General features: G+C 60.1%; 35 protein-coding genes and 2 pseudogenes. 22 read left to right on the top strand and 15 right to left on the bottom strand.

Annotated elements, in window-relative coordinates; genetic code table 11:
• On the top strand, positions 1-641 hold a 641-nt coding region (locus AB4Y81_RS18760), incomplete at its 5' end, for a sugar phosphate isomerase/epimerase family protein (protein WP_441996486.1).
• A 1,441-nt stretch (positions 642-2,082) separates the two neighbouring features.
• Here AB4Y81_RS18760 and AB4Y81_RS18765 read toward each other — a convergent pair.
• The 3 genes and pseudogenes from AB4Y81_RS18765 to AB4Y81_RS18775 form a co-directional block, all read right to left on the bottom strand.
• The gene (locus tag AB4Y81_RS18765; RefSeq protein WP_434326574.1) at positions 2,083-4,965 is read right to left on the bottom strand and encodes an aminotransferase; all 2,883 of its coding nucleotides are present in this window, start codon (positions 4,963-4,965) and stop codon (positions 2,083-2,085) included.
• 405 nt (positions 4,966-5,370) lie between these two features.
• Positions 5,371-7,044: pseudogene (locus AB4Y81_RS18770) on the bottom strand (amidase); the annotation flags it as partial.
• 1,249 nt (positions 7,045-8,293) lie between these two features.
• Entirely contained in the window at positions 8,294-8,995 is a 702-nt protein-coding gene (locus AB4Y81_RS18775) for a TetR/AcrR family transcriptional regulator (protein WP_441996515.1), read from the bottom strand.
• 409 nt (positions 8,996-9,404) lie between these two features.
• On the opposite strand from AB4Y81_RS18775, the gene AB4Y81_RS18780 reads away from it, so the two are divergent.
• The 10 genes from AB4Y81_RS18780 (at position 9,405) to AB4Y81_RS18825 (ending at position 20,438) form a co-directional block, all read left to right on the top strand.
• On the top strand, positions 9,405-10,061 hold the full coding sequence (locus AB4Y81_RS18780; protein WP_285241543.1) for a nuclear transport factor 2 family protein: 657 nt from the start codon (positions 9,405-9,407) through the stop codon (positions 10,059-10,061).
• A 1,331-nt stretch (positions 10,062-11,392) separates the two neighbouring features.
• Complete coding sequence (locus tag AB4Y81_RS18785; protein ID WP_285241542.1) at positions 11,393-12,937, top strand: ABC transporter substrate-binding protein; 1,545 nt, start codon at positions 11,393-11,395, stop codon at positions 12,935-12,937.
• A gap of 123 nt (positions 12,938-13,060) precedes the next feature.
• Positions 13,061-14,065 (top strand): ABC transporter permease, encoded by a 1,005-nt coding sequence (locus AB4Y81_RS18790; RefSeq protein ID WP_434326572.1) that lies wholly within the window; start codon positions 13,061-13,063, stop codon positions 14,063-14,065.
• A complete protein-coding gene (locus tag AB4Y81_RS18795) occupies positions 14,062-14,964 on the top strand; it encodes an ABC transporter permease (protein WP_441996490.1) in 903 nt (300 codons plus the stop codon). Before AB4Y81_RS18790 ends, AB4Y81_RS18795 begins: the two co-directional genes overlap by 4 nt.
• Positions 14,961-15,944: an ABC transporter ATP-binding protein gene (locus AB4Y81_RS18800; protein ID WP_434326571.1), complete on the top strand. Its 984-nt coding sequence runs from the start codon at positions 14,961-14,963 to the stop codon at positions 15,942-15,944. The genes AB4Y81_RS18795 and AB4Y81_RS18800 overlap by 4 nt, the downstream gene beginning before the upstream one ends.
• Positions 15,941-16,744, top strand: a complete 804-nt coding sequence (locus AB4Y81_RS18805; RefSeq protein ID WP_441864192.1) for an ABC transporter ATP-binding protein — start codon at positions 15,941-15,943, stop codon at positions 16,742-16,744. Before AB4Y81_RS18800 ends, AB4Y81_RS18805 begins: the two co-directional genes overlap by 4 nt.
• Before the next feature lie 108 nt (positions 16,745-16,852).
• Positions 16,853-17,590 carry an alpha/beta hydrolase domain-containing protein gene (locus tag AB4Y81_RS18810; RefSeq protein ID WP_434326569.1) on the top strand — a complete coding sequence of 246 codons (738 nt, stop codon included), beginning with the start codon at positions 16,853-16,855 and terminating at the stop codon, positions 17,588-17,590.
• Positions 17,591-17,622: 32 nt separating this feature from the next.
• Positions 17,623-19,254: an amidohydrolase gene (locus tag AB4Y81_RS18815; RefSeq protein ID WP_434326568.1), complete on the top strand. Its 1,632-nt coding sequence runs from the start codon at positions 17,623-17,625 to the stop codon at positions 19,252-19,254.
• Positions 19,255-19,376: 122 nt separating this feature from the next.
• A complete protein-coding gene (locus AB4Y81_RS18820; RefSeq protein ID WP_434326567.1) occupies positions 19,377-19,835 on the top strand; it encodes a DUF3237 domain-containing protein in 459 nt (152 codons plus the stop codon).
• A gap of 45 nt (positions 19,836-19,880) precedes the next feature.
• A complete protein-coding gene (locus AB4Y81_RS18825; protein ID WP_434326566.1) occupies positions 19,881-20,438 on the top strand; it encodes a MarR family winged helix-turn-helix transcriptional regulator in 558 nt (185 codons plus the stop codon).
• Between the two features lie 72 nt (positions 20,439-20,510).
• Here AB4Y81_RS18825 and AB4Y81_RS18830 read toward each other — a convergent pair.
• The 10 genes and pseudogenes from AB4Y81_RS18830 to AB4Y81_RS18875 all read right to left on the bottom strand — a co-directional run.
• A pseudogene (locus AB4Y81_RS18830) lies at positions 20,511-21,115 on the bottom strand (IS982 family transposase); the annotation flags it as partial.
• An 80-nt stretch (positions 21,116-21,195) separates the two neighbouring features.
• Positions 21,196-22,671, bottom strand: a complete 1,476-nt coding sequence (locus AB4Y81_RS18835; RefSeq protein ID WP_434326565.1) for an alpha/beta hydrolase domain-containing protein — start codon at positions 22,669-22,671, stop codon at positions 21,196-21,198.
• A gap of 26 nt (positions 22,672-22,697) precedes the next feature.
• On the bottom strand, positions 22,698-23,072 hold the full coding sequence (locus AB4Y81_RS18840) for a nuclear transport factor 2 family protein (RefSeq protein WP_434326564.1): 375 nt from the start codon (positions 23,070-23,072) through the stop codon (positions 22,698-22,700).
• 81 nt (positions 23,073-23,153) lie between these two features.
• Positions 23,154-24,770: an amidohydrolase gene (locus AB4Y81_RS18845; protein WP_441996493.1), complete on the bottom strand. Its 1,617-nt coding sequence runs from the start codon at positions 24,768-24,770 to the stop codon at positions 23,154-23,156.
• Positions 24,767-26,476: a dipeptide ABC transporter ATP-binding protein gene (locus tag AB4Y81_RS18850; protein WP_434326562.1), complete on the bottom strand. Its 1,710-nt coding sequence runs from the start codon at positions 26,474-26,476 to the stop codon at positions 24,767-24,769. The genes AB4Y81_RS18845 and AB4Y81_RS18850 overlap by 4 nt, the downstream gene beginning before the upstream one ends.
• Before the next feature lie 74 nt (positions 26,477-26,550).
• On the bottom strand, positions 26,551-28,116 hold the full coding sequence (locus AB4Y81_RS18855; RefSeq protein WP_441996495.1) for an ABC transporter substrate-binding protein: 1,566 nt from the start codon (positions 28,114-28,116) through the stop codon (positions 26,551-26,553).
• 14 nt (positions 28,117-28,130) lie between these two features.
• The gene (locus tag AB4Y81_RS18860) at positions 28,131-28,892 is read right to left on the bottom strand and encodes an ABC transporter permease (protein ID WP_441996497.1); all 762 of its coding nucleotides are present in this window, start codon (positions 28,890-28,892) and stop codon (positions 28,131-28,133) included.
• A 206-nt stretch (positions 28,893-29,098) separates the two neighbouring features.
• Positions 29,099-30,061, bottom strand: coding sequence for an ABC transporter permease (locus tag AB4Y81_RS18865; protein ID WP_441996499.1), 963 nt, complete (start codon positions 30,059-30,061; stop codon positions 29,099-29,101).
• A complete protein-coding gene (locus AB4Y81_RS18870) occupies positions 30,055-31,761 on the bottom strand; it encodes a CocE/NonD family hydrolase (protein ID WP_434326558.1) in 1,707 nt (568 codons plus the stop codon). The genes AB4Y81_RS18865 and AB4Y81_RS18870 overlap by 7 nt, the downstream gene beginning before the upstream one ends.
• A gap of 24 nt (positions 31,762-31,785) precedes the next feature.
• Positions 31,786-33,093 (bottom strand): NtaA/DmoA family FMN-dependent monooxygenase, encoded by a 1,308-nt coding sequence (locus tag AB4Y81_RS18875; protein WP_285241525.1) that lies wholly within the window; start codon positions 33,091-33,093, stop codon positions 31,786-31,788.
• A gap of 461 nt (positions 33,094-33,554) precedes the next feature.
• Here AB4Y81_RS18875 and AB4Y81_RS18880 point away from each other — a divergent pair, with 461 nt between their 5' ends.
• From AB4Y81_RS18880 to AB4Y81_RS18895, 4 genes are all read left to right on the top strand, one after another.
• Positions 33,555-34,130, top strand: a complete 576-nt coding sequence (locus tag AB4Y81_RS18880) for a MarR family winged helix-turn-helix transcriptional regulator (protein ID WP_434326557.1) — start codon at positions 33,555-33,557, stop codon at positions 34,128-34,130.
• Between the two features lie 43 nt (positions 34,131-34,173).
• Positions 34,174-35,313 (top strand): flavin reductase, encoded by a 1,140-nt coding sequence (locus tag AB4Y81_RS18885; protein ID WP_441996502.1) that lies wholly within the window; start codon positions 34,174-34,176, stop codon positions 35,311-35,313.
• Between the two features lie 117 nt (positions 35,314-35,430).
• A complete protein-coding gene (locus AB4Y81_RS18890) occupies positions 35,431-35,583 on the top strand; it encodes a hypothetical protein (RefSeq protein ID WP_441996504.1) in 153 nt (50 codons plus the stop codon).
• A gap of 464 nt (positions 35,584-36,047) precedes the next feature.
• Positions 36,048-37,169 carry an agmatine deiminase family protein gene (locus AB4Y81_RS18895; RefSeq protein ID WP_441996506.1) on the top strand — a complete coding sequence of 374 codons (1,122 nt, stop codon included), beginning with the start codon at positions 36,048-36,050 and terminating at the stop codon, positions 37,167-37,169.
• A gap of 658 nt (positions 37,170-37,827) precedes the next feature.
• Here AB4Y81_RS18895 and AB4Y81_RS18900 read toward each other — a convergent pair.
• Positions 37,828-38,415 (bottom strand): PadR family transcriptional regulator, encoded by a 588-nt coding sequence (locus AB4Y81_RS18900; protein WP_434326554.1) that lies wholly within the window; start codon positions 38,413-38,415, stop codon positions 37,828-37,830.
• 164 nt (positions 38,416-38,579) lie between these two features.
• Here AB4Y81_RS18900 and AB4Y81_RS18905 point away from each other — a divergent pair, with 164 nt between their 5' ends.
• Both AB4Y81_RS18905 and AB4Y81_RS18910 read left to right on the top strand, forming a co-directional pair.
• The gene (locus AB4Y81_RS18905) at positions 38,580-39,674 is read left to right on the top strand and encodes an aromatic ring-hydroxylating dioxygenase subunit alpha (protein WP_285241522.1); all 1,095 of its coding nucleotides are present in this window, start codon (positions 38,580-38,582) and stop codon (positions 39,672-39,674) included.
• 35 nt (positions 39,675-39,709) lie between these two features.
• Entirely contained in the window at positions 39,710-40,720 is a 1,011-nt protein-coding gene (locus tag AB4Y81_RS18910; protein WP_434326553.1) for a PDR/VanB family oxidoreductase, read from the top strand.
• A gap of 205 nt (positions 40,721-40,925) precedes the next feature.
• Here AB4Y81_RS18910 and AB4Y81_RS18915 read toward each other — a convergent pair whose 3' ends face one another.
• Positions 40,926-41,315 carry a MarR family winged helix-turn-helix transcriptional regulator gene (locus AB4Y81_RS18915; RefSeq protein WP_434326552.1) on the bottom strand — a complete coding sequence of 130 codons (390 nt, stop codon included), beginning with the start codon at positions 41,313-41,315 and terminating at the stop codon, positions 40,926-40,928.
• Between the two features lie 203 nt (positions 41,316-41,518).
• On the opposite strand from AB4Y81_RS18915, the gene AB4Y81_RS18920 reads away from it, so the two are divergent.
• The 5 genes from AB4Y81_RS18920 to AB4Y81_RS18940 all read left to right on the top strand — a co-directional run.
• Positions 41,519-42,451, top strand: coding sequence for an SDR family NAD(P)-dependent oxidoreductase (locus tag AB4Y81_RS18920; RefSeq protein WP_441996510.1), 933 nt, complete (start codon positions 41,519-41,521; stop codon positions 42,449-42,451).
• 16 nt (positions 42,452-42,467) lie between these two features.
• Entirely contained in the window at positions 42,468-43,361 is an 894-nt protein-coding gene (locus tag AB4Y81_RS18925; protein ID WP_434326551.1) for an amidohydrolase family protein, read from the top strand.
• Between the two features lie 150 nt (positions 43,362-43,511).
• Positions 43,512-43,655, top strand: coding sequence for a hypothetical protein (locus tag AB4Y81_RS18930; protein WP_285241517.1), 144 nt, complete (start codon positions 43,512-43,514; stop codon positions 43,653-43,655).
• Positions 43,656-43,718: 63 nt separating this feature from the next.
• The gene (locus tag AB4Y81_RS18935) at positions 43,719-44,174 is read left to right on the top strand and encodes a MaoC family dehydratase (RefSeq protein ID WP_285241516.1); all 456 of its coding nucleotides are present in this window, start codon (positions 43,719-43,721) and stop codon (positions 44,172-44,174) included.
• An 8-nt stretch (positions 44,175-44,182) separates the two neighbouring features.
• The coding region (locus AB4Y81_RS18940; protein ID WP_441996513.1) for an AMP-binding protein at positions 44,183-44,942 on the top strand (760 nt) is incomplete at its 3' end.

Consider the following 44,942-nt stretch of genomic DNA (forward strand, 5'->3'; position numbering starts at 1 on the left):
CGCTCGGCGTGGACACCGTCGTCGGGTTCACCGGCTCCTCCATCTGGCAATACGTCGCCATGTTCCCGCCTGTCCCCGAGAAAGTCATCGAGGCCGGCTACCAGGACTTCGCCGACCGCTGGAACCCCATCCTGGACGTCTTCGACGAAAACGGGGTCCGCTTCGCCCACGAAGTCCACCCGAGTGAGATCGCCTACGACTACTGGACCACCGTCCGGACCCTCGAAGCGATCGGACACCGGCCAGCCTTCGGCCTGAACTGGGACCCGTCGCACTTCATGTGGCAAGGCATCGATCCCGTGTCCTTCATCTGGGACTTCAAAGACCGGATCTACCACGTGGACTGCAAGGACACCAAGCTCCGCCCCACCGGCCGGAACACCGTCATGGGCTCCCACCTGCCCTGGGGCGACCCCCGCCGCGGCTGGGACTTCGTCTCCGCCGGACGCGGCGACGTTCCCTGGGAATCATCCTTCCGCGCCCTGACCGCCATCGGCTACAACGGACCCATCAGCATCGAATGGGAAGACGCCGGCATGGACCGCCTCCACGGCGCCCCCGAAGCCCTCGCCGCCTTGAAGAAGTTCGACTTCCCCGCCTCCCAAACCAGCTTCGACGCCGCCTTCAGCAGCAAAGACTGAGGCGTGAACCAGAACCGACTCCATTTAAGAGCAGCATTCGATAAGTAATTCTTGTCTCGGGACTGGTCACCGACAAAGTGATCAACTACACGATCGAGAACGAGCCCTATGCAGTTCGTACTGGGCCGTCTAGGAGCCTCGACTTCTGAAGGCGCGGTAACCAAGCCACCCACGCCAAGCGGCAGCGCGACGTATGGGCCATTATCGGCAGACTGGTCCGCTAAGCCGTGCTCAGCCGACGATCGCGTGGGCTGCAATGTTCCGCAGGCTCCGCTGGGGAGCGGTCAGCTGGGTCGGGCCCGCCTCCAATGGATTTCAAGGTGCGCGTCGATGACACGGCCAAGGCCAACTTGAAAGCACTCAACCGACCGCCCCTGAATCCCCACCTCGGGAATGACCTACATACGTAGAGTGCTTCCTGATCGGCCTACTGTCGCTATAGACACTCACATACATGAGTAGATATAGGCCCAAGGAGGGACGAGCACGTGGCTCCGATCAGTCGCAAATAAAGAAGAGTTAGGTGCGGACACTGTCCACACCTCCTTTGGCCGGACAAGGCATCGGCAATGGAGGCTTCACGACGTCAACCGCGAGCCAAAACCAAGAACTTTGACGAAGGATCTCGAAGTCATGTTGCGATCAGTCCCCCTACACATGAAGAGGTGTAGCCCAAACACGACCTACCCGACGAGCCAAGAGAGGGAGGAACGCATAGCCCCAGTTCATAACGAGTGGAGGGCGCACCAGCCGACGCCTTGGACCTGCTCCCCCACAACTGAACACGCCAACCGGCGGCCAGGCACAAGCCGGACCTCACACCAGAGACTCGTGTCAACAATTGTCAACACTTTAAAGCAAAAACCTCCTCTGACGAGGGGGTATGCCGTGCCCGACGTGGGGCTCGAACGGTATTTCTAGCCTTGAAAAGGCTGGGACGTGGCGGAAACATTCGGAATCCGGGGCAGTCCGGCGGCGCTATGAGGCAGTTTGAAATGGAAGGTGCGGCATTGTCCACATGCCTTTTTGCCCATCAGCCAGTCTGTGCCGCGATGTGCGCTCCATGCTGCGTCGTCCCCCAGCTGGAGATTCATTTGGCAGCCCCACCTTTTGCGTCTAAGGGCTCCACAGGAAGTACCCCCCTTTCTACCCCTGTCATCGTGCAAACCGGGAGAAGCAACATGACCAGTCACCGAAGCCTGAATCCAGTCAGCCATCCAGGTATAGGAGTGCTGACTCTTACCGGCACTTGCTAGTTCCCCGTCGTGCGTCAGAAAGAGATGCCTTAGCCGATCGGCTGAATGGCCTCAGTGGCAGCTGACAGTACCCACACTAACCAAAGCCTATCCTTGGGCCGACAGCCTCTGCGCTAACCTCGAGGGAAGGCCATCCAAGTTCGCGTGTATTCGGCGGCCTCTGAAAGCATTTGCCACACCATTCCTCACCACCCCGTTTCGAGAACGTGGGCCAGGCTGTCAACAAAGTAGTCGGCAGATTCTTGGGAGATGCATAGCGGTGGCTTGATCTTCAGGACGTTCAGATGATCGCCAGTGGGCTGCATGAAGACTCCTAGTTCGAGCAAGCGATTACAGATCGCCGCTGTTTCGTCCGTTGCAGGTTCGAGAGTTGAGCGGTCTTTGACGAACTCGAGACCGAGGTAGAGCCCCGAGCCGTGGACGGCCCCGATGAGGTCATTCTCTTTGCTCAATGCCTCTAGGCGATTCTTGAGGTGTCGGCCAACGACGCGTGCGTTTTCCTGTAGGCCTTCGTCTTGGATGATGTCAAGTACAGTCATGCCAATCACTGACGAAACGGGGGATCCGCCGGTCGATGAGAAAAAGTATCCCTGTGTGCGATATCGATCAGCGATCTCACGACGGGTAACAACTGCTCCGATGGGTTGCCCCGCTCCGATGGACTTGGCGACAGCAACGACGTCGGGAACAGCTCCCTGCTGCTGAAAACCCCAGAACCATTCGCCGAGGCGGCCGAAGCCAACCTGCACCTCATCGGCGATGGCGATGCCGCCATGTTTGCGGATTGCCGCGTAGACGTCCGTTAGGTAGCCATCCGGCAGTGCGATGCCGCCTGCGTTACCGAAGTAGGACTCGCAGATAAAGCCAGCAGGCAGCGTGCCCCCAGCGGCAAGTTCGTCGATGATCTTCACTGCATTCGATGCATATCCGGCAGCTTCGTTGCCCCGTAGCTCTCCTCTATAGGAGTTGGCTGCTTCCACGGTATGGACCCATTCAGGGCGTGACTCAAGGGCATTTGGATTGTCGGCGATCGATGTGGACACTGCGTCGCTTGCAAAAGTCCACCCATGGTAGGACTCCCGCATCGCGACGATGTCACGCCGCCCCGTGCTGGCCATTGCCAGTCGGATGGCTAGGTCAGTGGCTTCGGAACCGGAGTTGACAAAGAACACGGTGTCGAGCTCGTCGGGCAACGTAGCGGCAATCCGCTCGGCATAATCTGCGATTGCGCGGTAGTGAAACCGGGAGTTCGTGTTGAGGAGTCTCATTTGCCGGCTCGCCGCCTCGGCTACCCGAGGGTGGGCGTGGCCCACAGAAGCGACATTGTTGACCATATCGAGATATATACGGCCATCAACTCCTATGAGGTATTCCCGCCACCCACGTTCGATCTGGGGTGGCACCGCATAGTAATGTTCCTGGACGTTCGCGAGGACACCTTTGCGACGCTCCAGGACGTCATCGTTGGTAGATCTGCTACTGGAGACGAGTCCGAGTGCCGGCGCAGGGTCGCTCAAAATCGCAGCCCATCCTGCCATGAGATCGGCTGTCACCATCGCAGGGGCATCGGATACTCCGCGCCGGTCGAACTGAACAAAGAGCTTCGTGCGTGCCGGTAAAAGATGAGTGCTTTTACGACCCAGGCCCACGGCCGATATCGTGAGCACCGCGCCGGCGATTGCGACGGCGATGGAGTCGTCATTGATTCTGGAAACCAGGGCTTCCGCTGACAAAGATGTTGGCCTTGAAAGCCAGAGCGTCAAACCTGTCGGAAACGTTTCTGGCACCGTCGGCGTCCGGATCGGCGAAGCGGTAAGCACCGCGGACCAGGCGGGCAGCACAACAGCGTCAACTCCGGTGCTCAGAGCCGCGGCGGCGGCCTTATCAAGCGTTGACTCTCTCATCCAGGCACCATTGTCATTAAGGCTTGAGGTGGTTCCTGCGTCAAGAGTTGTAACGACGCCCAGGGGCGGCAGCACGGATTTACAGGTCCAAGATGGGTTGTCCTTGATGGGCATCCCCAGAGCTTGGCGGACTGCCCCCGTCATCACCTCCGGTGGTACGGATGCCGCAACGGTGAGAATTCGCAGCTCGCGCTCGAGGGCGGCGTCCGCATAGGAATTGTCGGCATCCAGCCTGACCTGACACCGCCCACTTAGAACGAGGACGGCTCCTCGCAAAACCACCAGTGCCCAAAGTGCAGATACTTCGCTCTCATCGAGGGGACGCAACTTGTGGAAAGCACGGATCGCGGGCAAGGTCGTCGCCGGGGTCGCTCCATCATGGTGTAGGAGTGAAGAGATGGTGACCGCGAGTTCCCCCACCCGCCACGACGTGCACACATCGCCGAAGTCTATAACCGCATCAGGCAACCGTCCTCCATCCGGACGAAGAACGTTGTCATCGGTAATGTCGAAATGCCCCGCTTGCACCGGCAGCCTGTCTTCGACTTCTTCAAGAACCAGTCCCGCGCGAAGAGCCGATTCCTCAACGAAACGCCGGATGGATGAGTCCGGTTCCAGTGGAAGAAGCCGGTCGATCACCCGGCGGGCGTGCCGGAGATCCCACTGCAGGACCCGATGTGTTCCGGCATGTTCAAAATCCGCTAGTGCCAGACTCGTTCTAGCTGCGATTTCTCCCATACGACTGACAACATCGGGCGCCAAGTAGTCGGACCCCGTCAGCGTGCGTCCCGCGATATTCTCAATCACGCGCGCGTGGAGGAGACCTTGTGAAGTTTCCCACCATGCTGACAGTGGCCCCCGTGGACCCGTCACGATACGAGGTACGCGAAGCGTGTTCTGGTTTTGCGCTAGAAGCAGCGCGGCCTGATCCTGCATTTGGATCTCGGCGAAACTGAAAGCCGGGTTGCTGATTTTGAGCACCCCTTTGGGGTGGGGCGACCCGTGTTCGAACAATCGAAAGTTCTGATCCTGCTGGCTGCCAAGGGCTTCGACCGAGATCTCTAAACCGAAGGTGCTGGCGACAAGGTCCAAGACTTCAGTGGGTTCGAGTGTGGGAGTCGGCAGTTCGACCTGATCGAAATAGTTGAAAATATTTTGAGGCATGGTGCTCCTTTGCGGGGGAAGTGTGTGCGCCCAGTCGTCAGATGGGCAGTCAGCTTAGAGGGGCGCGTGCTTGGATGTTCCCAAGGCGCCAGCCACGGCGCCGCTGGAGCTGCGGACAGCGAGCGTTACCAAGGGACCGTATGCTGGCCGCCACTCGCTGTGTCGATGGTTGTAGGCATTGGCATGGGTCGACCAGCTCCCCACGATCCGAGTTCCTTCCAGCACTGTCGGTGCAGGTTGCCCGTCCACGAAGGCTGCACACTCTGATGCTCTACCTGCTGTTACCGTTGCGACGAAACGGACAGTGGTGTTGGTGGTGGTTCTTTCTACCTCGACGTCTTCGATTCGCACCTCGAGAGAGTCGGATCCGGGAGGGAGGCTGACCGGAAACAGCGCCTCCCCCGGTAGCGGTGGCGTTCGCGGAGGTACGGCGCGTCGTGGTCGGAGTTTTTCCATCGTTGAGGCCAGTTGCAGTAGGCGCATGTCGTCGTATGCAGGGCCAGCGACGGTGACGCCAACCGGCATCCGGGTATCTGACATTGTCCCCAATGGAAGGGTCCAAGTGGGAATGCCAAGGTGTCGTGGTACAAGGTTGCCGTTCGAAACCCAGACGCCGTTGCGCCAGGCGACATCGGCAGACGACGGGTTAACATCTGAGTCGGAGGGTCCAACGTCAGCGGCGGAAGGGAATATCACCGCATCAAAGCCGTTTCCTGACAACCAATCCTCGAAGTCCTCTTTGCGTGTGCGTTCGAGACCACGCAACCCGTCTTCGAGAGTCACAACTTGCTTCCACTCGGTGACCCCATCCTCGGCCATTGCAACAAAATCTGAAAGGTCGTAGGCGATGTCAAACTCAAAGATGCCGTATCTGTCAGGCAGGGCTCCTTTGGGCTGCGGAAAGATGAGTTCAGCCTTCGCTTTGGCCAAGCCATCGATTGCCGGGTCGCCGTTCTGACGCAGGAAGTTGTCCAGCGCCCAGGCCGATAACATTCCGACTTCATCGCTGAGGAAGTCTTTACTCACCCATCCTCGATCGACAAAATCCCGATCGCCATCGTGGAGCCGCTCGTAGTTGTCCACTACAGGGAATGGAGTCTCGATGACCTCGGCACCGGCCTTCCGTAGATCATCACACAGCCCCTCCCACAGGGCCATAATCGATTTCCGGGTCTCAATAGGGTATCTGCTCGTCGGGTCAGCATTCACGTAGTTCCGGGGTACCGCCAAGCGAAGCCCGGCCAATGGAAGGTCGGGAATGGCGGTATATGAATCCGGCCGCATCGTGGACGGCTTTGGTAACGGGATCCACGGCTGCAAACGCCACAAATCGCCCTCCGACGATGGGTCGTCAGCGACGATGACGTCGAGTATGTGCTTCATGTCGGAAATCGAACGGGTGTGCGGCACAACAACGTCCATCGTCGGCACAAGGGGCCAGTTGCCTCGGACGGAGATGAGGCCGCGAGAAGGCGTGTATGCGACCAGCGAGTTGTTCGAGGCCGGCGCTCGCCCTGAGGACCAGGTCTCTTCGCCGAGACCGAAGGCCGCGAAACTGGCCGCGGTCGCGGTCCCGGAACCGTTGGAGGAACCGGAGCCGAACGCCGATGTCAGAAATTCGCCACTATAGGGAGATTCTGCTCGCCCGTAAACACCGCGCTGCATGCCTCCCGCGGCCATAGGAGGCATGTTCGTAAGACCAAGGAACACGGCCCCAGCATCCCGAAGACGTGAAATCGCGAACGCATCTTCACTGGCCGTCAAGTTGGCGAAAGCCGGTGATCCGGCAGCAACCGGCAGGTCCCGGACGCAGTAGCTGTCCTTTGCGGTGAAAGGTATACCGTCCAACGGCCCAAGCATTGCCCCCCGTGAACGCCGGAGGTCTGAGTTCCGGGCCTCCGTCAACACACTCGGATTGATTGTTGATACAGAATTCAGCCTAAGTCCGGAGCGATCATAAAAGGCGACGCGGTTGAGATACCGGATCACTAACTCGACGCTGCTCACGAGCCCTGCCTCAAGTGCGCCGGATAGGTCGTCGATGTCGGCTTCGACGACTGTGAAGCTCCGCAAATCCATGGTACTCACTCTCAAGTGGAAGGCTCAGGCTACTACCTGAAGGACATATGATTTAAAACATACACCGTTTGTTTAGATAGCACTAGGCCCTTTAAAGCAGGCAAGCCTATCAATTGACAAGACATTTCACGCACCATTCCTTCAGAGCGTGATCGATTCCAGGACAAGGTTTTTCACAGCCTGTCCCTGCTGTCTTGGCCCTTCGTCTGCTCCGGTTCCCCCAAAAAGCCTGTTTGCCATGTCATTTTCGACCTCAAAGGCGCCACCCCGCAGATGCCCGCCCTGGACGCGGTAATCGGTCTGGGCAGGAAAGGGTGGCCAGAGGATAGGTTGGTGTTCTTGCACTGGTAGAAGGGATCTCGACCTGCGCGTCGGCAATCACTTTGGCAGCGGCAACCGGACCAGAGGCATGGGTCGTTAGCGATCAGATGCCGGCCATCTTTCTCGTGGGATTCATCCCGATGCTTCTTGTCGCTCTCGGATACGGGCCCCGAACACCGCCATGCCCGACTCCGGAAACCTCATTTACCCGGGGATCCCGCGCGTTCGGACCGTGGCTTGGGTGGCTTACCGGGTGAGCTCGTAGCTTTCACCGCTTGTTCTTTTCAATCTTGCCGGAATTGCCGTCGATTTTTTGTCAAACACTAGCCATCGTCCCTAAAGATAAGTCGTGCGTCGGTCTAACCGACAACCACTTAATCAACCTCGTGACGTGCTTGTCATTCATGGCATTGTCGACGGCATCTCCTACCTCGGGATGACCTCGGCCATGATCTTCCAGTACTGCACGGTCGCGTTCCAGATGGCGGATCTGGGGTGATTCCTCATCGAGCTAGGCAAGGAAGCTGCGTCTTCTGACAATCCTGCTGGACCCACGCCCGATATTTCATGGTTTGACCCCACCCGGATGAATAGTTTCAGTGCCTTCTCAGCGGGACTTGCGGTCTCGATCTTCGTTTACTGGGGCTGGGCCACTGTCGCCACAACGGGAGAAGGAACCTAAGTCTCGCGGGGTCCTACTTCCACTGAGAGCACGGCGGCATCGATTCTGGTGGTTGTTTTCGTTAGGCATAGCAGCGGCGATGCTCTCCATTAATGGGCCAGGAGACACCGCAAGCAGCTTGGAAATCCGGGCTTAGCCGAGAGCGTGTTCGTGGTTCTCGTCCACCGAGTGATGGGTTCAGCCGCGATCTTTCTTACCTTCGCCATCCTCCTCGGCGCAATGGGATCGATAAACTCCACAGCGATCTCACCCGCATGCCAGCTGCTGGCCTTCAGAAATTGGGCTGCGTCCTGGCCTGGCGGACGCTACCAACATACTCAAACCCATCTCGAACGCGCGTGACGCGACTGGATCACTTGGGTCCTCAGTTGACAAGGACGCGAACGCCAATGAAAACCTCGGAAGTCGCTCTTCTTGGCCAGTTGGATCGAACACGATGCTGGGCCCCGACATGTCGAGAACACTTCCTAAAATAAAGGACTCGAAGGCAGTCAATAGGGGCAGGACGTCCCTACTTGTCCATCCAACGGCTTCTGCAGCGACCACAAAATCCTCGTACTCCGATAGCAGGACGGGTGACGAGGCGCGCGTTGTCATCAATAAAGGAACCACTCGCGGGTGACCGGCGAATGCCAGTCTGTACGAATGCGCCCATAGCCGGAGTCCTTCTTCCCAAGGGCATTCCCGAAGAGGCCGCGAATCTATGTCCGCAGAGACGATCGCCCTCACGTCTTCAATCATGGCGGCGCGATTTGGTACATGGTTATACAGCGAGGTGGGGTTTACACCGAGCGTCGCCGCGACGCGCCGAATACTGGCACCGTCGGCGCCGATGCGGTCAACGAGGGCGAGGGCGGTACTGGCAATCAACTCGCGGCTTAGCAGTGGTTGGGATGGGCGGGCGATGGCTGACCTCCTTGGGGATCTGATACCCACCCTACCCATCATGGCCAACGGCGCTGCCGCCTGACGTCCGAAATGCCTCGCACTACGCGGCTACGGGCTTGGCATTGATCTCGTACGCGACAATCTTGGTGTCCTTCAGCGACCCCTTGTCCGGTGCCGCCAATGACGTTGCCCGCTTTGTTGTTCATTGCCCCTCCACCGCACATCAGATGGATGAATCCCCGCATCATGACCGAGTGTCCAGAGGAAAACGACTGCCACAGCTGCCCCGCGGCTGCAGGGCAGCCATTGGACGCGCTTCGGAACTCCTGGCCGTTAGGCGTTTCAGATTACGCTTCTGTAGCTTATATCGTCTAGCAATGAACTTGTTTTGCGGAAGATTGGGCTCAATTACGGCCGATTCGCTTCAAAAGTAATTCACTACTTGACTAAAATAACTACTATACGTAGTGTGGCTTCATTCGGAAAACTGGTGACGAAGGCAGGACGGCTGGACTGGCTTGTCCCCCAAAATGCAGCGTGGGCAGTCGACAACCAACCTGCGCAGTTGACAACCAAGGAGTGTCAGACGATGAATCATGAGGATCTAACGCGGCATCTGATAGCGCTGGAGCGTCGGGTCGAAAATCTCGAGTCGGCACAGGCGATAGCCACGCTTCACCACAAGTACATTCGCGATCTCGCGGCGCGCGACTGGCAAGCAGTGGCTTCCGCCTATACGGAGGACGCGGTATGCGACATCCGTCATCACGGAGTGCACCGGGGACGCGACGCCATCGGCGCGATGTTTACTAATGAATTGGTTCCCGTCGTACACAGCAACGATGGCTACATCCTGTCGTCGCCGGACATCGTGGTAGATGGAGACACGGGGCGCGCCACGTGGACGTGGCACCGGCTGCAGGCTGATTTTAAAACGTCCCTCGGCATGCTTCGAGTATGGGGTCCATGGTCCGAGGGGCGCTACGAGACGGAGTATGTCCGGCAGGACGGCGAGTGGAAAATCTCCAAACTTTGGTTCCGTGTCCACGCGCCCGATCCTGATCAGGAGATGGTCGACATCGGTATCGCTGGCGGCGTGATCGGTGGTGGAACTCGGCGGATTTGAAGTCCCCTAACATGGGCGGGGGCGCCAATGTCGCTCGGGAGAGATGCTCGATCACCTTTGTCTTATCGAGTCCGCATTCTGCCCAGGTCTTGAGAGGCTCGTACAAAGCGGGAAGGCAGGAAGCCAGATCGCCAAGGTCCAAAGGCCAACCTCAGCGCAATGGTTGGCGCTGATGAGCCGAACCCGCTCGGACTCGTTCGTCATGGCACTTCAAACCAGGGAGCACGCTCCATTGCTGGCCGACCAAGAGGAAACCAACATCAACCAATTGGCGATGTAGCACCAGGGCGGAAAGATCGGCGAACCGCACGGACGGCAAGAACTGCCGTCCGTGCTTTCTGCGTCGCGCCAACCTTTCAGCCTCATCTGAAGACGCCCAACACGTACCTGGTCAGGTCGAAGCGCCGGGGTTGCCAAAACACCGGAGATCTTAAATCGGCCGCTCGAGCAGTGGGACTTAAATCAAGGCGAGCTGGTGATTCCCTGTCGCAACCAAATCTGGCTACTCGCCGGCACCCTGACTAACACATCTTCTCGTGTCCGCTGCACCTTGGCCCCTCGTCCCGGCGTCGTGCCGTGTTCCCAACTGCCCCCGCCCAGCGCATGTGCAACGCGACGTCGGAATGCCGGCGTGATGGGATGGTTCACCTATCCTCCAGCAAGGCCGCCTCAAGACAGAGAAGTTGGTCGTAGAACCGATCCCGTCCTCGACGTCGGTTTGGCGGAGCGCTTTTGCAGCTTAGCCTCAGTTATGGGGCCACAGCGACATCCTGCTTGGCGGCTACGCCGTTCACGGTTGCGAGCGACCGTGACGACCACTCCTTGGTGACGACCACTCCTTGGTATGGAGCCGGCATGCGGACAGATCAGCTTTCACCGCCTTCTCCCGGTCGTCAGGCACGGGTCACGAGCCGTCGGCGATTGTTTGGGGCAGGCACCTTCACCTCAAGCCGCAGACCCACGCCGCTGGCTTTATCTCCCCGGCGTACTCTGCCCACGCCCCCCCTCATATCGATCAAGGCAGGGTTCACCCTTGGATAACGCGTAGCAATCAGTTCAGTCATGAACTGTCGTAGATTTTCTTCGTTCATCATGACCCGCGTCTTTCCGGGAGTTTTCGGACTACTCCGCCCCTAAAGTTTCCCAAATATAATTCAGTTGTTGACTACATCACATTTTGCTCTTAGCCTTGTTTTGATGCAGGACCCGGCCGCAAAAACAAGCGGCGGTACTTCGACAACCGCGAAGCCGCTCGACCTCAACGAAGACGACAGCTCCACAGCATGTGATATCCCAAGAGACTCATTCCATCGCACTACAGAGGAGTAGAGATGGCTCAAATTTGGAAGCCCCGAACCGCCCACCTATCGGGAGCGGCGCTTCTCGTCGCCGCTACCCTGGCCCTCAGCGCATGTTCCGGCAACGGGACAGGTGAAGGCCTGTCGCAAGCCAACCTCGACGAGGTTCATATCGATCTGTCTACCGCAGTAACCTCGATTGATCCGGCCGCGGGCCCTTACTTGTCCGACTCAGTGATCGTTGGATTGACTACTGGCCGGCTGGTGCGGTTCGTCAAGGGCAGTGCGACCAAGACGGAGCCCATGCTCGCCGAGAGCTTGACCGCCTCTGATGACGCCAAGAACTATACGGTCGTTCTTAAGCCCGACTTGACGTTTTCCGATGGTTCGCCTTTGACGAGCACAGACGTGGTTGCCTCCCTCACCAGGTTGCGCGACACCCCTGGTCCCAATCAAAGCTATGCCGAGCTCATCGCCGACCTGGCAGCGCCGGACAAGACAACAGTGAAGATCAGCCTGAACGCTCCCTCAGCGGACTTTGGGCAGATGCTGGCAGTGCCAGCGATGGGCATCCTTCCTGCCGCAGCGGCGACAGATAAAAACTACTTCCAGGGTAAGCCGGTCTTCTCCGGTTCTTACGCTCCCGAGGGAAATGTCAAGGAGAATTCGTTCACACTGGTCAGAAACGAGAGGTTTGGAGGAACGAAGCCCAAAATCAAGAAGCTGGCGTTCAGCGTCGTGGCCGACACCCCGACCAGCGTCAAGCGGTTGCAGAGCGGAGATGTTGACCTCGTTCCCACATTGCCACAGGACGTGTCGGATCAGATCTCAGGGGATCTGACGGCTCCGATGGTCGACGGCCTGGCGAGTATGTTCATCGTGCCGAATAACCGCGAAGGCAGCTTGTTCCATGACGCGCGCATCCGCAAGGCCATAGCGTGGGCTATCGATCGCAAGACACTCGCGACTCCGGCGTACGGCGCTGATGCCAAAGTACAGACCGGTCCTTACCCTGTCATAGCCGAATACCCACAACCCGTAAAGGTCTATTCCCAGCAGGATGTCGCGCAGGCGAAGACGCTGCTCAAAGGGACGGCTTGCCAAAGCGGCTGTACATTCACCGCCAGCTACTTCGCCAGTGCTTCCGACGACGCTGGACGTGTGGCCACCGTGCTACAGCAGCAGTTAGAGCCGCTTGGGATGAAAATGAACATTCAGCCCGTCGAGGATCAGCAGTTCATCCAGAATTCCATCAACGGCGGATTCGACCTCAATGTCGTCACTTTCAGCAAATTCAATGTGCCGAGTTCCGCCGAGGGCATCTTCGATCCGAAATCCACCATGTGCATTTTCGCTGGTTGCAACAACGATGACATAGAGCCCGCGTTCAGGGCCCTGTTCGGGGCGCAGACACCACAACAGCAGGAAGCGGCATCCACTCACGTTCTGCAGGTTTTCGAGGACTGGACTCCGATCATCCCCATTGCAGGTGTGACGAGTCGCTACGGTGTTCGCTCAAATCTCGTTGACGTAATTGGCCTGCAGCCGAACTCGGAGTTCTGGATTGCAGGGCAGTAGGCTGCGCGCCGAAGTGTGGGATGGCGTGTTCCCTGGGGCAGAAGAAAACTATTTGAAAGCTGCCGCTGGCACCCTCCTTCCTGACAAGCCGGCTCCTTCATTTCCGACGTCTGGTCAGCACGGATGAGCGCCACAGTAGAGATGATTTCAACCACCCCCAGCGGCCACGGAAGGCAGCGCGGCTGGAAGCGTTTGATGCGGAGAGTCGCGCGGAGCGTTCTGCAGCTCGTGATTGTTGTCGTGCTGATTGTGGTCGGAACTGCCGTGCTTGTGCGTCTGGTGCCCGGCGATCCTGCCCAGTCAATTTTGGGTATGCAAGCTACGCCCGAATCACTGGCTGCCCTGCGCGCTCAGCTTGGTCTGGACCAACAGCTCTCTTCCCAGATCCTGAGTCAGCTCTCAGGGCTCATGCACGGAGACTTCGGGACTTCGATGACAACGCAGCGGCCCGTTATTTCCATGGTTGGCAGCGCACTTCCCATCACGCTGTCGCTAGTGGTCACGGGAATTCTGTTCGCGCTGGTTATCTCCTTCCCGCTTGGTCTCCTGCCAGCCTTCGGAATGGGGCGCCGGGGCATTCACGCCCTCCGTATCTCCATGGTCGTACTTGTTGCCATTCCGTCCTTCCTGGTCGGAATCTATCTATTGATCTTGTTCAGCGTTCAGCTTCACTGGGCGCCCGCGGGAGGTTGGTCGAAGGACGGGCTGAATGCATTGCGCTACCTTTGGCTTCCCAGCCTGGCCCTTGCACTGTTCATGACGCCGATCTTCGTCCGATCCATTGAGCGAGAGACGACGAGGCTGATGAGTGAGGAATTCGTGGAAGCTGCGATCAGTCGTGGTATATCCCGGGTGTCCCTAATCACCCGCCACGTGTTGCCGAACGTACTTCTTCCCGTCATCACTCTCATCGGGTTCAGTATGGCGGTACTGATTGGAGGTGCTGTGATCATCGAGGCTCTGTACGGGATTCCGGGAATCGGTTCAGTGGTAGTGACCGCTGTCGGGCAGCGCGACTACCCGGTGATCGTAGGGGTGACGGTTTTCACAGGGATTTTCACGGTCGTCATAAGCCTCATCACTGACGTCGTCTACACCATCGCTGACCCAAGGGTGCGTGTCCAATGACTAACATTCCTCTCAACACGCTCGTCGCCGCGCAGCCTAGGAAGCGACGGTCCAAAGAGCGCGGCTCGTTGCCCATAGTAGCTGGCGTTCTGGTGCTGGTGTTCTTCATCGTCATGAGCTTCCTTGCCCCTATCCTGGTCGGACATGGCCCGAATGCAGTGAGTGGTCCCCCGCTGAACCCGCCCTCTCCTGGGCACCCGTTCGGCACAGATGTTCTCGGGCGCGACGTTTTCGCCCGCACGTTCGTCGCCGTTCACGTCGACTACCTGGTAGCAGTACTTGGCGCATTGATTTCCCTCGCCATCGGCACCATTTTGGGCACTCTGGCCGGCACAGCCAAGCGGACGCAATGGGGTACGGTCCTGATGCGGGTAACGGACGCGCTCATTGCCGTACCCTTTCCGTTGCTGATTCTCATGATCCTGCTTACGGTCGGGAATCAGGTCAGTGTGCTGGGGACGGCTCCGGGAGTGTTTCAAATCCTCGTCGGTGTCGTCACCGTGGGCTGGTCGATTTACGCGCGGCTCGCACGGGCGGAGTCTTCCGGACTGAGGTCGCGGGAGTATGTTATTGCCGCCGAACTCATGGGGTATGGGAAGTATCGGATTACATTCCGCCACATCATGCCTGCGGTGATTGCGGTCACAGGTACTTACGCTGTCGCCGACGCCGTGATGATCGTCGGGTTCGTGGCCAGCCTCCCGTTCCTGGGGGCCGGGGTCCCACCGCCCACTCCGGAGTGGGGATCCATGATGTACGAAGGACGGGCGTCGATTGTTTCCGCTTGGTGGCAGGTCATATTTCCTGCGCTTGCTCTCACCGTCTCGGCAGTCGCAGCGTCGATCATCGCCGACGGATTGCTTGATCGAACTTCGAAGAAACTGAGGAAACACGAATGACTCTGCATACTGCTTCGGGTGCGCAGCCAACCCTGCGAGTCCGAGACCTTGAGTTCTCGTTAGGGGATAATGTCCGGCTGGGCCCGATCAACTTGGAGGCCGCGCCCGGAACGACCTTGGGTGTCGTAGGAGAAACGGGTTCGGGCAAGTCGCTGCTGTGCCGCGCTCTCGTCGGAATGCTAAGCCTCACAGGTGGAACTATCGATGCTGGCTCAATTAAGTTCCAGGGTGAAGAGTACGCGCGGGCCGACCGCCGCCGGTGGGCTCACTTGCGACAGCGACGCGTCGGGTACATGCCGCAGGCCTCAATGGCGGGCCTCAATCCTGTGCGCAAGGTGGGTGGTCAACTTACCGAGATTCTCGCCGGTACCCGGGCAGCGAAGGTCGAGAAGGCGCGCTTGCTGATGCAACAGGTACAGATGCGCGATCCTGACCAGGTTCTTCGCAGCTATCCACATGAGCTCTCCGGCGGGATGCGTCAGCGCGTAATGCTGGCATTCGCACTGGCAAGCGATCCAGCTATTGTGGTCGCCGACGAACCAACGACGGCACTGGATGCGACAGTCCAGAACGAGGTGCTCCGCCTGATCCAGCAAGTGCAGAAAGAGCGCGACATGGCCATGGTGCTGGTCTCCCATGACATGCGCGTGATCCGCCGCGTATGCGATCAAGTGGCGGTGATGTATGGCGGCCGCATTATGGAGATGGGCCCCACAACAACCGTTCTCTCCACACCGTCCCATCCATATACGAAGGCGCTCCTACAGGCAGATCCTATGCTTGCCCAGCGCAAGACGATGCTCGGTGCCATCGGAGGCGCGCCCCGACCTCCCGCCAAATGGCGGGACGGTGGTTGTGTCTTCCGCGAACGGTGCCCACTGGCCACTGAGCTTTGCGCCAGCCTGGTGCCTGAACTACGGACCGTGCGCGAGGGTGCCACTGCGGCGTGCCACTATGCAGAGGAGGTCCTGGCGGCATGAGCGACATTCCGGCAGTCGAGCTATGTGATGTTCGCTATCGCTACAGGAGAGGCGGCCCTGAAGTCTTGAAGGGCATTTCTCTCACAGTTGGCGCCGGCACGATCATGGGCCTCGTGGGTGAGAGCGGATCTGGGAAGTCAACCTTGGGAAGACTGATAGTAAATGAGCGCCAGCCGACTGGGGGCAACATTCTCATCGAAGGTAGCCGCTGGGATAGCCAATCGCGGAAAAACGGCCTGCGCCGATCTGTGCAGATGGTATTTCAGGACCCGTTTGCCGCACTGAATCCTTATCTGACCCCCATCGCCGCCGTAACTGAAGCGGTTGCCGTCGCGGACAGGCAAGGACTACCCACCGCACGGGAGCGTGCGATCGCACTGCTCAGGCAGGTTGGTCTAAGTGGCGCCATCATCGATCGCGCGCCCAGTTCCCTTAGCGGCGGCCAACGACAGCGCGTGGTGATCGCGCGCGCCTTGGCCTGCCGCCCTCGGATCCTGGTAGCTGATGAGGCGACGTCCGCGCTCGATGTTTCTGTGCAGGCACAGATTCTGAACCTTCTCATGGGGCTGCAGCGGGATCTCGGATTGACGATGCTCTTTATCAGTCATGACATATCGGTTATAGACCACCTGACCGATGAGGTGGCCATCCTCAAGGATGGCCTGATCGTCGAAAGCGGTGCGACGGAGCAGATCCTGAACGCGCCGCAGCACGACTACACTCGCGCTCTGCTCTCGGCGTTCCGAGAATCCGATCGCGAGCAGGACATGGACAGGATGAACCGGGGGCAACAGGTCTGAGTCCCCCCGCGGACACTGCCGTTGTGGACTCAAGGGAAACAGATGAGGCCCCTTTTTCGTATCAAACCAACACCAATTCCACTGAAGACCTAGGATGAGGCACTCCACATGATTTACGAGCTTAGCGGTGCGACTGAATCACCATCGCACCTCCCCCAGCAAATCTCGGAGAATGTTGCCGTAATCAAGGACTCTGGCTACGACATCCGAGAGTTCACAATTACCGACATGGGACGCCAGTTCGCAGGCAACAACGGCGCTATGCCCCGCCCGGTGCTCGCAACGTCTTATTTCACTAACCATGTCATCACTGTCGTCCCGCTCCGACCTGAGAGGTTCAGCGGATATGTCCATTTAGAGCTTCTGAACCCTTCCGGCGGAGTGGAGTCGTCCATGTTTTGGCCCGATGCAGCCGGGTACGTCCTGCGGCGTGCCGACGCCTACGTAGGGCTCACCTGCAAGAGCGTCATCGTCGAGGCGCTCAAGAGGAGCGCGCCTGACAGGAATGCACGATTGTCGGTGGAGTATGACGGTCTTCTCTGGGACGCGATCGCAGCGGTAGCACGAGCTCTCCGTGCCCCCGCAGGTGGCGGACTGCTTCCGGGCCTCAAAGGGGCGGAACGAATCGTCGCGAACGGATCGTCGCAGTCAGGCAGTTTCCTCCGCAGCTATCTGTCGGGGCATCGTGCACTCTCAAGAGGTGAAACGCGTGCTCTGTACGGATCGCTACAGGTGTATAGGGAACGCGTTGAAAGGCGAATGGCGGAGCTCGTCGAGCGGCGTTGGTACCTACCTGAGCACACCCCTGCTGCCCTTAACCTCGCCCTCGGCGGCGTCCGATTCTGATGGTCCGAAATGAGCTCGACAGGAGACAGGCAATGAATTCCACGATTTTTACAAACGGTTCAGTCTATGTGACCGGGGTCGGTTCGCGACCGGCCTCGGTCGGCGTTGTCGATGGTGTTATCGCTGCAATCGGCCCCCGCGAGGAAGTGCGCGACCGAGTCGGTCATGCTGATGAAGTCGACCTTGCCGGCGGTCTGCTGAGCCCGGGTTTCATCGATGCCCATTTACATCCGATGATGGGAGGCACGGAACGCGGTCAGTGCGATCTCAATCATGCGACAAGTCGTGACGAGGTTCTGCGGATCATTGCCGAATTCGCAGCCGCCCTGCCCAAAGATGCGTGGGTGGTCGGCGGAGGTTGGCAGCAGGACCTTTTCCCAAACGGCCTGCCAACTCGCCAGGATCTGGACGCGGCAGCGGAGGGCCGCCCGGCCGTGCTACGCAGCGCGGAGAGACACAGTGCCTGGGCGAGTAGCGCGGCTCTACGTGAGGCGGGCATCAACTCGACCACACCTGATCCTTCCGACGGTCGCATCGAGCGAGAAGCGGACGGCTTCCCATCCGGGGCGCTGCACGAGGGAGCCATTATACTCGTCCAGTCCATCGCGCCCGAACCTGACTTGCACGCAATGCATCGCGGGCTGCTCGTTGCCCAGGATCACTGCTTCTCGCATGGGATCACCGGCTGGCAGGATGCCCTTCTCCGAATCCATGACAACGGTGTTGATGCCCTGGACGTCTACCTTCACGCATTGGCTCGCGGCGACCTGATCGCAAAAGTTCGCGGAGCTCTGTGGTGGGATCGCAATCGAGGGACTGACCAGGTTGCCGAGCTGATCGATCGTCGAGATCGTGCACGAGAATGGGCCCCCCGATTCCGTGCCAACTCCATTAAGATCATGTTGGACGGCACCTGTGCCAACTTCACCGCGCTGCTAACCCAGCCCTACCACGACAGTCACGGCCATCCGACCGATAACCAAGGAATGCGGCTGGTACCGTTTGAGCAGCTGGGGTCTGCCGCCAGGCAACTCGACGCCGCCGGCTTCCAAATGCATTTTCACGCCCTCGGCGATCAGGCAGTTCGTGATGCACTCGATGCGATTTCGCCCCTTCCCCGCCCAGCCGAGCGACGACATCACTTGGCACACTTGCAGGTTGTGCAGCCCAAAGATGCGGATCGTTTCGCCGCGCTCGGGGCGATCGCGAACCTGCAACCGCTTTGGGCCCAGAATGACGCGTATATGCAGGATTTGACTATTCCGTTCCTGGATCCTGACCTTCGCGGGTTGCAGTATCCCTTTGGAACCCTAGAGAAGGCTGGCGCCCGGTTCGCGGCCGGAAGCGATTGGCCCGTCTCCGACATCAATCCAGTCGCAGGTATGCACGTTGCCGTAAACCGGCAAGCTGCGGGAGCCCCGGGCACCGAGCGCTTCCTTCCGGAGGAAGCATTGTCGCTGACTTCGATTTGGGATGCATATACAGCTGGTTCTGCCTACCTCAACGGACAAGAGGACAGAGTTGGCAGGCTTTCCGTCGGGTATGACGCCGACTTTGCGATCTTCGACGTTGATCCATTCGCCCAATCTCCCGAGCAAATTGGTGAGGCACGAGTGACGTCGACTTGGGTCGACGGACGTGAAGTTTTCTCTCGCCACGTTTGAGCCTGGGCGGAGCGCGGAAGCGCCTTCTCCCTGCATCTGTCTGTTTCCCTAACAATCTCACAATGTCCGGATCCCGGGCACGATCATGTCTCGCGGAATCCGATCCGCAGAAAGGAGCCCCCATGCGTGAACCAGGGCTAAAACTTCTCTTCGAGGCCACCGGCGACCTCTCACCAACCGTCACTATCGGTAACACTGCCCAGGGACTCGAAAGGGTAATTCCTATCCCCGCAGGAGGGCCATTCGAGGGCCCACGTATCCGAGGAACCATGGTCGGAGGCTATGACTGGCAATTGACCCGGCCGGATGGCGTCACCGTCATCGATGCGCTTTATCTTCTCGAAACGGACGACGGCGTCCACTTGCGCTGCCGCAACCGCGGGCTTCGTCGCGGGGATCCGGCTGTTATGCAGCGGTTGGCAGCTGGCGAAGATGTGGACGCTGACGAGTACTACTTCCGATGCGTGCCCGAATTCTCCGCTCCAGCCGGACGGTACGGATGGCTCAACGACAGCGTCTTCGTCAGCACGGGCGCGCGGTACCCTGACGCCATCAAGGTTCGCTTCTACCAACTGACATGACGCGCGGCAATGTAACCGACGTACCGCGAAGCCCAAGGTATGGTGATGACGATGACAGTGCAACAGGAACCGCCGAGTCCCCCTGACGACAGCTTTCTAAGGTTCGTGAAAGCGGCCGGGGATCGCACCGTTGCCGAGCTGGGGCATCTCGGAAGTGGACCCGGCGTGATATTGACGTTGCTCCTGCGGCGCGCTTCGCGGCTGATGGCTGATAGCGACACACTTGAGCTTCCCGACGGGCTCACCTGGGCAGGCTTCCGCGTTTGCTTCACCTTGTGGGTCGCCGGCCCCCTTGAACCCCACCGTCTGGCCTCATTCACGTCCATGAGTCGCGCCGCAATTAGCGCCGCACGCAAAGCGCTCGAGGCCCAACAGCTCGTTACATCTGTCGCCTCATCCACCGACCAGCGTTCAATTCTCATGTCGCTGACGCCAAAAGGTGGCGACCTCACCCGCGAGATCCACGAACGCGCTATGCGTAACGCTACTGCAACGCTTAGCGCCCTGACACTCCCCCAGCAGCACATGTTGGTAGGGCTCCTCGGGCAGCTCGTGGGCGATGATACGACCGACATCGATCGGTCCGTCACTGACTTGGGATGAAGTGATGGATGGCCATGACAGTGCTTTGGCGATTTTAGAGGTCGTAAGAGGTGAGGGACGGGTCTTGGTGCGTCAGATCCCGGAGGCAGGTGCAAGGAGTTTTGAGGCGGCTCGTGCGTAGACACCTTCGAGGGTACGCCCGCCGTGGTGTTCCAGGTCGAGTTGGCCTTCGAGCGTGTCCAAGACCGACTCTAACCATTGGCGGATCCCGCCGGACCGCCCGAACCGTGGTTTCACGTCTTTGCGGATCGGCCGGATCAGCGTGACACCGAGGTCTTTGGTGATGAACCGTTCAAAGTGATGGCCGGCGAGGATGACGCCGGCGTGGATGTGCCTGTGCTCGCGCTCGAGCAGCGCCTGGGCGACTTCGCGTTCTCCGAGTTCAGGGTTCGCGAGCCCCAAATCACAGGCATGCCTTCGGGGGTGATAATCAGATAGAGCCGGAATCCCCAAAAGAAGCGCCAGTGCGAGGCGCAGGACCCACAGTCTGCGGGGCCGGACAAGTCGGAGCGTTTGACCGTTCCCCGCGACATACTGCAGCGCAGCGGAGTGGAGTCGATAAGGCGCAGGATCTCGTGCCAGGACGGGCCAGCGTGGTGGCCGGAGACTAGCGGTCCTGCGGCCGGGACGCGCTTATCGTACCCGGACTGGTCCGGAATCTCCGGGAAGTGGCGGGTTTAACACCCCCGCCAACAATTGGCAGACCCCCGGCGCAAACAGCATCGGGGGTCTGCTCTGCATAAGGCCTAGCTAAGAATTACTCATCTAGGTGTGACGGGTATTTTTCACATGCCGCCCGTATGGCCAGCTCCGTGTGCTCGGGCAGTAGCCAGCCCTGGCTTACCAGCTGGGCAGCACGGCGCCTTGCCAGCTGCGCATATGCGGCTTCGCCGCCGTATCTGGCATCGGCCTCCGCCCGCGTGAAGGGGACGTGTTCCCAGGGACGCATGATGTGTCGTTGGCTAGGCACGACATGCATGCGTGCCAGGGGCAGCTCGATCTCCAGGTAGCGCAGTCCGCCCATCGCGTGCCCGGTCTCATCGTGTACTGGGACGATCCCCGTGTAGTCGACCCCCAGAGTGTCGCGTGTCAAAGCTCTTGGCACATCGAACGGGATCGGGTCTGCCCGCGGGGGCGGGGTGCCTTCGCTCCACAGCACCAGATGCGTGATGGTGGCCGCGATGAGCCATTGGCTTCCATTGTGGCGCGGCGGATCTTCGCTGTCGAGGTCTTCTCCATCGGACAGCCCATTCTCAGAGCGTCTCGCTGAGGTAGGAAGTAGCCCTGTCTCATGGCCCCGAGCTGGCACCTGGTAGCAGCGGTACTGGTCGCCAGGCAGGTCGCTGTCAGGGCGTTGGTGCCAGAGGTGCTGCACTGCCTCGTCCTCGCTGAGGTATTCGATGACCGGAACCGGTGGCCGGCTGATGGTACGCCTGTGGTCATCAAGAGCAATAAGGCCGGGCAGCGACCCAGTTGGAGTGAAGCTCGTATCCAGCTCCATCTCCCCGTCTCGGTCGATTTCGACGTAGCCCATCGGACCAAAGCCTCCGCTCGAGACTCCTATGAGGTAGCCATCTATAATCTGCGACTCTGCTTCGCCGCCGTTGGGCACCCCTCCAGCGAGGGCGGACGAGTGCTCCTCATGGAACCGCTCCGAGAGGTAACTGCGGAGGAAGCTTCCGGATTGGGACCAACCAGTGGCGAAGCGCCTCGACGGCGCACGCAATCCAAGGAGCATACCTCCAGCCTCCTCTTGATGCGTTGCCCCCGCTACTGAACCCAGAAGATCCCAGATCATGCTGTCATGCGGGATCAAAAGTGATCCGTAACGCTCCGGATCGCGGCTACGAAGGTCAGCAATAGTTACCGACTTGCAAGTCACCCCGAGGTAGGCATCTCCGCGGGCCATCAGGTGGAAGCCGGCGTCTGGCCAGAACATCGGGAAGTCTGAACCGCTTGAAGGGTTCAGTAATTCAATATGGACGACGCCGCTGAAGTCGGCGTCACGCTCCGGAGCGATAACCATCACCCGTGTGGCGTATCGCTCAGACGAAGGGATGGCATCGGGTGTCCGAAAAACGCGGGCTTCACCGGAGACCCGGTACTCGCGGCTTCGATATCCTGCCGAAGCCAGCGATGGATGCGTCAGCGTGTCCCACCCATCCGGGGACAGGAATGGGGGTCGGTCCGCGAGTTGGGCAATCTCTTCTACGAGAAGGTTCAGCTTGGGCATTTCACATTCCTCTGTTTTGAATCTACTCATCGAATTCGAGTGATCTTTCGCTGGTCGAGCGTATACGTCATTTCTCCGGCCAGTTGGATGATCTCGCCCTTGACGTAGGGGCGGAGCGGAGAGTCCGGCCAGTCCTCGATGACTTCGAGCGTGTTCTGGACCAACGCGCGGATATGCGTCTCGTCGGCCTCCAGAACTTGCGCACGGACGTTCTCGCGCAGATGGCGCCACGCCACTCGGTAGAAGTCAAAGAATGCGTCACGGCCCACGAGGTCGTCCATCGCGCCATCCCAGTCAAAGACGATCTCGCTGTGTAGGTAGCGCTGGAGTGCGCCGATGTCCTGTGAATTGAACGCAGACAGATAATCGTCGTACCAAGTTTTAAGTGAAACATCCTGCATGGTTGATCCTATTCTTCGAATACCGTACTGAATGAGGCGGCGGTGGCTCCAGAGCGAGTCATGATCGGCCGTGGGCCGCGTTCACGTGCGCCGCCCGGCCACGAAGGTTGCAAGAACCGGCACATCCTCTAGTGCATCCGCCTCGACTGTCAGCGGGTCTGATTCAAAGATGGTGAGGTCCGCGAGAGCGCCCAGTGCGATCACACCTTCGGTTGTCTCCGTGCCGTGAAGAGTCGCTACGGCCGACGTGTAGGCCGTCAGTGCCTGCCTGGCCGTAACTGCTTCCGCGGGCAGCACGGGGTCCATATCGGTTCCGGGTGCGCGCCGCGTCCGCGCCATGGCCATGATGGTCCGTGGATCGAACGGCCCGGTTGGCCAGTCCGAACCCAACGCCACGACGACTCCCGCCTCGATAAGGGAGCGTACACGGAAGACAGTTCCGGTTCGCTCGGCAAGTCTGCGCGAGAAGACACTGGAGCCATCGACACCGAGTGACATGGCAGCATGTGCCGGCTGCATGCTGGCGATCGCGCCGCTAGCGGCGAACTCATGGACGAGGTCGTCGTCGGCAATCTCGACATGTTCGATGCGGTGCCGTGGTGAATTCTCCCGCCGTTCAAGCGAGGCGATGACGCGCAGCGCGTGTTGGACCGCGGCGTCACCAATGGCGTGCGTTGCCGTGGAGATCCCTGCGTCGTGGAACTGCCGCAGGGCGGCCGAGTACTGCTGGGGATCGTCCCAGACTGAACGGGTCGATTCGCCGAAGGTGTCCGCTTCGCGGAGCCACGCTGTACCGTTGTCGATTGTGCCGTCGAGGAAGAACTTGGCCCCCTCGATCATCCAGTCCCTGCCACCTACGCCTTGCATGCGTATGATCTCATCGATCATGTAATCGCCGTCTTGCGCCCCACTGCGGCATACCGGTGAGAGCCGGACCCGCAGCGGCAGGTCTGTGTCTGTTTCGATCAGCTCGAGAGCAGACACACAGCTCTGATCGAACGTGAGGGAGTGTGTCGCGGTCAGGCCGCTGGCCGCCATCTCGCGCAGCAACTGCAGGAGTGCGTCGGCGCGCTCCCGGTCGCTCTGCACGGGCGCCATGTCTTCGACGAGCCGCATCGCGGCGAACTCTTTCAGGTATCCAGTCGGTGCTCCCGCCGTGTCGAGCACCACCTCGGCAGCGCCTGGCAGCGGAGTCGCCCCGGTAATCCCTGCCTCTTTCAACGCGCAGGAGTTCGCCACACCAGCATGGAAGTCAATAAGACGGAGGAAAACGGGATTCTTCGGGCTTCCAAGGTCGAGGGGTTCACTGTTTGGGTCTCCCTCGAAAACTTCGGGATGTAAGTCGCGACCGATGATCCACTGACCGGGATCCAATCGCGCTGCCTCCGCCGAGAGCCTCGCGRCCAGTTGCCTCGAATTCTGGACTTCACCAAGGTCGATGCCGCGCATGCCGAGCAAACCGTGCACCGGGTGTGAGTGCGGGTCCGACAGACCAGCGCAGATAGTAGCGCCGGCGAAGTCGTGGTGGGCTGTGGAGCCGGCTACCGGCCAGTCAGCCACTTCGGCGGAAGTGCCGAGGGCGACGATTCGGCCTCGTCGCACTCCAAGCGCGCTGATTCCGGTTTGGCCTCCCTCACCGGTATCGATGCGCCCGGCCGTCACGACGAGGTCGAGGGGAATGTGGGAGTCACTGATCATGCTGTATTCCTTTCTTGCGCCAGCTCGGTGGCCTGAAGCAGCTGCTGTGTGTATTCCTCGCGCGGGGCTGAAAACACCGTTTCTGTTTCTCCGTACTCGATGAGTTCCCCCTGCCGCATTACGGCCACGCGGTGCGAGAGGTGCCGGATGACCGCAAGGTCGTGCGAGATGAAGAGCATGGTCACGCCCGTGCGCGCTTGGATGTCGGCTAGGAGATTGAGGATCTGCGCCTGCACTGAGACGTCGAGTGCGCTGGTTGGCTCGTCCAGCACGATAAGTTCCGGGTCTGTCGCCAGGGCGCGTGCAATTGCGATGCGTTGACGCTGTCCACCCGAGAATTCGTGCGGGTACCGACTTGCCGCGTCGGCCGGAAGCGCGACAAGTTCGAGACACTCCTCCACTCGCGCCGCGACGGCGGGGCCGCGCCGGCCTTGGGCTGACATGGGCTCAGCGATCGACCGGCCTACGGCGTGCCTTGGGTCAAGGGTGTCGTTAGGGTCCTGAAAAACGATTTGTACTCGACGGCGATGGTCACGTAGTGCACGACCCCGCAGGGTTGCGAGGTCCACTCCTTCGTAACTTACCGTTCCGCTTGTTGGGGCCTCGATACGCATGGCCAGCTTCGCGAGGGTGCTCTTTCCCGAGCCCGATTCACCGACCACACCGAAGGTCTCGCCGCGACGTAGACCGAAAGTGATGCCCTTGAGCGCTTGGGTATGACCAAAGGACGATGTGCGGTAGTCCTTGGTGACCGCGTTGAATCGAACGAAGGATTCGGGCCCCTCGGGATCCCAGCCGCTGAGCGTCGGGGTTGGCTCGACGAGCGTCAAAGTCGTCGCTGAGGGGCGGTCCTCAGAATCCGCCGACGATGTCTGCCGCTCCATCACTTCGCTGACGACGCTCAACCGTGTCCGGGGCGGGATATGAGCTCCAGGGGCGCACTGAAGTAGTGCAGCAGTGTAGGGGCTCCGGGGGGACTGCAGCACCTTCCCTGCCCTGCCTTCCTCCACGATTCGGCCCTTGTACATGACGTTGATGCGGTCGCAGTTGGCGCCGATCATCGTCAGATCGTGGGAAATCAAGAGGATGCCCAGATTAAGCCGGTCCCGAAGCTCGAGCAGCAGAGACAGGATCTGGGTCCGTACGGTGACGTCGAGCGCAGTGGTCGGCTCGTCCGCGACCAGCAGTGCCGGATCGGCCGCGAGTGCAATGGCGATCATTACACGCTGCCGCTGGCCGCCCGAGAGCTGGTGGGGATATTGGCGCATGCGCATCTGTGGATCCGGCATGTGTACCAGTTCAAGGAGTTCAAGGGCTCGTGCGCGGGCTGCCTGGCGAGTCGCGAGCTTGTGGATACGCATTACCTCGACAATCTGGTCGCCGATGGACATTACCGGGTTGAGCGCTGTCATTGGCTCCTGGAAGACCATTGAGGCCACTCGCCCGCGCATCGCCCGGAGCTGACGTTCGCTGGCTGTTAGAAGGTCGCGTCCTGCGACCTCCAGGCGCTCGGCTTGGATCATGGCACTCGGTGGAAGCAGCCCCATTGCGGCCGTGGCGATCGTCGACTTGCCTGATCCGGATTCGCCGATTATGCCGACGACCTCACCTGGGGCGACATGCAGCGAGACGTCGGATACCACGGGCGCGCCCGTGCCGTAGGCGATGCTGAGCCGCTCGACGTGGAGGGCATGCTGCTGGTTCATTGCTCGGTCCTTAGTTTAACCGGGGGGTTCCCGCCGGAAGGCGGGAACCCCGTTCGCTGTTGGGCTTGGACGTCTCAGCCTTGGAGCCAGGCGTCTTTCAGGTGAATCCGGCCCATGAAGGGGTCGGGCTTGTAGCCCTGCACCTTCGTGGAGAGGAACTCGTAGCCGAGTACGCGCGAAGCAGGAATCAGCACCAGTACATTTTTGGTGTATTCGTCTGTTGCCTGCTGAGCCAGCTTTTGACGCTTCTCGGGGTTCGGCTCGTGGATCATCTGCAACACAATTGCACGGGCCTGTTTGGCATCGGGGTTTTCTCCCCAGAAGTCGAGCACGCTCCCGCTTGTAGGCGCGAAATAGCCACTGATGTCGGACTGGGCGATGGCCGGGATCATGATGAGTCCGGAGGGAGCTGGCGCTCCGCCGAAGATCGCTGAGATCGTTGACCAGGCTTCTGCTTTGAGGTTGAGTGTGATTCCGACACGCTTGAGCTGTTCTTTGATCACTTCGAGGATGGGGACATCGGCCGCATTGATGTCTCCCGCGTAGGTGAGGTCGATGGAGATATCGCTGAGCCCCGACTTCTTTATTAGGCTCTTCGCCTCCTCGAGGTCGTGCTTGTAGTAAGGAGCATCAGCGGGATTCTGCTCGAGTTTGCGCGGATCGCCTGGCGGTATCGGCAGTGCTGACTCGCCCTTACCGGTCATGCCCACGCGGATGATCTCGTCGCGGTCCATCGCGAGCGAGACGGCACGGCGTACGTCGATATTCTCCAACGGCGTCCCGGCTGCGGAGATCATCAGGGACATGTTCCGCAGCACGGGCGCGGCGCCCGCAACGAATCCCGCGGCCTTGGCCTGGTCGGCGATGACTGGGTCGGTGACCTCAGCTGCCTCAAGAAGGCCTTGCTGCAGCATAGCTAGCCGGGTGGAGTTGTCGGGGGCTTGCACCCATTCGATGCCGTCGAGTTTGACGTCATTGGCACTGTGGAACTTCTCGTTCTTCTTAAGCGTGAGCTTGACGCCGTCCTGCCAGCTGTCGAAGACGAATGGGCCGGAGCCGTCGGCCGAGCGCATGCGCTCATCCTTGGGGGTGCTCTCGTACCATTGCTTGCTGAAGATAAACATGCCCGACCATGCCGAGGCAATCGGAAGGAAGGACCCGTTCGGCTGGTCGAAGGTGACTACGACCTTGCCGCCGTCGGCGACACGCGCCTGTGAAAATCCAGCGAGCTGGTCGGGCGCGTTTGGCGCGGCGGCGGAGATTGAGTATGCGACATCCTCGGGGGTGAGCGGTTTACCGTCTGCGAAGGTGACGTCATTGCGGATGGTGAAGTCGAATGTCCTGCCGTCGGAAGACTCTGTCCAGGCGCTGGCGATGCCCGGCTGGATTTTGCCGGCTTCGTCGACGGTGAGCAGCGTCTCGTACATTTGGGCAAGCACGATGCGGTTGGCCAGAGCTTGGGTACCTTCGACAGGGTCCAGACCACCGACTACCGGTAGGGAGTCGACGCCGTAGCGGAGCACCCCGCCAGTTCGTGGGGAATCTTGTGACGTTGGGGCCGGGCCGCTGCAGGCGGTCAGAGCAAGTGTGGTTGCGAGTGCGGCGCCGATGCCGACTCGCAGGAGCGTGCGTTTCTTCATGCTTGATACTCCAATCAATAAATGTCGGTAGTGCGTGTGGTGGTGTGCTGCTGGTGGGGGTCGGGCGTGAGGTCCTCCGTATGCTTCGTGGCCCCGCGGGCCGGTCTCCAGCCGGCGATCAGCGCCATCAGGGCGCTCCACCGGGTGCGGGAGCCGCCGCGAATGACCCTCTGTAAACCATCAGCGAGCAGGTTCCAGGCGACCACTTGCAGAAGAATGAGGATGGCAGGCAGCACGATCAGATGTGGATACACGAGCATGTACTTTTGAAACTCATTGACCATTCGGCCAGCGGAGGGGCTCGGGGGCGGCGTACCTTGGCCGAGGTAGCTAAGGGTGGCCTCGACGAGGACGGTCTGGCCAGCGATGCCGGCCGCGGTGACAAGCAGGGGCGTGAGTACGTTCGGAAGGATGTGCCCGGTCGCAATGCTCCAGCGAGAGCACCCTGCAATCTCGGCTGCAGTCACGAAACCGCGTTCTTGGACGGCGAGCATGGGACCTCGCATGATGCGCGCGAGCACCGGGGCGAACAACACCGTCATGGTCACAAGAAGTGTGATCATTCCTGGCCCAAGAATGGCTTTCACTACGAGTGCCAGGAGCAGGCCGGGAATCGAGAGTACAAGATCGGCGCCGCGCATGATAATCAAGTCCCAGAGACCACCGAAGTAGGATGCGACAAGTGCCAGGGCTGTGCCCACAACCGCTGCAAGGAGCGTGGCAACTACAGCGAGCAGTAGCCCGCTGAGCGCTGCGGTCGAAAGTCGGGCCGACATCTCTCGTCCTAGATTGTCGGTGCCGAGCAGGTGCTGGGGTGATGGAGCGGACAGGGCGGTGGATCCATAACCCTCCGCATCGACTCCGGGCAGCAGGCTCGTCAGYGCGAAGAGCGCAAGGCCGGCGAGCAGAGCGATTCCGAGCCACAGCTCCCAGTTTCCGCCTCGCTTGTGTGTGTAACGCCTTGGGGTTTGTGCGGTTGCGGTCACTTCTTCACCAGCCTTACTCGAGGATCAATCAAGGGGTAGCTCACGTCGACGAGCAGATTGATCACGACGTAGAACGCGCCGAGGATCACGACGTAGCTCTGGATTGCTGGGTAATCGCTCGTGTTCATAGCCGTGATAAGTGCGGTCCCCATCCCAGGCAGCGAGAACACGTTTTCGATGACGACGGTGCCACCGATTAGAAGTGCCAGCGAGGTTCCGATGACTGTAACGACCGGGATCATGCTGTTACGGAGCGCATGTGCGAAGACGAGCCGTAGATGAGAGGCGCCCTTGGCGCGCGCGGTGCGAATATAGTCCTGATCGAGGGCATCAAGCAGCGAGCTGCGTACATAGCGGGTCAGCACGGCCCCGCTTGCGAGACCGAGCACGATGCCAGGAACTAGCAACGACATGATGTTCTTTGTAGGGCTCTGCTCCCACGGCACGTAACCAAGTAGGGGAAGGCGGAGCGTCAGCGAGTTGACGACCACCACGAGGGTCGCGGCGATGAACTCCGGGAGCGCGAGCAGGATGAAGGCGAGTGCTCGGATCGAGACATCGGGTATCCTGCCACGCCAATAGGCCGAGGCCGTTCCGAAGCACAATCCGAAGATCACCGCGACGATTGTGCCGATGACGGCCAGTTCGATCGTTACGGGCAGGCGGGTCGCGACCTGATCCTGGAGCAGTACGGGCAAGGTCAGCGAGCGGCCGAGGTTGCCCGTGAGAAGTCCGCCGAGCCATGTGAGGTACTGCTCGGGCCAGGGCCGGTCCAGACCTAGTTGCGCCCGGATGGATGCGATGTGTTCGGGTGTGGCGGAGTTGCTGTTGACGATGTTGGCAACCGGGTCCCCTGGGATAAGCCGGACGATCAAGAAGCACAGCACCGAGAGGGCAAACAGCACAGCAACTGCGGCTGCTACGCGTCCTGCAATATAACGGAGCAATGGACTCACCACTGCCCGTCGCGGACAGAGGCCTGGTCGACAGGTATCCGCAGACGACTGTCGTAACAGGGCCCCGCCAGAAGTGTCCAGGCGCCGCGGTTGCGCAGATCCTCGTGCAGGATCTGCAGCGGAGGACGTCCGGCAACTGGGGGCCGCACGTTGTAGTCTCTGCCTTGCACCACAAGCATCAGGCTCTCGCCTGCGGCGAAGTGGGTCGCCTGTGGCCAGACCTCAATCTCAAGTGGTACGGGCACTCCGGTTTCGAGCGTCTGTTCGCCCGTGTGCGGGTGCCAAGGTACGAGTGCTGTCGAGCGAACCGGGTCAAGTGCGCGATGGCTTGCACGTAGCCATCCAAGGGCGACCGGACCATCGGAGAACAGGGCGTTAATGGGAAAAGTCACTTCGTCTCCAGCGCGATCCAGCTTGCGCACGATGACGAAAACGTCTGCGTCGAGCGCGACCTCCGGATCGGCCCCTTCGCCAAGGTCGACGCGCAGCCACAGCCGAAGGGACATCGGGCCGATGAGGTCGGTGTCGCGGTCGAAGACGTAGCGGAGCTCCACTGACTCACTGAGTGGGTCGATCCGCAGCTCTCCGGCTGGTGTGACCTCAGGGGTGAGCTGGCGGGTCGCCATGTCAAGGTTTAACGAACGGTAGTCCCCAGCAGGGGGCCAGAAGGCTTGCTCAACCCACCGTGCGCGATTCTTGCGGGGATCGTCCCGTACCTCGAGCCGTACACTCGGCCATCGCTCGAGCCCGCGGTCCTCCCCCTTTAGGAAGGTGTCAAAAAACGCGAGTTGTCTGGCCCGGCTTTCCGGGGCGTAAAACTGACGCCATTTCTTCTGGCCGTGCACCTCAAGCCACTTTTGTTCGGAACCTATTGCGGAGTACGCCGCGAGCGTGCCACGAGTGTGGAGGCCGTGGTCGCTCCAGGACGCGACCACATATGCCGGGATGTCGATCTCATGCAGTTGCCCGTATTTATCGGCATAGTAGGGATCGTCGAGTGGGCGGGCTATTACGTTCGCCTCAGGATCTTCGGTGCCGTTCAGCGAGTACGAAACATTCTGGGAGACCCGTGGCCGGAAGCCAGTCTCGGGGATGCCGCCGTGGTAGGCGAACTCCCGATACCAATCCGAGAAGCACTCCCACGGGTTGATGGCCTTCAGCGACGGCGGACGAGCAGCTGCCGCCTGGTACTGACTCCCCGCCAGGTAGGACACGCCCAGCATGCCGACGTTACCTGAGCACCAGTGCTGGCTGCCGATCCACTCGATAGTGTCATAGAGATCCTCGCGTTCCTGGGGGCCGTTGTGCGGGAAGATTCCCTCCGAATGCCACAGTCCGCGCGGGTCCACGAGCACGACGGCGTAGCCGTTCGCGCACCAAAATACGGGATCGGGCGCCTCGAAGCCGGTCAGAGGCGAGATCCACTCCGGGTCAACGTCTGCCCCCGGGAACATGCGGTCCGTGACCCAGTGTTTTCCGTAAGGTCCCCATGCAAGCAAAACAGGGTAAGCCTCCTCGAACTCCGGGAGGTAGGCGTCAGCATAGATGGTCGTGTTGTCACGGAGGACGATGGCGAGGTCCTTCTCGAGCCGCAGGCCATGTGTCGTGATACTCTCCCGCCGCAGAGGCGGCGGCGCCGGCTTGCCGACGACCTCGCTCGGATGAACGCCAGGCCGAGTGATTGTCGTTCGTGATGTCTTCATGGTTCCCTCGCTGATCGTCATCGGTCAGAACCGCACATTCGGGCGGGGCAGGCCCAGATGGTCGCGCAGAGTATTACCTGTGTATTCGCTTCGGAAGATGCCGCGGTCCTGTAGCTCGGGCACGAGCTTGCTGCAGATACGTTCGAACCCGTCAGGGTTATAGGGAGCATTGAGGTTGAAACCGTCGCACGCCCCTGAGTCGAACCACTGCTGCATTCGATCTGCCACCGTGGATGGGGTTCCAACGATCCACTGGTGGCCGGTGGATCGTGCACGATCAAGAACCAGCTCGCGAAGGGTAAGGCCGCCGTCCACGGCCTTACTCCGGAAGATGTTCTGCCTGCTGCTCAGCCGCTCCGGCGCTGGGAAGCGGTCTTCCGGGACACGGTCATCGAGGTCGATGTCATCGATATCGATACCAAGCTGGGCTGCGATCTCCAGACGCCCTTGACCGTAGTCCAGCAGTTCCCCGAGCGCCTGCGCAATCTCATTCGCCTCGGCTGCAGTGTCGGCGACTACCGGAACGATGCCCGGCAGGATCTTGACGTGGCCGGCGTTGCGGCCGGCTTCCGAGATAAGCCCTCGACACTCCTCGGCGAACTCCACAGCAGCGGGAAGCAGAGACTGGGCGGTGTAGATTGCATCAGCAACAGCACTTCCGAGTGCCTTGCCTGGCCCTGACGAACCGGCCTGCACGATCACCGGGCGCCCTTGAGGTGAACGCGGCCCCGGGATTGGACCCTCGACGTTGAAAAATTCTCCTTCGAAATTGAGCCGGCGTAGCTTTCCCGGATTGAGCCATTGACCGGCGGCACGGTCGACGAGCACTGCGTCATCCGACCAACTGTCCCAAAGCGCGAGCACGACCTCCACGAACTCTTGCGCACGGCGGTAACGCTCGATCGGGTCAGGCACTTGTTTGATTCCGAAGTTGGCGAACCCGTCCGTTGAGGTTACGACATTCCACCCTGCCCGGCCGCCCGAAAGGTGGTCCAGTGCGGCCAGTTGACGAGCCGCGTTGTAGGGCTCGGTGAAACTGGTCGAGAGCGTACCGATGAGGCCGATTTTCGTCGTGCGGGCTGCGATGGCAGAGAGCACGGTCATCGGCTCGTAGAAGCCGTTCATCATCGTGTCACCGCGCATGGCTCCGTTTGCATGGGAGATGTCGCCGAAGAATACCGCGTCCAGTTTGGCCTTCTCGGCCATCTGCGCAAGAGATACTACGAATTCGAGGCCCGGGACCTCTTCGGCGCGGCTACCGGGAAGCCGCCAGCTGTTGCGGTGGTAGCCCAAGGGCAGCAGGAAGGTCGTGAGGGTCATCTGGCGGGTCATGCGATGCCTTTCGGGTACTTGGGGTCAAGGGAGAATTGCGGCTTTCGCTGGTAGTCAGCCACACAATCCCGATCGCGTTCTGCCAGGGCAGCCCACGTAGTCATAGTGAAAAGCGGAAATCCGCTCTAGAGATCCGTAGCAAACAATCCGGGTGGGGATATCGGCCTCTGCCGTTCGGTGACGACTTTGACATTGACGCTCCATCCATTTTGGCAACTTCACTGCGGCGCCTTACTGGCCCGGCTCGATCGTCTTCGGCGGCTCCACTTTGTGCTGGAGATCACGCTAACACCGCTTCGCAAAGTAGTCAATGAGTGAACTACTTTCAGAGAAAAGTCGGCCGAGAGCCTTGCTTTTGCTGGAGAATGAACCCAAGATGGTAGCAAATAGCTGAACTAGTTCCACAGATCGAGGGTTCTAATCTGGGAGCAGACCTCCTCATCGGGGCAGAGAGAGTGCAAATGAGCGAAACAGTCGAATCTCCGGACCTTGCGACGGTTAACCAGGCCGGGGACCGCTTTGGCACGTTCCTTGATCGTGCTCGGAGCCGCGCCCGTGACGAATTCGCCGATGCAAGATTGGAGGACGCCGCCGCAATCGGTTTGCTGCTTCGCCGCGTCAATCGCCTCATGTTAAACGACGCGGAGGATGAGGTATTGCGGCCAGCAGCTCTCTCCTGGACCGAGTTCAGGGTCTGCTTCTCGCTATGGATAGCGGGTCCGCAGCAGCCGCACGAAGTTGCAACCTCTACAGCTATGAGCCGGGCCTCAGTCTCATCCACGATGAAGACGCTTAAGAAGAAAGAGCTGGTCACGACGCGCGATTCCACGACCGACCTGCGATCGATCGTTATGACCCTAACCCCAACCGGTAGCGAGTTGGTAAGCCACGCGCACGCCAGGCATCTCGCTCTCATCGACGAGTGGCTCAACCCCCTCTCCGCACCCGAGCGGATGGTTTTGCAAGGACTCCTCGGCCAGATCATGCTCGGGCCGCGCGCCCGGCCCTATGCCGACGGACATGCCGTGAACAGCTGACCGCGACGAAACTCCTCAAATACACGAAAGGCCATTCATGCCAGTGAACCTCCCGCAGCTTCCTCCCATCGATGACGTCGCATTTCGCAACGTCATCGGCCACTTCGCCTCCGGCGTAACCATCATCACCACCACCGAAGGTGACCAGCTTTTCGGTACTACAGTCTCGGCCTTCAGTTCACTTTCAGTTGACCCGCCGATGGTACTCGTCTGCTTGAACCAATCGAGCAGCACGCACGATGCACTCCTGAGCACCGGGAAGTTCGCTGCGAATGTGCTATCGTCCGCCCAAGGCGAGTTGGCAGTACGATTTGCCCGTCCGCTTGATAATCGTTTTGAGGGGCTTCGGCTTGAGACCGGGGCTGCAGGCCAGCCACTGCTTCCCGGTCGGCTCGCAGGTATGGAATGTGCCGTGGAAGAGACGCACATCGGGGGTACCCATACCGTCTTCTTCGGGCGGGTGCTTAGCGCGGAAGCCCACCTCGGTGAGCCACTCGCCTACTACCGCGGACAGTTCGGGGAGTTCCATGAGACCCGTGAACGTCATGCATTCCTGGCTGCTCGCCGCTGGATCCTGCAGCGCGCGGTGACAGTGGGCAGTGAGGTCGACCTCGAACACATGGCATCAGACTTTGGCATCACGACGACTACCGTCTACAACACGCTGATGCGGCTGACCGCAGCAGGGCTGGTGGACAAAAACGAGGCCGATGGTTCCTTCACCGTCACACCGCTAACGGCAGATGCAGTGGATGGCGTGTATCGCACCCGTTATGCGCTTGAGAGCGGCGTGATCGATAAATACCTTAGCGACGCAAGTGATGACGAGATCGCATCGCTCGTACTGAACGCCCAGAATCTTGCCGCGATGCCGCTGGAAACCAGCGGTGACCTGGAGGCTTTCCTCGAGCTGAACCTTGACTTCCACGCTGCGGTCGTCGGGCTGGCGCACTCACGCGACCTGGTCGACCGCTTCCGGGAGTGCAGCCTCGCTGCGGCTTGGCTGGGAACCTACGACGACAAACTTTGGCAGGAGCGCCGCGGCCACAATCTGCTGGCATCCTATGTGCGCGCCCTAAGCGAACGCGACGTGGACGCTGCAAAGGGACTTTTACGTGAGCAGAACGATCTCGTCCGCGGTGCCGTCCGCAGCGCTGTACACGCTTGGGGCGGAGTTTTCTAAATGGCTACTGCCCTTTCCGTCTCAACGCACTTATAAGGAAAACCGCCAATGGAACCGGACCTCAGAATACAAAGCAAGCACGGTCCCGAAGATAGCCACGAGCTTTTAGGACGAATTGTGAAGGTCATGGAAGCGGGCACCATGGTCCGGGTGGGACGCGTTGAATGCGTGAGCGCGAACGGAGACTTGATCTGGATTGAGGCTTCAGGTTGTGAACCCAGGGCCCTCTACGGCCTGGTGCTTGGCCACAGCGTTGTTCCCGTGGAGTAACAACGTGAGCACGGATGGCGTCACCGCCGGTAGCAGAGCAGGCTGCTATGCAGATGCTTCTCCTCGACAGCGTGATTGTCGTGTGACATCGGAAGCAATCGATTCACAAGGAGAGCATGGATGTCCTGTCGAAGACCTTCAGCCCGGCGAGTATATCCAAGCCTGGCACAACGGGAAGATCTATCACTCCGGAAGCGTCGTTAGGACATTTCCTCCATTGGGGCTGGTCAACCTTTTGAGCCCGGACGAGACCCGAGTGCGTCTCATCGATGCGGAGGTATTTCTCATCATCAAGACCCACGGACAGGTACTCGTGGAGCTCTGATGGGGTCTCCGACGAACCTTAGAGAGAACCAACGGCAGTCCAATATTGACATTTCCAATAAAGGGCCGTCCGGGCAGGCATCGTCGACGCGTATGGCCTGCTTCGGAGCCCCTGACGAATCGAAGGAACCGGATCACACATGACCTCCGCCGATATAGCAAAAGCCGCATCTGCCGCCCCTCTTGCCGCCACCCTACAAAGCCGTATGCCAGCCGAATGGGAAACGCATGACCGGACCTGGATGGCCTTCCCTCCAGCCAACGCCACCTTCGGCGCTAAGGGAAGCCCAACCTTGGAGCGCGCCCGCACCGCTTGGGCCACCGTAGCGCAAACGATCGCCAGGTATGAGCCGGTGACCGTCCTGGCTGACCCCGGCGACTTGGACGCGGCCAGAACTTGGCTTGGTGGTGGTATCACCGCCATCGAAGTGCCCTTGGATGACGCGTGGCTAAGGGACAGCGGCCCCACTTACACGCACCAAGCAGATGGGTCCCTGTCGGCCGTCGACTGGGTCTTCAACGGCTGGGGAGCCCAAGCCTGGGCTTCGTGGGGCAACGACCAGAACGTGGCCCGCGCTGTAGCGTCCGCAGCCTCGATACCGGTCAAGCGGAGTTCCTTGGTGAATGAGGGCGGCGGTTTCCACGTAGACGGTCAGGCAACCGTTCTGTTGACCGAAACCGTTCAGCTCGATCCGGGCCGCAATCCTGGCGCAACCAAGGAAAGCGTCGAAGACGAGATTCATGCGGCGCTGGGTACCACCAAAGCCATTTGGCTGCCAAGAGGACTCACTCGTGACTACGACGAGTTCGGCACCCGCGGCCATGTTGACATCGTGGCGGCATTCGCGGGCCCGGGCACTATACTGTTACATCGCCAAGATGACCCTACACATCCCGACTACGCTGTCTACCTACAAGTCAAGTCCGTCCTGGAACGCGAGATTGATGCTCAGGGTCGTCCGCTGCGCCTTGTTGACGTTCCAGCCCCTACCACGCTCAGAGATGAAGAAGGCTACGTCGATTGGTCGTACATCAACCACTACGTTGCCAACAACGTCGTCATCCTTTGCGCTTTCGATGACCCAAATGATGCCATTGCGCAAGGGATTTTGGAACGCGCCTACCCTGGCAGGACGGTGGAACTGGTGGATGCCCGGGACATTTTCGCCTTCGGCGGCGGAATCCACTGCATTACCCAGCAACAGCCCGCGCCGGCTTCGGGCAACGGGAAGCGAACACGGCATGAGCGCTCAACGTCGTAGAGGCCACCATCACTCTGCTGCGGTCGGCGTCGAAAGCAGGTGAAATCACTAACGAGCAACTGGTGCGCCGGTACCTGCAGCGGATCGAAGAATTTGATTCGTCCGGGATGTTCCTCTACGCACTGGTGGTGATCAGCCCTGATGCGATCAAAGAGGCGACCGCCTCCGGTAGACGGCGAGCAATGCAAGCGGTGCTTGGGCCCTTAGACACAATCCATTTGGTAGTCCGCCCCGCATTGAGCACGACGCCGTTAGGGTCCGCTCCATGCACCCGCCCACCTCCGGCAGGCGCCCCTCGACGCTCGTAAGAGTTAGTGCCGAGCGAGTGGTCGTGCACCGCCCCTCCGGACAACAACCAATGTGACGATGACAGCCCGAGCGGCTTTGCCACGACTCGCAGGGGCAGGGGTTGCCAGCCCCTCGCATGGGCACGTGCGGATGAGGCATGGCTCAGGGCCACCACGGCTCGCCGTAGTACTCGCCTGAAATTGGGCTGATGTTGGCTGGGATATGCATCTGCGCCGGGATTTCTTGGGCTCGTTGGAGGGCGTTCTTGGCCACCAGGTAAAGAGCTGCCGCGGAAGCCGACCGGGGAATGCGCAAGGCAGACCTGCACCGGAGGTCCGCCGGAAGTTAGGAGCCAATCGGCTTGTTGCAGTCAGGAAGCACCATCTAATGAATCAACGAGTTTCAGGCCGCGTCGGGCCCACTCTATTTCCGTCTCAGCGCGGGCGATCAGACCCTCATAGGTGAAGATCTTGTAAGCGGTGGTGCGCCGCCGGTCCGCTTCCGGGGTCACGGCGAGGCGTTTGCTCAGCATCACATTCGTGCCCGTCCGCAGTTCATTGATCATGCCCTCCCACTGTCGCCTGCGGAGAGTGTGGTAGTAGATGTGGGCCTGCATGTGCGCCCGCGCAGACTCCGGGTCGGCCCATTCCAGATAAGCCGCCTTCAGGTGCACCGGATCCCGCTCACGGGAGTACTCCAACGGTGTGTTCATCCACGCCCGGAACGCTGCAATGCCGGACCCCGTTATCCGATACCGCGTCTTCTTGCTGTTCGGACCCCAGGGTATTTCTTCCGCGGCCAGGAGCTCGCCCTTTTCCATCCGCCTCAGCTCCGGGTAAATCTGCGAATCCGGGGCATGCCACACATACGCAACTGATGATTCAAAGCGTTTTGACAGGTCGTAACCCGTCATCGGCTCCACCGACAGCAGCGCCAACAGTGCGTACCGGAGACTCACAGAATGACCCTCTTTTCCTTCAACTCTAGTCAATAACTATATCCATAGATAGTCTGGAATCAAACGCACTAACTATGCCGATAGTTATCTAAGTGGGACAGTCCATCGTTCCCTAGCAACCCTTCGGCGCCATTGTCGACGCCCACTGTGTATGAAGGAAAACCATGACTGCTGCCAATACCCAGAGCTCCACAACCAATAAAGTTCTCGGCTATCCCTTGAATGTCTGGTACGTCGCCGCCTGGGACAAGGAAGTGACCCGTCAACCAATGTCGCGGAAAGTCGCCGGCCGCTCGCTGGCGCTTTATCGCACAGAGGACGGCAAGGCAGTGGCCCTTGCCGACGCCTGTTGGCACAGGCTCGCGCCGCTGTCCCTCGGCAAGACCCTCGGCAAGGACCAGATCCAGTGTCCCTACCACGGCATCGTGTACAACTCGGCTGGACGCTGCGTCTCCATGCCAGCCCAGGAGACCATCAACCCCAGCGCAACGGTTCCGTCGTTTCCCGTCGTCGAGCGCCACCGCTACGTGTGGGTTTGGCTCGGTGACCCAACCAAGGCCGACGCCGGGCTGGTGCCCGACATGCACCAGTTGGATTCATCGGCGTGGGCAGGCGACGGCGAAACCATTTACGCGCCGTGCAATTTCCAGCTGGTGCTGGACAACCTGATGGATCTCACCCACGAGGAATTTATTCATTCCTCTTCCATCGGACAGGACGAGCTGAGCGAATCGGACTTCGTTGTTACCCACGATGACAGCACCGTCACCGTTGCACGCTGGATGTTCAATATTGATGCTCCTCCGTTCTGGCTCAAAAATATGCGCGACAAATTCCCAGGCTTCGAAGGCAAAGTCGACAGGTGGCAAATCATCACCTACCGATCCCCGTCAGTGATCAACATCGATGTTGGAGTCGCCAAAGCAGGGTCAGGAGCATTTGAGGGTAACCGCAGCCAGGGCGTAAACGGCTTCGTGATGAATGCCATCACCCCTGAAAGCGAGAAATCCTGCCACTATTTCTGGGCATTCATGCGCAATTATCGCCTCGACAGCCAACTGATCACGACTCAGTTGCGGCAGGGAGTCCATGGTGTGTTCGGTGAGGACGAAGCCATGCTTAAGGCCCAACAGGCTGCCATTGATGCCAACCCGGACTACGAGTTCTACAACTTGAACATCGATTCCGGCGGCATGTGGGTTAGGCGCCTGATCGAGCGACAGCTGCAATCCGAAGGCCGTCTGGTTTCCCTCGCCTAGAGCGGGACAGACAGAACTAAAAAGGTGAAATTGACATGGCAGCAACAAACATAGAGGTCTGGCAACGGGGAACAGTTGTTGAGGTCCAGAAGATCGCCACCAACATCCAACGGATCGTACTCGCGTCGGATCTTCCCAAAAAAGCAGAACCTGGCACACATGTTGACGTGAGGGTCCGCATTGAGGGGCACGAGGACACGAGGTCCTACTCAGTCGTCGAGTCAAGCGAGGACGGCACGCACCTCGTCATTAGTGTTCTGAAGGTTCCCCTGTCCCGGGGCGGATCGATCTTCATGCACAACCTCAAAGCGGGCGATGTGCTTGAATTCACGCAGCCGTTGCAGAACTTCCCACTCCGAGTCGGTGCCGAACGCTACATCTTGTTGGCAGGTGGCATAGGCATCACTGCGATGACCAATATGGCCAAAGTCCTGAGGAACCTGAGCTTGGACTACACCTTGGTCTATGCCGGCCGCAGCCGCGCGGCGATGGCCTATGTGGAGGAGCTACGGCAGCTCCACGGCGAGAAGCTGGCCGTCCACATCGATGACGAGGGAACGCCGCTGAACGTAAACGAACTCGTCGCAGGCGCCACGGACGATACCGAACTGTACATGTGCGGGCCCATCCGTCTCATGGACGCCGTCCGCCGTACCTGGATCGAACGCGAACTCAGCTACCCCAACCTGCGCTACGAAACATTTGGCAACAGCGGCTGGCACGACCCGGAGGAATTCATCGTTCGGGTTCCGAATCTGGGACTGGAAGTTACGGTGGGACAGGAACGCTCCATGCTCGAAGCTCTCGAGGATGCCGGCGCGGATATGATGTTCGATTGCCGGAAAGGCGAATGTGGACTTTGTGAGGTAAGAATCCTCAAGCTTGACGGGGCCATCGACCACCGCGATGTCTTTTACAGCGCCCGCCAGCGGGCCGCCACCGAGAAGATGACATGCTGCGTGTCACGGGCAGTCACCTCACGAAACGGCCTGATGGCCAGCGCCTCCCTCCCCGGCCCCGCGGTGGTGACCGTAGAGATTTCCTGACCACAGCGAATGTAGCCCAACGCGGAATGCCCGAGACACAGCGCGTCCTGCCGTCGGCATTCCGCTGCAGGATCGGACCCAGGGGGAGCAAGAGAACAGGACCTGCAACGAAAGTGGTGTGGTGCCATTAAACGGCTCATCCTCAGGAACCGTAATGCGGGCGACCCCGCCTGGGCTCTCCGCCACTGGAGTTGAAGGCTGTGCCTCAGCGGTTGAAGGCTACGCGCGCCAGCAGCTCGCGCAGTGTTTCCTGCTCCGCCGCGTTCAGCTGATCCAGTGCTATGGATGCACCCTGTGCGGTGACCAGACGCGCCTTCCTGTACAACTCGTGCCCGGCGGATGTTCCCGCAATAATCTTGGAACGTCGATCCTTGGGATCGGCGCGGCGCTCGACGAGTCCGCGGCTCTCCAGGTGATCGACCAGAGGCACAATCTGACTGGGTTCCAGGGAGAGGAAGTCAGCCAGTTCCCGTTGCGTGGGAGCGAGACCGCTGCAGGACAGGGACAGCACCGAGTAGGAACGGACCTTCAGCCCCAATGGCTCCAGCAGCTCATTGGCCCTCGCGACGCCCAACGCGCGGGTTCGTGCCGTCAAAAATTCGATTTCACCTGCCAGTTCACACGAGAGGAAACGATCAATCGGGTCGGTGCTCGTACTGCTTTTGCTTACCAAGTCAGTGCCTCGAGAAGTAGATAATAAAATTAATCATTGATTTTTTTAAGAGTTTAAGTTCTTATGTACCAAGCAAGGTTCCCACGATGCTTTGGTGGGAACAACACCACTTTGAAGGAGCGGACATGTCACTGGCTGGAAAAGTAGCGGTAGTCACCGGTAGCGGGCGTGGCCTCGGTCTGAGCTATGCCCAGGAGCTGGCCCGCCTGGGTGCCGCCGTGGTTATCAACGACGTCGACGCCGATGTCGCGGCAAAGGCTGTGGACTCGATCGTTGGCACGGGCGGCAACGCCGTAGCCGTGGTGGCGCCGGTTAGCTCCAGCGAAACCGCCAAGGCACTGGTTGCGGCAGCCACCCGGAACTTCGGCCGACTGGATATCCTTGTCACCAACGCCGGCGTGCTGCGTGACAAGTCCATCCTGAAGATGACCGACGAGGACTTCGATCTCGTCATAGACGTACACCTGCGTGGCACCTTCACGTGCGTTCGCGAAGTGTTCGGCTACTTCAAGGAAAACGGCGTCGCCGGGCGCATTATCACCATCGGTTCGCCCACGGGCCAGCGCGGAAACTTTGGCCAAACCAATTACGCAGCTGCCAAATCCGGCATCGTGGGGATGGTGCGCACTTGGGCGCTGGAGATGAAGCGCACGGGAGTCACCGTTAACGCGGTCATCCCGGTCGCGGCCACCGCCATGACCAAGACTGTCCCCTTCTTCGCCAAGGCCGTGGAGGCCGACGAGCGCGGCGAGGCAATGCCAGATTTCTTCCGCAAGGATCTGGGCTTCGGCACCGCCGACGATGTCGCCGGGCTGATCGCGTTCCTGGCCTCGGAGGAAGCGGGCAAGATCACCGGTCAGGCCATCGGTGCCGGCGGAGACCGCTTGCAGCTGTGGAGCCACCCGGACGCCATTATTTCTGAGTTTCATGACGGCGGCTGGGACTACTACACCCTGCAGGACCAGTTCGATGCACTCTTCGGCGACAAGCTGCAGTCAGTAGGCGAGTCCTTCCCCGAGCTTCCGGCCGAGCTGCAAACCGAAGCGGCAGCAAAGTAGCAAGGAAACGCACGCCATGAGCATCCGCTACGAATCCGGGATCGACCCCGGGTCGATCACCGCGATTGACATGCATGTCCATGTTGAGGTCGACGACTGCGGTCACAAGGCCATGCCTGAGGACCTCTTCGAGGCATCGGCCGCCTACTTCAAGTCCGAGGAGCGCACTCCCTCAGTGGACAGGATCGCCGAGGTCTACCGTGAGGCGAGGATGGCCGCGGTCCTGTTCACCGTCGATGCACGCACCGCGCTGGGACATGAACCGAACTCGATCGATGACCTGGTTGCCGGGGCGGCGCGCAACAACGACGTGCTGATCCCCTTCGGCTCGGTTGATCCGCGCACCGGTCGGGCCGCCGTCGCCGAGGCCCGCCGTCAAGCCCAACAGCTCGGCGTGCGTGGCTTCAAGTTCCACCCCTCGCTGCAAGGCTTCGACCCCTCCAGCGAAGAGTTCTACCCGCTCTGGATTGCACTCGAGGAACTCGGGCTGCCATGCATTTTCCACACCGGACAGAATGGCATGGGTGCCGGGCTACCCGGAGGACGCGGCATCAAGCTGCGCTACTCCAACCCACTGCTCCTTGACGACGTGGCAGCCGACTTTCCGGGCCTAACGATCATCATGGCGCACCCCTCGATGCCCTGGCAGAACGAGGCCAATTCGATCGCCACGCACAAGGCGAACGTGTACATCGACCTTTCCGGCTGGAGCCCGAAGTACTTCCCGGCCTCGCTGGTGAAGATGAGCAACAACGTACTGGCCACCAAGGTGCTCTTCGGAACCGATTACCCGCTGATCACCCCTGAGAAGTGGCTCGGCGCCTTTGCCGAGCTGCCGCTCAAGGACGAGATACGCCCGCTGATCCTGAAGGATAACGCGGTCCGGGTCCTGGGACTGAACTCTCCATGACCGGCTGCGCCGGGAGTGAAGCTGGGCAGGGCCGAGAGCAAAACCAGCCTGCGGATCATGCAGGAGAACCTGCCCGGTAGCTCACCAAGGTCACCGCGTCCCTTGCCACGTTAGGCCAGCCTCACCCAGGCGCAAGACAAAGGCATCTACGTGGACGAGAACTCAGCGATGGCCAAAACATTGACCGCGCGGATGCTGCGGGAGACCGCCGCGCTGGCCCGGGAAGCCTGCGGGGGCAACGAGTTAAACGCGTTGATTCTAGGACACGCCACCGCCGTCGGGGCTTTCCGCTAGACGGAAGCCTCGGCGCTACCAGCGATACCCAAACCACCATTATCTATTGAAGGAGGACCCTTCATGGGCCAGACAGTTCTTTCCTACGAGCAGCTCGCAACCGCCGCTGGCACCGACCTGGGTTACAGCGAGTTCAGGATGGTCACTCAGGACCAGGTCAATACGTTTGCCGATGCGACAGACGACCACCAGTGGATCCATACCGACCCGGAGAAAGCCAAAGAGGGCCCGTTCGGTGGGCCGATCGCCCACGGCTACCTCTCGCTAAGCCTGCAAATCGCATTCTGGTCCGAGCTTTTCGATGTCACCGGTGTGAGCACCCGGGTCAACTACGGCCTGGACAAAGTCCGCTTTCCATCACCGGTGCCGGTCGGCGCACAGATCCGCATGAAGGCACAGATCGCAGAAGTCGAAGAGGTCAAGGGCGGCTACCAGATCGCCGTCGACCAGGTCGTCGAGGTCGACGGCGCCCCGAAACCCGCCGTCGTCTCGCGCGGCATCTACCGCTTCTACGCCTAAGACCTGTGATGTTGAACCAAGGATTGGGAAGCTGGATCCACAAACGCCGGGTCAAGTCCCGAGGGCACACCGCCATCACCGACGGCTCCTTGACCCTGACATACGAGCAACTGGCCGAGCGCATTGACCGGTTGTCCAACGCCCTGACGGGACACGGCGTCAAACGCGGGGACCGGGTGGCCTATCTGGGCAACAACCACCCCGCGTTCCTTGAAACGCTCTTCGCCTGCGGAAGCATCGGCGCGGTCTTTGTTCCCCTCAACACCCGCTTGGCCCCGCAGGAAGTGGCATTCGCCCTTGAGGATTCCGGAACGAACCTACTCATTAATGCCCGGCAGTGCGACGACCTGGCCCTGGCGGCCAGCACCGTGGCGCGCATAGCGGGTCGACTCGTCGTGGAATCAGGGCCCAACGTCGGGTCCTATGAGAAGGCGATCCGCGCGGCCTCGGCAGAGCACCAGGAGTGTGCCGTTTCGCTAAACGACACGTGCATGATCCTCTACACCTCCGGAACCACAGGGAACCCCAAGGGCGCCATCCTGACCCATGGGAACCTGACATGGAATGCCTTGAACGTGCTGGTCGACTACGACGTCACCAGCACGCAGGTGGCGCTGATGATTGCCCCGATGTTCCACGCCGCTTCCCTGGGCATGGGTGCGCTGCCGACGCTGCTCAAGGGAGGCACCTTGGTCCTGCAGGACAGGTTCGAACCTGCAGCCGTCCTGGCTGCCATTGAACACCACGGCATCACCACGCTTTCCGGGG

This window comes from Paenarthrobacter sp. TAF1, from assembly GCF_052113825.1.
Taxonomy (GTDB): Bacteria; Actinomycetota; Actinomycetes; order Actinomycetales; family Micrococcaceae; genus Arthrobacter; species Arthrobacter nicotinovorans.

Coding starts and splice junctions, on each gene's coding strand:
- AB4Y81_RS18775 (WP_441996515.1), bottom strand. CDS start 8,995: ATGATGGGTAGGGTGGGTATCAGATCCCCAAGGAGGTCAGCCATCGCC.
- AB4Y81_RS18880 (WP_434326557.1), top strand. CDS start 33,555: ATGAGCGAAACAGTCGAATCTCCGGACCTTGCGACGGTTAACCAGGCC.
- AB4Y81_RS18895 (WP_441996506.1), top strand. CDS start 36,048: ATGACCTCCGCCGATATAGCAAAAGCCGCATCTGCCGCCCCTCTTGCC.
- AB4Y81_RS18905 (WP_285241522.1), top strand. CDS start 38,580: ATGACTGCTGCCAATACCCAGAGCTCCACAACCAATAAAGTTCTCGGC.
- AB4Y81_RS18860 (WP_441996497.1), bottom strand. CDS start 28,892: ATGTCGGCCCGACTTTCGACCGCAGCGCTCAGCGGGCTACTGCTCGCT.
- AB4Y81_RS18835 (WP_434326565.1), bottom strand. CDS start 22,671: ATGCCCAAGCTGAACCTTCTCGTAGAAGAGATTGCCCAACTCGCGGAC.
- AB4Y81_RS18850 (WP_434326562.1), bottom strand. CDS start 26,476: ATGAACCAGCAGCATGCCCTCCACGTCGAGCGGCTCAGCATCGCCTAC.
- AB4Y81_RS18810 (WP_434326569.1), top strand. CDS start 16,853: ATGATTTACGAGCTTAGCGGTGCGACTGAATCACCATCGCACCTCCCC.
- AB4Y81_RS18785 (WP_285241542.1), top strand. CDS start 11,393: ATGGCTCAAATTTGGAAGCCCCGAACCGCCCACCTATCGGGAGCGGCG.
- AB4Y81_RS18825 (WP_434326566.1), top strand. CDS start 19,881: ATGACGATGACAGTGCAACAGGAACCGCCGAGTCCCCCTGACGACAGC.
- AB4Y81_RS18875 (WP_285241525.1), bottom strand. CDS start 33,093: ATGACCCGCCAGATGACCCTCACGACCTTCCTGCTGCCCTTGGGCTAC.
- AB4Y81_RS18840 (WP_434326564.1), bottom strand. CDS start 23,072: ATGCAGGATGTTTCACTTAAAACTTGGTACGACGATTATCTGTCTGCG.
- AB4Y81_RS18800 (WP_434326571.1), top strand. CDS start 14,961: ATGACTCTGCATACTGCTTCGGGTGCGCAGCCAACCCTGCGAGTCCGA.
- AB4Y81_RS18870 (WP_434326558.1), bottom strand. CDS start 31,761: ATGAAGACATCACGAACGACAATCACTCGGCCTGGCGTTCATCCGAGC.
- AB4Y81_RS18920 (WP_441996510.1), top strand. CDS start 41,519: ATGTCACTGGCTGGAAAAGTAGCGGTAGTCACCGGTAGCGGGCGTGGC.
- AB4Y81_RS18820 (WP_434326567.1), top strand. CDS start 19,377: ATGCGTGAACCAGGGCTAAAACTTCTCTTCGAGGCCACCGGCGACCTC.
- AB4Y81_RS18910 (WP_434326553.1), top strand. CDS start 39,710: ATGGCAGCAACAAACATAGAGGTCTGGCAACGGGGAACAGTTGTTGAG.
- AB4Y81_RS18805 (WP_441864192.1), top strand. CDS start 15,941: ATGAGCGACATTCCGGCAGTCGAGCTATGTGATGTTCGCTATCGCTAC.
- AB4Y81_RS18925 (WP_434326551.1), top strand. CDS start 42,468: ATGAGCATCCGCTACGAATCCGGGATCGACCCCGGGTCGATCACCGCG.
- AB4Y81_RS18935 (WP_285241516.1), top strand. CDS start 43,719: ATGGGCCAGACAGTTCTTTCCTACGAGCAGCTCGCAACCGCCGCTGGC.
- AB4Y81_RS18815 (WP_434326568.1), top strand. CDS start 17,623: ATGAATTCCACGATTTTTACAAACGGTTCAGTCTATGTGACCGGGGTC.
- AB4Y81_RS18795 (WP_441996490.1), top strand. CDS start 14,062: ATGACTAACATTCCTCTCAACACGCTCGTCGCCGCGCAGCCTAGGAAG.
- AB4Y81_RS18855 (WP_441996495.1), bottom strand. CDS start 28,116: ATGAAGAAACGCACGCTCCTGCGAGTCGGCATCGGCGCCGCACTCGCA.
- AB4Y81_RS18765 (WP_434326574.1), bottom strand. CDS start 4,965: ATGCCTCAAAATATTTTCAACTATTTCGATCAGGTCGAACTGCCGACT.
- AB4Y81_RS18790 (WP_434326572.1), top strand. CDS start 13,061: ATGAGCGCCACAGTAGAGATGATTTCAACCACCCCCAGCGGCCACGGA.